We start from the raw sequence: 53,853 nt of genomic DNA, 5'->3' as shown, positions 1-53,853 counted from the left end.
GCGCCAGGTCCATCGCCTTGTCGATGCGGGTCTGCAGCGCCAGCGCCGATTTCGCGCCCTTTTCGAAACTCTTCTTCCATTCGCGCATGGCAGCGACGAAGATCGCGCCCATGCCGGTGGTCTTGCGGTCGGCCAGCGTCCGATAGAGTTCTTCAAGCGATTGCCCGGACCAGAAGATCTGCTCGAAGCGGTTCAGTGCCAACTTCATCCGGCCATAGGCGACGAGCTTGTCGATGATGATGGCCCAGGTCCAGATCGAGGCGCAGAGCAGGCCGATCATGACCAGCTTGACCACCCAGCCGGCCTGCATGAACAGCGCCCAGATCGATAAATGCGCTGCCGGATCGGCGAGTGCGATGTTTTCCATGACTTAAGTCCTTAAGATTATCCGGGCATCGCTGGCGGCTGGCCCATGGCATCCCTTTGGTCCGATCGCGCGAAGCGTGAAGCTTGCGGGCTACGCCCCGAATGCACCGTTTCGCGGCCTTTTCGAGGCAAATATTGGTGAAAGGAAGGCGCACGAATTGCGCCAATCTTCGCCAATTCCTTCATGAACCGTTATGGTTAAGGATGGGTTAGGACGTAAGGCGCGGCGCATTGCCGCGCATGGCTGCAGCCGTCCGGCCACAGGAGCCGTCTGGTTACTGGCTTCGAGATTGTGCCGGCAAGCTAAGAGTCAGGACTTGGCCTTTGGCATAAAGGCGGCGACCCACTCCTTCGGGAAACGCTTTGGCCGGCCGCTTTCGCCGACGATCGCCGCTTCGACCCTGGCCTCGACCAGCACATCGCCGGCGCGCTTCAATTGCTGGCCCATGAAGATGCGGGCGCCGGAAATGTCGTCTGTGCGGGTGTCGATGGTCAGGATATCGTCCATGCGCGCCGGGGAACGGAAGTCGATCTCCATGCGCCGGACCACCCAGACGATGCGCTCGCCATGCTTGCCGTCCAGGAGTTCGGTGTGGTGGACGCCGGTCAGCCGCAGATAGTCGGAGCGACCGCGTTCGAGGAATTCGAGATAGCGCGCATGATAGACGACGCCGGAGAAATCGGTGTCGGCATAGTAGACCCGGGCCATCAGCCGATGGCCGAAATCCGTCAGCGCGCCGGAAAGCCCGGCGCTCAGCGCCGCCGATTCACCATGATCGTCCATCGCGCTTTCCTTTTCAGGCCCGAACAGGCACCTAAAGCCCTCGGACTTCAGGCACTTTCTATGCGTATCGTTATCCCAAAACCGCTGCACACTTTTGGGCGACACGCACTGTTTTCGCGCGGAAACGGGATGGCATTGTTGGGCACGATGATCAAGACCTTGATGGCGGCGCTGCTTGCGTTTGCCGCTTTGGCGTTGCCCGCCGGAGCGGCGACGTTCTCGATGAAACGCGGCCTCAATCTCGACCAGTGGGTGACCTGGCCGACCGAGGACAGATGGGGCGACCGCCAGGCGATCCTGCCCTATCCGGAATGGCGCAGATTCCTCAACGAGGATGACCTCAAGGCACTCAAGGATGCAGGCTTCGACTTCCTGCGCATGCCGGTCGATTCCGCGCCCTTTCTCTCGGACCAGACCGCGGCCCTTCGCGACGACCTCTATGGCAGCGTGCTGGACTCGGCGCGCATGGTCAACCGCGCCGGCCTCAAGGTGATCGTCGACCTGCATCTGATCCCCGCCGGCGGCAATCGCAAGATCGGCATGAGCGACGTCATGCACGATCCGGCCGTCTTCGATGCCTATACCGAGCTGGTGCGCAAGATGGCGCGGACGCTGGCTAAGGAGGATCCGAAGCTTGTCGCGCTGGAATTGATGAACGAGCCGCTGGTCGATTGCGACGCGAGCGGCACCAATCTTTGGCCCGACCTGCAGAAGCGCTTGTTCGCCGCCGCGCGCGCCGCCGCCACCCGGCTCACCCTGGTGCTGAGCGGCGGCTGCTATTCGAACGCGGAATCGCTGGCCAAAATCGATCCCAGGACGATCGCCGATGACAACGTCATCTGGACCTTCCATTCCTACGATCCGTTTCTTCTGACGCATCAGGGCGCAAGCTGGGCCGGCGACTTCATCCCCTATGTCAGCGGCCTGCCTTACCCGCTGACGGCCGTTCCGAAGGCGCAGTTGGACATGGCGCTGGACACGATCCGCGACCGGATCAAGGCCGAGGCGCCCTGGGCGCGGCGGAGCGGCCTCCTCGCCTATCTCGACGAGCAGGTGGCGACGATGGACAGCCCCGAAAAGCTGCTTGGCGTGATGGACGCGCCGTTCGCGACGGTCGACGCCTGGGCGAAGGCAAACGGCGTCAAGCCGCAGGATATCACGCTCGGCGAATTCGGCATGATCCGCCAGGAATACGGCAACGGCTTCGTCATGCCGGCCGCCTACCGCGCGGCCTATGTGCGCGACATGATTGCCCGCGCCGAGGCGCACGGCTTTTCCTGGTCGGTCTGGAGCTATGGCGGCGCCTTCGGCATCGTCGACGCGTTCGACGGCGAGAAGGCGGAGCCGGACGTGATGAACGCCATCCGAGCGCTTCGGTAAGCTGAGCTGCGCTGAAGCGGATTCAGGCGACGCGCTTTAAGCCTTTGTTTTCATGCATACCGCTGCACACTTTTGCGCGACATGCATTAGCCGAGATCGATCTGCAGGATCTCCGGCCGCACCCCGAAACGTATCGGCGCGATGCTGAAGCCCAGTCCGCCCGAGACAATCAGGTTGCGATCGTTCTCGACGACATGGCCGTAGGCGTAACGGTTGCCGTAGGCGGAAGGCACCACCGGCGAATAGCCGAACAGCCGCACCTGTCCGCCATGCGTGTGACCGGACAGCGTCAGCGAAACTCTCCAGGGCACTTTCGGAAAAATATCCGGCTCATGCGCGAGCAGGATGATGGGAGCAGTGTCGCCAACCTTGGCCAGCGTGCCGGGAAGGTCGTCGAGACCGGTGAGCCCCCTGCGGCCCTTGGCCTTGTCCGGCAACAGGGCGATCTGGTCGGCCAGGCCGGCTATCCAGAAGCCCTGCCCGTCCTTTTCCAGGCGTACGACGTCGTTCTCCAGCACCGGAATGCCGACGGCCTCCAGCGCCTTTCGCGAAATGGTCGGCCCTGCCCCGGCCGCTTGCGCCGAGCGATCATCCCACCAGTCGTGATTGCCGAGGATAGACCACACGCCGAGCGGCGCCTTGAGCCCGGCCAGCGCGGGCGCCCATTCCGACGCGTTTACCCAGCCGGTCACCAGCCGGGTCCCGGCGGGGTAGTCGCCAAGCATGACGATGACGTCCGGCTGCAGCGCATTGGCCTCTTCGGCAAGTGCTGCGATCCGTTCCGGCGTCATCCAGGGCCGGCAGGCATGGATGTCGGCCAGGGCCACGACGCGTAACTTGAGTCCGGCCGGCCAGTGCGGCGGCGTCAGCGTGTAGCGCTTCACATGGGTCAGCAGCATCGGCTCGATGCCGACGGCATAAGCGCCAAGCGACACCAGGCTGAAGGCCGAGCCGCCGACAAGGCGCAGGAAACCACGTCTGGTGATCATGGATCGGCCCAAGCCCCTTGGGAATTCTATCAGGAAGCTGCCTTAAAGGGGGCAATTACGCCCTCAGCTAGGCCGAGGCGAGCAGATTCTGCGCAGACGGGCCGTTACGCGGCCAAACGGCGAACAAATATGCGTTACTCTTCCTGAAACAGGCTGATCTGCTGCTGGACGATATCCTTCGGCGGGTCGAGCCCGAGATGGCGCCAGGCATTGGCGGTCAGAACGCGGCCGCGCGGCGTGCGCTGGATGAAGCCCTGCTGGATCAGATAGGGCTCGATGATGTCCTCGATCGCGTCGCGCGGCTCGGAGAGCCCGGCCGCGATCGTCTCGATGCCGACCGGTCCGCCGCCGAAATTGCGCGCGATCATCGACAGATAGCGGCGGTCGAGCGCGTCGAGGCCAAGCGCGTCGACCTCCAGCCTTGTCAGCGCCTCGTCGGCGATCTTCCTGTCGACATGGCCGTCCCCCGCGACGCTAGCGAAATCGCGCACCCGGCGCAGCAGCCGGCCGGCGATGCGCGGCGTGCCGCGCGCGCGGCGCGCGATCTCCAGCGCGCCATCGTCGCCAAGCGGCATCGACAGGATGCGGGCACCGCGCCGCACGATCTGCTCCAGCTCCTCGACCGTATAGAAATTGAGCCGGACGGGAATGCCGAAACGATCGCGCAGCGGATTGGTCAGGAGCCCAAGCCGGGTCGTCGCCGCGACCAGCGTGAAACGGGCAAGGTCGATCTTGACCGAGCGCGCCGCCGGCCCCTCGCCGATGATCAGGTCGAGCTGGAAATCCTCCATCGCCGGATAGAGGATTTCCTCGACCGCCGGATTGAGCCGATGGATCTCGTCGATGAAGAGCACGTCGCGCTCCTCCAGATTGGTGAGCAGCGCCGCCAGATCGCCCGCCTTGGCGATAACCGGACCCGAGGTCGAGCGGAAATTGACGCCGAGCTCGCGCGCCATGATCTGCGCCAGCGTCGTCTTGCCGAGCCCCGGCGGACCGACGAACAGCACATGGTCGAGCGCCTCGCCGCGGCCCTTGGCGGCATCGACGAAGACCTTGAGATTGGCGCGCACCGCCGCCTGGCCGACGAACTCGTCGAGCGACTGCGGCCGCAAGGTCTGGTCGGCATCCTCACCGCGCTTGTCGGGGGCAATGAGGCGGGGCGAAAGGCTCATGCCGCCTTCCTTGCATAGGACCGACAACGGAACAAGCGCCGCCTCACCGCGCCAGTTCCTTAAGGCCGAAGCGGATCAGCTTGGACGCATCCGCGCCCTCGCCAGCCGATTTCAGCGCTGCCGCAACCGCGTTCGCCGCGATGTCGCGCGAATAGCCGAGATTGACCAGCGCCGAGACCGCGTCGGTGATCGGTGCCGCCGCGACGCCTTCGCCGAGCTCCTGCTTGAGGCCGATCGTGCCGCTGGCCGCGCCCGCATAGGCAGGCGCCTTGGTGCGCAATTCGGTGACGATGCGCTCCGCCACTTTCTTGCCGACGCCTGGCGCTCTGGAGACCATGGCGATGTCGCGCAGCGCGATCGCATTGGCGAGCTCGGCCGGCGCCAGCGTCGACAGCACCGCCAGCGCCACCTTGGCGCCGACGCCCTGCACATTGTTCATCAAAAGCCGGAACCACTCGCGCTCCAGCGCCGACTGAAAGCCGTAGAGCCGGATCATGTCCTCGCGCACATAGGTCTCGATGAACAGCACCACCGCCTCGCCCGGCGACGGCAGCGACGCCAGCGTGCGCGCCGAGCAATGCGCGACATAGCCGACGCCGTGCACGTCGACGAGGCAGGAGTCCTCGTCGATCTCGTCCAGCGTGCCCTTGAGCTTGCCGATCATGATTGTCCCCTCACGCCAGTGCTGCCATCCGGTAGGCGACGCTTTGGCGGTGATGCGCATGGCAGATGGCGATGGCCAAAGCGTCGGCAGCGTCGTCGGTGTCGAAGATCGCCTTCGGCATCAGCACCTTGACCATCATATGGATTTGCTTCTTCTCGCCGTGGCCGACGCCGATAACCGCCTTCTTGATGGCATTGGGGGCATATTCGGCGACCACCAGCCCGGCACGCGCCGGCACCAGCATGGCAATACCGCGCGCCTGGCCGAGCTTCAGCGTCGCCGTGGCATCCTTGTTGACGAAAGTCTGCTCGACCGCTGCCTCATGCGGCATGGCTTGGTCCAGCACCTCGGCCAAACCGTCATGCAGCTGGCAGAGCCTTGTCGCCAACGACTCCTTTTCGTCGGACCGCACCGTGCCGGACGCGACGAAGCGCAGCGAATTGCCCACGCTGTCGATGATACCCCAACCGGTGCGCCTCAGCCCCGGATCGATACCGATGATGCGAATCGCTTCCCCCATGCGCCAAGTCTAGCCGTGGCGGCAAGCGATGCCAGCAAAATGTGAACAAACCAGAAACAATCGCGATCTTAAGAACGCATTCGAAATCCCATCAAGCTGGCGTTCACGGGCTGGCAGACCCGAAATCCGGACCTAATTTAGTTCGTCAGGCGACGGATGGTTTTCGATAGCCGCGTGAGAAATGCCGGCCTCGACGACGCGACCATCTTCCATGCCAGGACTGCATTTCCCATGCGCCGCGGCAGGAGCCCGATGCAGAGGAACCAGGCTGCCAGCGCAGCCCGCCGCCGCCAGGATGCGTTCATTTCCAGACTGGCGGCGGCGCCCGCTTTTGCCAGTCCCAGCCGGGAGTCGGTCGCGACCGGATGCCGGGGCTCGTCGACGCAAAGCGAGGCCAGTCGCTCTTCCAGATGAACCGGATCGCGAAGGCCGGCATCCGGCGGTACGGTCAGACCGATCTCGGCCGCCCGGTCGGACAAGGCTTCAAGGCGCCGGAAGTCATGCGCCACGCGCCAGCGCGCCCGCTCGGCAAGCTTTTCGGCAAAGACCGAATGGTTGGAGCCGTGGATGCGGTAGGCGCCAAGGCAGGCGTCGATGGATTTCACCTCCCCGTGCAGCGGCGCAAGCGTTGCGAGATAGCCATCGGCGCCTTGCCGGAAATCGCTTTCGGGCATGGGCATTATCGGGTCCAGCGCCTCACGGTCGAACGCCAGCCCGCTCGTCACCGTCGTACGGTAGCGCCCCTTGCGTAACAATTCCGGGACGACATTGCCCGAGTCGAACGGCTGTTCCGGGGGTGGAAAGACATCCTTGATATGTTGGTCCTCGTCGACGAGATGCAATCTGAATTGCGCCTGGGCGACATCCGCGTCCCACTCGTCCAGGACCTCGGAGACGGCGTTCGGATAGAGATAATCGTCGGCGTCGAGGAAAAGAACGATCTCCCCGGTGCTCGCCTCGAACCCCGTATTGAACGCAGCGGCATGTCCGCCATTCCTGCGCCTGAGGCACGAGCGGATCTTGTCGCCGTAGGATTCGATGACGGCCACCGACGCGTCCGTCGATGCGTCGTCGACGACCACGACCTCGACATTTCGGTGGTCCTGCTCCAACGCGCTGTCGATGGCGCGTCCAAGAAACTGTTCGTAGTTGTAATTGGGGATGATGATCGATACCGGGATGCGGTCCAATGGCGAATGCACGGGATCAAGCCTCGCAATCTGCTTTGGTCACAGTGACGGTGATTTTCTTGCAAAACCGGCTCGGGTCGACCCGGCTGCGGCGAACGGCTCCAACTAGGGGCCCATCGCTTCGAGACAAGGGCGATATTTCTCGCAAAGGCCGGCATGACCTTCGATGCAACGACGGTTGCCGCAGTATCGAAAAGCAGTCGGGCGTCGCAGGCGTTCGACTTGCGGCCACGATCGCGGCTTGCCAGATCGCGCCTCGATTGAACGATGTGGGTTCCCGCTTCCAGCGCGCCGCTATCGCGGCGTTTGTTGCAAACGCGGTTTCAGCCGCGCGCGAAAGCCGTATTCAAGAGACTGATCTGGTCGGAAACCGGGTTGGCCCGCCGGCTGGGGGCGTGCGTCTCGTTGATGACGCCGCCATAGATTTCCTCGTCCATGCGCCGCACCAGCGCCTGAAGGCGCAGCGAGCGCGTCACGAGGTCCAGAAAATCCTTGGGCAGCTCTTTCCAGCCGAGCGCCTCGTCATGCGCGGAGGCGGTGTCGAGCCGCACCTTGGATTTCTCCGAGGCCACCTGGTCGCGCGTCATCTCGCCGGAATTCGCCGCTCGCTGCAAAAGCAGCCACGAGGCGACCTGCATGAGCCTTGTGGTCAGCCGCATCGACTCGGCCGCATAGAGCGTCGCCGCCGTGCGCGACAATTTCTTGGCTTCGAGCCTGCCCTTGCCATCGAGATATTCGGCGGCCTGCTCGACCAGCCCCATGCCTTCCTGGTAGAGCGGCTTGAAGGATTGGGAGAAAACCCGGCGCTCCGCCAATTTGATGGTTTTCGCGCTGCCCTTCGAAGGCTCGTTCATCGATACGCCCCTGCACTGCCGTCGGCCGATTCGGCAATCCTTGCCGACGCGGCCCGCACCCTAAATGACTGAGGCTTGAAAATGCGCTTCGATGCCCATGAAGGCAAGCGCATGTTTAACAAACGGTTAACGCAGGCCTCGTTCCAGCCATCCGCAAGCGGATGGCACCGGCTTGCCGCCCGCGGACAAAAAAAGAGCCGCGGATAAGGCGGCTCTCAGGAGTTTAACAGGGAGGCGTCAAACAAAGTGGCTCCAACCACTCGGTAAGAATCCAGCAAAACTGGATGCGCATAGTAAACGCCCGTAAAGCTTAATGAACCCTTAACGCGGCGACGATTTTTTAAGCGACGCGCTTTTCTGTGCCGGAACAGGACAGCCGGCCTCGCCGCGCGGGATCGCCCGAAAACCGGATTTCGGATGCAGTCATCGCGGCCTTCGAAACATCTTGGCTGCCGCCGCGGCATCGTTCCGAAACACGCGCCACGCAAAAGCCTGCTCCTCTGAAGCGGCGCGCGGATCCGCGCCGCTCGAAATCATGCGGGATATCCGGGAGCAGATCATGGATTGGTATTCGATCGTCAAATTCCTTCACATCGTTTCGGCCGTTTTGTGGGTCGGCGGCGGCTTCGTGCTGTTCCTGCTCGGCGTGCTGGCCGAGCGTGCCGGCAACATCGAGGACAAGCTGCAGGCTATGCGCGCCAGCGGGCAGCTCGGCGGCAAGTTCTTCGCGCCGATGTCGATGCTGACGCTGGTCTTTGGCCTCATCATGTGCGGCTTCTGGGTCGGCTTTACCGACCTGTGGATCGCCATCGGCCTCGTCGGCTATGCCACGACCTTCTCGATCGGCATGCTCGTCTTCAAGCCGACCGGCGAGCGCATGGGTGTCATGATCGCCGAGCAGGGCGTGACGCCGGCCGTTCTTGCCATCGGCCAGCGCATGATGAACTGGGCGCGCCTCGATTATGCGGTGATGCTGGTGATCATCGCCGACATGGTGCTGAAGCCCACTTTGCACGACATCGGCATTCTTGCCGGCATGGTCATGGTGGTTGCGCTGGGCGCCGCGCTCGCCTTCGGCGGTAGCCGCCAGATGGTGCCGAGCGCCGCCTGAATCCTTGTGGTGAGGTGGCCTGATAGCCACCTCACCACAAGCCGGCGATACCATCCCACAGCAACTTGACGGCGACCACCGCGACGGTGGCGTAGGTGAACGGGTAGAAGATTTCCGGCCGCATGCGGTGCACCAGCCACGCCCCGGCGATGGTGGAAAGCGGCGCCAGCGGCATCAGCACCGCTGACGCTGTAAGGTTGGTGGTGTCGAACTGGCCGAGCGCGAAATAGGGGATGAGCTTCAGCGCGTTGGTGGCGGCAAAGAAGATCGCCGCCGTGCCCGACAGCACTTTCGGGTCGAGCCGGATCGGCAGTGCATAGACCTGGAAGGGCGGGCCGCCGACATGGGCGACGAAGCTGGTGAAACCGGCGACCGTGCCCCAGAAGGCGGCGGCAATGCGGTTCGGTTCCGCCGCATGGTCGGCACCATGGCGGAACTGCAGATAAATCCAGCGCAGCACGAACACCAACGCGACCGCGCCGACGATCAGCCGCACCATCTCCTCGGTGACCAAAGCCGCTGTCAGCCAGCCGAGCCCGATGCCGATGACGGCGCCAGGCATCATGTCGACCAGCATCTTGCGGTCGTAGACACCCCACCAGGTCCACACGGAAACCACATCCATCAGGCACAGGATCGGCAGCAGGATGGCGGCCGCCTGAACCGGCGGGATGGTCAGCGCCATCAGCGGCACGCCGACGAAACCGACGGCGCCGCCGAAGCCGCCTTTCGACAGGCCGACAAGGATCACCGCCGGAATGGCGGCGGCATAGAACCACGGGTCGCTGAGCAGGCCTGACATCGGCAAGGGAAGGTTGGAGAAGGCGGGAATTCAGCCATAGCGCAGAACAGCGCCGCCCGGATAGTCATTAATGCCTGCATCCGCTATTGCCGGCCCGATATCGACGACCTGCCGCACGGCCAAGTTCGTCATTCGGCCGGCTCGCTGTCTCGAGGTATGGAAATGAGCGCCATCAGCATTCGCAAGGCGCGCGAAGCGGACATTGCTGCGATCGTCGCGATGCTTGCCGACGACGCGCTCGGCAGGCCCGCGAAGACGCCGGCCTGCCGCTGTCGCGGGCCTATCTGGACGCCTTCGCGGCGATAGACGGCGATCCGAACCAGTTCCTCGCGGTGATGACCGACGGCGACGATGTCATCGGCACGCTGCAGATCACCTTTATCGCCGGACTGTCGCTGCGCGGTGCCCGGCGCGGCCTGATCGAGGCGGTGCGCGTCGCGGCGGAGCGGCGCGGCGAGGGCTTGGGACAGCGCCTCTTCGAATGGGCGATCGACAAATGCCGCGAGCCCGGCTGCCGCGTCGTCCAGCTGACGACCAACAAGAGCCGGCTCGACGCGCATCGCTTCTATGAGCGCCTTGGCTTCAAGGCCAGTCATATCGGCTATAAGCTGGAGCTTTAGCGCGGCTCAGCGTTTCACGGAAGCGCCGGCCCCTCTAGCCTTTCGTATAGTCAGGCCCAAAACGCGTCGGCAGGCCGTCGGCGAGTTTCAACCAAGGGAGCTTTTCCTCGAAAGCGACATGTAGCGTAGGCACAAATTTTTCCGGCTCCGCCATCGCCGCCGCAAAGAAATGCATGACACCAGACATGTTCTTTGAGCGGAAGGAAAGCGGCGAGCCACAGTGATCGCAAAATGTTCTTTCCACGCCGGGAGAAGAGTTGAATACCTTCGGTGGCTTGCCCAGCCATCGCCATTGGCCGTCCAGTACGCCAATGTAGGCGGTCATCGGCGCAGAACATTGCCGCCGACAACTTTCACAATGACAAACCACGCAGGCCTGTGCCGAGCCATCGACTTCAAAGGCAACAGCGCCACATAAGCAATGGCCACGCATGCGAAACCTCCTTGAGGCAGCGAGCACAGCTTAGTGCCGGGGGCGTGCGGGAGTCGCCAAGGAATGCGCCGAACTTGCGCCTGATCCCGACATCCGGCGCTGGCGAATATGGCCGCGTGCGCAAGGCGTTAGCTTCAAGCTGAGTTCATCACCGCCGTGCCTGGACCAGCAGGAACATCGGCCGCTCGAGTTCTTCGGCCAGTTCCGGCCGGGCGGCGATCTGCGCGTCCGACGGGCAAAATTCCTCGACATGCCCGATGCTGAATCCGGCCTGGATCAGCAAATTGAGCGTGGTGCCGATGGTGCGGTGGTGCTTGACCACGCCCTTGGTGAACCAGTCTGTGGCGCGCGGTCCCTCGACCAGATACCGGTCGACCGGCCATGTCTTCCTGCCCGCGGCATCGACGGACCAGCCCGGGTTGGTCGGCGCCATGTAGATCGGATGTTCCGTCGAGAAGACGAAGGTTCCGCCGGGAACCAGGGCCTGGTGGACGGTCGCGAACAAGCCCGCGGCATCGCCGACATAATGCAAGGCAAGCGAGCTGTAGGCGAGGTCGAAACGGGCTTTTGGCAGACTGAACTCGTCGAGGTCGGCACGCCGATAGGTGACGGCATCGTCGGAGCCGGCGGCGCGTGCCCGCGCAAGCATCTTTTCCGACAGGTCGAGGCCGAGGACTTCGCTCGCGCCATGCGAGCGCGCCCAGCGGCAGAACCAGCCGAACCCGCAACCGAGATCGACGATGCTCAAGCCGTGGACGTCGGGCAACATGGCGCGCACCGCCGGCCATTCGGGCGCGCCGTCCAGGCCCTCGACCGAGCGGCCGAGACGGCTATAGCCGTCGAAGAAATCCGGACGGTCGTAGATGTTTTGCGCCATGTGCCTTTCCTGCTTTTTGCCTGCATATCTAGCGGACCTCCCCTCGGCTTCCAACGCCATCCTCGGAACCCGAATGGGCGACGCAAGCCACAGCCGTGGTTAAGCATTTTGGCCCTGGCGCCGCGCGGCTGCTGTTCAAGCCGCCCCCTTTGCTCTATGCCGCAATGCAACCATCTTCGCCCGGCATAGGCGAAACCGGGATCGAAGGCCAATGAACGATTTAACTCCGCCCAACCGCTGCCGCATCGTGCTGATCGCGCCGCCGCTCGTGCCTGCCGAGCAGATCTGCGCGGCGTTCGAGGGGGGTGACGTCGCCTCGCTGATCCTGCCCGACAACGGCATGGACGACGCCTCCTTCCAGGCCTTCGCCGAAAGGATAGTGCCGATCGCTCAAAGTGCCGGCGTCGCCGTCATCATCGCCGGCGACAGCCGCGTCGCCGGGCGCGTCCAGGCCGACGGCATCCATGTCGAAGTGAAGTCGGCGGAACTGGCCGAGACGATCGAGCGCCTGGCCGGCAAGATGATGGTCGGCGTCGGCGGCGCCAAGACGCGCGACGAGGCGCTGGAGCTCGGCGAGGGGCGGCCCGACTATATGTTCTTCGGCCGTTTCGGCTATGACAACAAGCCGGAGCCGCATCACCGCAACCTCACCCTCGGCAAATGGTGGGCGGAGATGATTTCGATCCCCTGCATCGTCATGGCCGGCTCCGAGCTTGCTTCCGTCGAGACGGTGGCCGCGACCGGCGCCGAGTTCGTGGCGCTGTCCAGCGCCGTCTTTGCCGACGGGCGTGACCCGCGGGCGGCGATCGCCGCCGCCAACGCCCTGCTCGATGAAACCGCGCCGCGTTTCGAGGACTGACATGCGCCTGCGTGTCCTTTCTCTGGTTGTCCTGGCCGGCTTGTTTGCGCAGGCGGCGACGGCGGCTGAGACCATCCCGCTGCCACAGCAGCGGCCGGATGCCGGCACTCCGGACTCCGGCACACCGAATACGGTCACGCCCAACACAGGCACACCGGATGCAAGCAGGTTCGGCACCGCCACGCACATCGACAAGCCGATCCAAAACACCTTGCCGCAACCGGCCACCATGACGCCGCCATCGGCCGACACCGTCAATCCCGACCGCTTCGGCGCCAAGCAGCCGGACGCCGCCTACGGCGCCTTCCAGCGCGGGCTGTACAAGACCGCCTACAACCTCGCCATGGACCGGGCCAAGAACGGCGATCCGGCGGCCGAGACGCTGGTGGCCGAAATCCTGTCGCGCGGACTGGGCGTACCGCTCAATCCGGCCGAGGCCGGCAAATGGTATGCGCTGGCCGCCGAACAGGGCGTGCCGGAGGCACAGTTCCAATATGCACTGATGCTGCTCGACGGCCGTTATGTGAAGAAGGACGAAAAGGGCGCCTTCGCGCTGATGCAGGCCTCGGCCGAGGCCGGCAACCGGCTTGCGCAGTTCAATTTCGCCCAGTTGCTCGTCCAGCAGGATCCGGGCGATGACGGCCTGGTGAAGGCCGCCGTATATTACGAGCGCGCCGCCGCCACCGGCCTTGCCGATGCGCAATATGCGATGGCGCAACTCTACGCCAACGGCGTCGGCGGCAAGCCGCATGACGACGCCCAGGCGCGTCTTCTGCTGGCGCAAGCCGCGAGGCAGAACTACGACACCGCGCAGATCGACCTCGCCGCCTGGATGATCGAGGGACGCGGCGGCGGGCGCGACCTGAAATCGGGCTTTGCCTGGATGAAGCGGGCGGCGGAGGGCGGCAATGTCGCCGCCCAGAACCGCCTCGCCAAGCTCTATATGGGCGGCATCGGCACCGATCCGGACCTGATCCTTGCCGGCGCCTGGTACATCGTCGCCCGCCGCGCCGGCCTGATCGACCCGCGGATGGACGATTTCCTGCAGGGCCTCGATGACGACCAGACCAAGCAGGCGCTGCAAAAGGCAAATCGCCTGCGTTGACGCATGGCGCCACGGAGCCCTGTCCGGGCTCGCTTGGGTCCCCTCCCTTGCCTCCCTCCCTTGCTACTGCGTGCAATTTGTGGTCTTGGAGGCGCCAAAGCGCGACCCGCGCCAGAAAAATCTCATTCCGGATCAGTTCATCATGGCCAAGATCAGTGGCAACGAAATCCGTCCCGGCTATGTCATCGAGCACGATGATGGGCTGTGGGTGGCGGTCAAGACCAACACCGTCAAGCCTGGCAAGGGCGGCGCCTACAATCAGGTCGAGCTGAAGAACCTGATCAACGGCACCAAGCTCAACGAGCGCTTCCGCTCGGCCGAGACCGTCGAGCAGATCCGGCTCGATCTGAAGGATTTTTCGTTCCTCTACGAGCAGGGCGACGCCCTGGTCTTCATGGATACCGAAAGCTACGAGCAGCTCGAACTGGCCAAGGACTTCGTTGGCGAGCGCGCCGCCTTCCTGCAGGACGGCATGATGGTGACGGTGCAGCTTTACGAGGAGCGGCCGATCGGCATTTCGCTGCCCGACCAGGTAACGCTGACCATCACTGAGGCCGACCCGGTGGTTAGGGGCCAGACGGCCGCCTCCTCCTACAAGCCGGCGGTGCTGGAGAACGGCATCCGCGTGCTGGTGCCGCCCTTCATCTCGGCCGGCGAGCGCATCATCGTCGACACCAACGAAATCACCTACATGCGCCGCGCGGATTAACGGCAAAAAAGCAGGAAGAAAAAATGGCGCGTTCCGCTCTCCTCAACGTCATGGTCCAGGCCGCGATGAAGGCCGGCCGCTCGCTGTCGCGCGACTTCGGCGAGGTGCAGAACCTGCAGGTCTCGATGAAAGGCCCGGGCGACTATGTCAGCCAGGCCGACCGCAAGGCCGAAGAGATCGTCTTCGCCGAGCTTTCCAAGGCGCGGCCGGGCTATGCGTTCCTGATGGAGGAACGCGGCGCGGTCGAAGGCGAGGACGCCCAGCACCGCTGGATCGTCGACCCGCTCGACGGCACCACCAACTTCCTGCACGGCATTCCGGTCTTTTCGGTGTCGATCGCGCTCGAGCGCCAGGGCCAGATCGTCGCCGGCGTCGTCTACAATCCGGCGATGGACGAACTCTACACGGCCGAGCGCGGCGGCGGCGCCTTCATGAACGACCGTCGGCTGCGCGTTGCCGGGCGCTCCAAGCTGACCGACGCGGTGATCGGCTGCGGCGTGCCGCATCTCGGCCGTGGCCAGCACGGCAATTTCCTGATCGAGCTGCGCAACGTCATGGCCGAAGTCTCCGGCGTACGCCGCCTTGGCTCCGCCGCGCTCGATCTCGCCTATGTCGCGGCCGGCCGCATGGACGGCTTCTGGGAAACCGGCCTGTCGTCCTGGGACATCGCCGCGGGCATCCTTCTGGTGCGCGAAGCCGGCGGCTTCGTCTCCGATATGGATGGCGGACAGGACATGCTGGACAGCGGCGAGGTCGTCGCCGGCAATGAGGTCATCCAGCGCGCGCTTCTCAAGACCGTGAAGAAGCCGCTGTCGTCGCGCTGAGAGGCGGGGCGCGCGAAGCGCCCTTACTGCGAAAGTCGGAATCGATTTTCGGGAAGGATCGTGTGCAAATCAAAGTGCTGCCGTGTCCTTTGCGCGTCGAAAGGACGCGCCGCTCCGCAGTCGCAAAACCGCAACCGAAACTTGAAATACTGGTCCGCGACTGCCCAGATCAAGGGACAGCAGGACCATTTATGAACGATGTGCGGCCAGATACCCAGCTTGACATCCCCTTTGTGGGGCGCTGGCATTATTCGCGCGCCGAGATAATCGCCGACGGCATCGTGCATGCAGTGGGCATCGTGCTGGCGATCGCTGCCGGCTCGACTTTCCTGGCGCTTGCCGCTTTTCATTCCGGTCCAGGCGAATATATCGCAGCCGTCTTTTACGTGGTGTCGCTGCTCACCGTGCTGTCGGTTTCGCTCACTTACAATCTGTGGCCGGTCTCGTGGCCGGCGAAATGGATCCTGCGCCGCTTCGATCACGCCGCGATCTATCTCCTGATCGCCGCCACCTACACGCCCTTCCTCGCCCAACTCCACAACACGCCGCTGGCGCTGCCCATGATCGTCGTCGTGTGGATCGCGGCAGCGGCCGGCATCGCCATCAAGATGTTCCTGCCCGGGCGCTACGACCGGCTGGCCATCGTCTTCTATCTCGCCATCGGCTGGAGCGGCGTGGTACTCGCCGGGCCGCTGGTCGAGACGCTGCCGACGACCTCGGTCGCGCTGCTCGTAGCCGGCGGCATCGTCTATTCCTGCGGCGTCGTCTTCTTCGCCTGGAAGGGCCTGCGCTTCCACAATGCCGTCTGGCACGGCTTCGTCGTCACCGGCGCCGGCCTGCATTTGGCCGCCATGGTCGACTGCCTGGTGGTCAACCGGTTCTAGGCCTGTGGCGCCGGCCTATCGGGCCATATTGCCAAGCGCCATTCAATTTGGTCACAATTCCGTTTAGAGTCGCGGCAATTCTGCGGCGGTGGCATCGGAAACGGGGCACGGATGGCTTTTCTCAGATCCTTCGGCAGGCGATCGGACGTCCTGGTCTATGATCCGCACAAGCTGTCGAGCCCGCAGGTCTTCCTGCTCACCATGGTGATCTTCCTGATCATCGTCGCTTTCATCGCCGCCATCCTCACCCGCCAGATCTCGACCGCCTTCTCCTCTAATCCGGGCCTCAACGGACTGATCGTTGGCGTGCTTGTGGTGGGCATCCTGCTCGCTTTTGCCCAGGTCGGGCGGCTGTTCCGCGAGGTGCGCTGGGTCAATTCCTTCCGCGCCGGCTCCGAAACCACCGAGCCGGTGCTTTTGGCGCCGATGAAGGCGATGATCGGCCGCTCGTCGACGATCGCGTTTTCGACCTCCTCGATGCGCACGATGCTGGATTCCATCGCCACCCGCCTCGACGAGAGCCGCGACACCTCGCGCTATCTGGTCGGCCTGCTTGTGTTTCTCGGCCTGCTCGGCACCTTCTGGGGCCTGCTCAACACCATCGCCTCGATCCGCGAGACGATCGAGGCGCTGGACCCGGGCACCGGCGACGCCGCCGCCGTGCTCGACGCGCTGAAGCAAGGCCTGTCGGCGCCGCTCGCCGGCATGGGCACCGCGTTCTCGTCCTCGCTGTTCGGCCTTTCCGGCTCGCTTGTGCTCGGCTTCCTCGACCTGCAGGCCGGCCGCGCCCAGACCCGCTTCTATACCGAGCTCGAAAACTGGCTGTCTTCGGTCACCGATCTGTCATCGGACATCGTCGTGTCCGAGACGTCGAAAACAGCCGAATCCTCCGAGGACATCCGCCTGCTGTCGGAGCGGCTGCGCAGCCTGCAGGAGAATGGCGGCGGCTCCAATCCGCGCGTCGCCACCGCCATGGCCAATCTTGCCGACGGCATCTCGGGGCTGGTGAAGAACATGCGCTCCGAGCAGCAGATCATGCGCGACTGGGTCGAAGCCCAGTCCGACGAGCAGAAGGCCATGCGCAACACGCTGGAAAAAATCGCCGACGCGCTGAAGAAGCAAGGGGTTCACTGACGTGGCACTGGCAAGACGGCGCGCCGACCGCCGCATCGACTACTGGCCGGGCTTCGTCGATGCCTTGTCGACGCTGCTCTTGGCGATCATGTTCCTGCTCACCGTCTTCGTGCTGGCGCAGTTCCTGCTCAGCCGCGAGATCTCCGGCAAGGACACGGTGCTCAACCGCCTCAACTCGCAAATCAACGAGCTGACCCAGCTGCTCGCGCTGGAACGCACGAACAGCCAGGACAAGGAGGATTCGCTCGCCAACCTGCAGGCATCGCTGTCGGCGGCGCAGGCTGAAAAGAGCCGCCTCGAGCAATTGCTGGCGCAGGGCGCCGGCGCCGGCGACGCGGCCAGCAAGCGCGCCGACCAGCTGTCCGGCGAACTCGGCAACCAGCGCCAGATCAGCCAGCAGGCGCTGAGCCAGGTCGAGATCCTCAACCAGCAGATCGCCGCTCTTCGCAAGCAGATCGGCGCGCTGGAAGACGCGCTCAACGTCTCCGAGCAGCGCGACCGCGTCTCCAACACCAAGATCGCCGATCTGGGCCGCCGCCTGAACGTCGCGCTGGCGCAGCGCGTCCAGGAACTCAACCGCTACCGTTCCGATTTCTTCGGCCGGCTGCGCGAGATCCTCGCCGACCGCGAGAACATCCGCATTGTCGGCGACCGCTTCGTCTTCCAGTCGGAGGTGCTGTTTCCGACCGGCTCCGACGTGATCAACGACGCCGGCAAGGTCGAGATGAAGAAGCTCGCCGACGCCATCATCGAATTGCAGAAGGAAATCCCGCCCGAGATCAGCTGGGTGCTGCGCGTCGACGGCCACACCGACAACCAGCCGCTCTCCGGCACCGGCCGCTACCGCGACAACTGGGAATTGTCGACCGCGCGCGCGACGTCCGTCGTGAAGTTCCTGATCGAGAACGGCGTGCCGGCCAACCGGCTGGTGGCCGCCGGCTTCGGCGAATTCCAGCCGCTCGACCCGGCCGACACCGACGAGGCGCGCAGCAAGAACCGCCGCATTGAACTGAAGCTCACCGAACGGTGATTTGAAGCATGTCTCCCCAAAGCGGGAACCGGTTTCGGGACAAAGACATGCGTAGAATCAAAACCCTAAAGCGTACGGAGCGGATCTGAAAGATCGCGACGCGCTTTAGGATCACGCAAAGTCACGGGAAGTTGTTTGTCGGCTGAATACTTAGCGCGCCAAGTTCCGGCGGCAAGGCCTGAAAACATTATCTTTTTTTAATTACACATCGCGAATCGACGCACCTAACTTGCCGCGCAGGGCCGGGGTCCCGCCGGCGATGCCTCCCATCGCGACGCGACGGAACCGGACGGCCCGGAAGGTCGGAAGGCGACGCGGCGCGGCCGCTCCCTTCCTGGTAGAAGGATGCGCCGCCATGCGCGCTTCAACATCTCTCAAGACTGCAATCCTCGCTGCGGTTCTGATCGCGGCCCCGCTCGCCGGCGCCTATGCGGCCGGGCACCACAAGGGACTTCTCGATGCGACCCCTCCAGCCAATTTCATCGGCCCGCGTGTGACCAGCCTGATCGATCAGATCCAGGGCGTGGATCAGGGCATCACCGATGCCCGGCAGGCAAACAACATTTCGGCTTCGGAAGCGCACCGACTGCACATGCGCGCCGCGCATATCAGCCAGGCCGCGGAGCATGTCGCGGCCTCGGATCACGGCAGGATACCGTCCGCGCAATATCATGAGATGCTGCGGCGCCTCGACAATGTCGACCAGAGGCTGATGAACGACACCGGCAGCGGCTTCATGGTGGGCGACGGCGACGGCGGCGGCAATTACCCGAACGGCTGAAGCGGTTCGCCATTTCAAGGAGATGGCCGGCACACAGGAAGGGACCAACTGGCGCCCGCGGGACCTGGCCCCGAGGGCGTCCTTTTTGGATCGCGTCCTGCTTCGATTACACGCCGAGCCAAAGCGCGATGATGGCGAGCACCGCCGGCACAGTCTGGATGAAGAGTGTCTTGCGGCCGACCGTCGCCGCGCCGTAGAGGCCCGCAATAGTGACGCAAAGCAGGAAGAACATCTTGATCTGGAATCCGCCGGCGCCGAGATAGAGCCCCCAGATCAGGCCGGCGGCGAGAAAGCCGTTATAGAGCCCCTGATTTGCGGCGAGCACTTTCGAGGCGCTGGCGAATTCCGGCGTCAGCCTGAACGCCTTGTGGCCGCGCGGCGTGTCCCACAACATCATCTCAAGGTAGACGATATAGCAGTGGATCAGCGCCACCAGCCCGACCAGGATATTGCCGATCATTGCTCCCCTCCGCTCGTTTGGACAAGCATTGACCACACGTCGACGCCGCCGCGCAAGATAGGTCGACCCCGGCCTCGCCGAGCAGGGTTGCCAAGCTTCGCGCCTTGGTATCTTTTTCGCGCCAGCCCATTTGCAGCCGGAACCCGCCATGTCCTTCCAGAAACTCGACCAACTCGGCCACAAGCTCGAAGCGCTGGAGCATGCTTTAGCCATCCTCGGCGCCGACGAGGCGACGCATATGGCGGTCGGCGGCGGCGAGAAGCGCGCCGAGGCGATGTCCTCGCTTGCCGGTATGCTGCACGCCCAGGCGACCGCGCCGGAGATCGGTGACTGGATCGCGGCCGCCGAAGCCGAGCCGCTGAGCGAAGAGCAGCAGGCCGCGGTCAGGGAGTTACGCCGCCAATACACCAACCTCACCTGCCTGCCTGTCGAATTCGTCGAGCGCCAGACGGTGGCGCGCATGCGTTCCGAACAGCTCTGGCGCGACCTGCGCGCCAAGAACGATTGGGCCGGCTTCCTGCCGGCTCTGGAAGGCGTCGTGGCCCTGGTGCGCGAGGAAGCGGCGCTGCGCGCCGACGCCCTCGGCCTCGCCCCCTATGATGCGCTGATGGAGCAGTATGATCCCGGCAACCGCGCCGCCGACATCACGCCGGTGTTTGCCGAGCTGAAGGCCTTTCTCAAGGATTTCCTGCCGCGTGCGCTGGCCATGCAGGAAGCGCGGCTGGCAAAACATCCGTTGAAGCCGCTGTCGGGCACCTATGCCGTCGACCGCCAGCGCGAGCTCGGCCTTGCCATGATGGCGGCCGTCGGCTTCGACCTCACCCATGGCTCGCTGTCGGTGTCGCACCATCCCTTCTGCGGCGGCGTGCCGACCGACGTGCGCATCACCACGCGCTACAAGACCTCCGACTTCCTGTCGGCGCTGATGGGCGTGCTGCACGAGACCGGCCACGCGCTTTACGAGCAGAACCTACCGAAAGCCTGGTCGCATTGGTCGCTCGGCAAGGCGCGCGGCATGGCCGTGCATGAGAGCCAGAGCCTGTTCGTCGAAAAGCAGATCGGCCGCAACCCGGCATTCTGGCGCTGGGCGTTGCCGGTGGTCGTAAAACACCTCGGCGAAGCCTGGTCGCTCGACGACATCCTGCCGCATGTCCACCATGTCGAGCGCGGCCTGATCCGCGTCGATGCCGACGAGGTCACCTATCCGCTGCATGTCATCCTGCGCTACGAGCTCGAGCAGGAACTCGTGTCCGGCCGGCTGGAGGTCGCCGACCTGCCGGAGGCCTGGGACGCCAAGATGCGCGACTATCTCGGCCTCTCGACCATCGACAATCCGGCCGACGGACCGATGCAGGACGTGCATTGGCCGGGCGCCGCCTTCGGTTATTTCCCCTCCTACACGCTAGGCGCCATGATGGCGGCGCAGCAATCGGCGGCCCTGACCAGGGAGCATCCGTCCGCCGACGAGGACCTCGCCAAGGGCGATTTCAGCGCCGTCAACGAGTGGCGTCGCGCAAAGATCTGGTCGCAGGGCTCGCGCTGGTCGACGCCGGACCTGCTCGAGCGCGCCACCGGCGAGAAGCTCAACGCCGCTTATTTCACCGAGCACCTGCGCAAACGCTACGGAACTGCATAAGTCGGCGGGTCGTTACCACGTCAGAGAACTAGAATGAGCTCATCGCCCATTTGCGTACGATTTCGTGCTGCTATATCTTATGACCACGAGGTGCGCAGATGAACGCTTCAGGTCCTAAGGAACGCGCTACGTTTTCTATCGACAGCGCGGTCAAGGAGACGCTCGAGAACCAAGTTCCGAAAAACAAGCGATCCCGTTTCGTCGAGGAGGCAATCGCAAAGGCATTGAAAGATGCCGCAAAGGAGCGCGCTTTAAAGATGATCCGGGAATTGAAACCGGGCTCGACAGGCGGCGAAAGCTCGACCGACGTGCTGCGTAGAATTCGCCAGGAGATGGACGGCCGACCAGAGGACATCCTCGAAGGCCGGAAAAAGTGATTATTGTCGACGCGTCGATTTTCATCAAACTCTTTCGGGACGAGGATGGTAGCGAACAGGCGCGAAACCTGTTCGCGAAAAACATCGCAGACGGTCGCGCCATGGCCGCCCCCAGCATCTTACTTTACGAGTCACTATCTGCCGCGCTTCACTATGAGCAATCCTTCGTTATGGTCGCAACGCTGATCGCCGGGCTGCGGGAAGGCGGTTTCCAGCTTCTGGAACCGGACATGGGCGAGCTGGCCAAAACGCAGGAAATCGCGACGCAGCTGAGCCCTGCCGGCGGCTATCCAACGCTCAACGACTGCGTTTACCACGCCATGGCAATCAATCGCGCCGCAACATTGGTGACAGCCGACCAGCGCCATTTTGCCAAAACGAAACATTTAGGCAGCATTGTGCTTCTCGCCGATTGGCGAGCGCCCTAAGATTGCTCTACTCCGCCGCGCCTCTGAAGGCGCTGGCTCCGGTCTCGAACTGCAGCTTGGCGAGCCGCGCATAGGTGCCGCCCTTGGCGACCAGGCTCTGATGCGTGCCTTCCTCGACGATGCGCCCGCCATCCATGACCAGGATTCGGGCGGCCTTGAGCACCGTCGCCAGCCGGTGCGCGATGACGATGGTGGTGCGGCCGCGCATCAGCCGCTCCAGCGCCCTTTGCACCAGCGTCTCGCTCTCGGCGTCAAGCGCCGAGGTCGCTTCGTCGAGCAGAAGGATCGGCGCGTCGCGCAGGATGGCGCGGGCGATCGCGATGCGCTGGCGCTGCCCGCCGGACAGCGTCACGCCGCGCTCGCCGACCTGGCTGTCATAGCCCTTGTCGAGCCTGGCGATGAATTCGTCGGCAAGCGCCGCCTTCGCCGCGGCCTCGATCTCGGCGTCGCTGGCGCCCTGCCTGCCGAAGCCGATATTGTCGCGCACGCTGGCGGCGAAGATGGTGACGTCCTGCGGCACGATCGCGATCCTCTGCCGGACAGCCGCCGGATCGGCCTCGCGCACGTCGACGCCGTCGAGGACGACGCGGCCGCTCTCGGGATCGTAGAAGCGCAGGATCAGCGAGAAGACGGTGCTTTTTCCGGCGCCCGAAGGCCCGACGATCGCCACCGTCTCGCCGGGCTTCACCTGGAAGCTCAGGCCATGCACGGCGGCACGGTCCGGCCGCGCCGGATAAGAGAAGGAGACGTCGTCGAAGCTGATCGCGCCCTTGGCCGTAGCCGGCAACGGAACGGGGTCGGCAGGCCGCTGGATCGCCGGCGTCTCGGCCAGGATCTCGGTCAGTCGCTCTGCGGCGCCCGCCGCCTGCGACAGCTCGCTCCACACCTCCGACAACGCGCCGAGCGCGCCGGCGGCAAACACCGAATAGAGCAGGAACTGGCCGAGCCTGCCGGCCGACAGCGTGCCGGCAAGCACGTCGCGCGAGCCGAACCACAGCACCGCGACCACCGAGGAAAAGATCATGAAGATGGCAAAGAAGGTCAGGAACGAGCGTGCGAACACCGAGGCCCGCGCCGCCTCGAAGGCAGCGTCGACGGCGCCAGCGAAGCGGCCGGTCACCAGCTTCTCGTTGGTGAAGGCCTGCAGCGTGCGCACGGCGCCGATCTGCTCGCTGGCATAGGCGGTGGCCTCGGCGAGCGTGTCCTGCGCTTGCCGGGACTTGCGGCGCACCGAGCGGCCGAAGGCGACGAGCGGCAGCACGATCACCGGAATGGCCGCGATCACCAGGCCGGAGAGTTTCGGGCTGGTGACGACCATCATCGCCACCGCGCCGAGGCCGAGGATGACGTTGCGCAGCGCGACCGAGGCGGTGGCGCCGACCGCCGACTTCACCTGCGTGGTGTCGGCGGCAAGCCGCGACACGATCTCGCCCGAATGCGAACGATCGAAAAACGCCGGCGACAGCGTCGTGACATGGGAGAAAACGTCGCGGCGGATATCGGCGACGACCCGCTCGCCGAGCGTGATGACGAAATAGTAGCGGCTGGCCGAGGCGGCCGCGAGCAGCGCGGCCATCAGAACCAGTGCCGCGAAATACTCCGCGATGAAGGTGGAGCCCGCGGCCTGGAAACCGTGGTCGATCATGCGCCGCACAGCCATCGGCAAGGCCAGCGTCGTTACCGCCGCCACGATCAGCGAGACGATGGCGCCGATGGCGAGCTTCCTATAGCGGGTGATATAGGGAAAAAGGCTGCGGAGCGGCCGGACCGAGCGTCTGCGCTCGCTTGCGCTGCCACCGATTTCCGCCATGAGCGTTTCCTCTGGCCGCTTGCCGGCACCGCGCTTCAATATGCGCTCGCCGCGGCCTTGTGATTCAATTCCGGCTGATGTATAGGCTCGCCGACCGTTTTAGAAGCCGTGGCTTTTCATTAGCTGCGGCTTCGAGTTTTAAAAAGGGGCGCATCGACGCAGGCCTTTAGGCCCGTCAGCAGCGCCGGCAGCCAGGAAACACGACAATGAAGGCCGATATTCATCCCGACTACCACACCATCAAGGTCGTCATGACCGATGGCACCGAATACCAGACCCGTTCGACCTGGGGCAAGGAAGGCGACACGATGAACCTCGACATCGACCCGACCACGCACCCGGCCTGGACCGGCGGCCAGCAGACCCTGCTCGACCGCGGCGGCCGCCTGTCGAAGTTCAAGAAGCGTTTCGAAGGCTTCGGCCTCTAAGCCGGATACATCGGCAGACTTTGAAAACCCGCCTTCGAGGCGGGTTTTTTGTTGGCCGCATTTCTTCCTTCTCCCCGTTCTACGGGGAGAAGGTGCCCGAAGGGCGGATGAGGGGCAGCGCCAGCCTCGGCGATTGGCCGGCCAAGGTGCGAGAAATTCAGAATTCGATGACAGTGCGCTTTTTCGACGATGCCAATGTCATAGGTCGGCGCCGCCCCTCACCTGCCTGCCGGCATCCTCTCCCCGTATAGTGACGGGGAGAGGGGCGCTCTCGCCGGCGATTTCGCCAATCGCCGACGCTGTGGGAAAGCGCCTGGGTTGTACCTACTCCCCCACAAACTCCCTAAGCGCCATGCGCTTGTAGGCCGCGACAAGCCTGTCGCCCTCGTCCCGCTCGACGGAGATCGCCAGCCGCACCGCGGCCTCGCCCATCTGCCAGACGAGGAACGCCGTCGTTTCCAGTTCCACTGGATCGGCATGGGGGCGCAGCCGCTTCAGCACCGCGACCAAAAATTCGGCATTGGCCCGGCTGTCGGCGAGTTCCAGTTCGCGCAACGCCTTGTCGGCCTGCGTACCCGACCAGATGTCGCGCATCACCGGCTCGGCCAGGAGCAACTGATAGTAAATGTCCACCAGCTCCGAAAACGCCCGTTTCATTCCCTCGGCATCGCGGACATCCTTGAGCGCCGTCGCAATGCAGGCCTGGCTTTCGGCGGTGTAGCGCTCGGCAAGCGCCCAGACGATCGCCCGCTTGTCCGGGAAGAACTGGTAGAGCGAGCCGATCGACACCCCAGCCCTTTCCGCCACCTCGCCCATGCGCATGGCATCGCTGCCTTGCTCGGCAATCAGCGCCGAGGCGGCCGCGAGCATGCGCTCGACCCGCTCGCGGCTGCGCTGCTGCGTAGGCGACCGGCGCGGCGAAGCAATGGCCGCCTGGTCCGGCTTGGCGGTAACTTTTTCATCCATGGCTCTGTCCGGGCGATTTCTCGAAAACTGGCTTGACTCCCAAAATACGAGGGTTTATCACGTTTTGCAAATGTGAGGATTACTCGCATTTTTGGATCGAGCAAAACCCGGCATCTGGAGCAACTGAGATGATGAAACTTCTTCCCACTCTCACCTTCATCGCCGCGATCGGCTCGGGCGTCGTCGGCGGCGTCTTCTTTGCCTTCTCGAATTTCGTCATGGCGGCCCTTGCCCGACTGCCCGTCCCGAGCGGCATCGCCGCGATGAATTCGATCAACATCACGGTGATCACCCCGACCTTCATGACGGCGCTGTTCGGCACCGGCCTCATCTGCCTGATGCTGATTGCCGGCGTTTTCTTCGGCTGGAGCCAGTCGGGCTCGTACTGGCTGCTTGCCGGCGCGGTGCTCTATTTCGTGGGCAATCCGATCGTGACCATGATCTTCAACGTGCCGCTCAACGACGCACTCGCCGCCGTCGATCCTGCGAGCGCCAACGGCGCCGCCGTGTGGACGAACCATCTGAATGAGTGGGTGATGTGGAATCACGTCCGCACCATCACCGCCATCGCGGCAATGGCCTGCTTCATCATGGCATTGACCTGAAGACGGCAACCCGCGAATGCAAAAGGCTGCGGCTCAGGCGGAGTCTTTTTTATGATCCTTGCGATCGGCGTGGCCGAGGTCACGCTCTGGGTCGATGACGTCGCGGACCAGCTGCTTGAGCTTTGCAGCATCCGGAAAACCGCCGTCGCGCTTGCGCTCCCAGACAAGCACGTCGTTGCACGAAATGGTGAAAATGCCGCCGGTGCCCGGCACCAGCGTCACCTCGCCGAGATCGGTGCCGAAGGTCGAGAGCAGCTCCTGCGCCATCCAGCCGGCCCGCAACAGCCACTGGCACTGCGTGCAGTAGGTGATGCGGATGGTGGGAAACGGCTTTTCGCTCATGGCGACTTGCCTCAGGCCGCGCTGAGCTTGGCCATGGTTTCGTCGTCGACCTCGAAATTGGCGTAGACGCTCTGCACGTCGTCGTCGTCCTCGAGGGTGGCGACCAGCTTCATCAGCGACTGCGCCCGCTCTTCGTCGACCGGAACGTTGTTCTGCGGCTGCCAGATCGGCTTGACCGATTCCGCTTCGCCGAGCGAGGCTTCCAGCGCCTTGGACACGTCGCCGAGGTTTTCGAAGGCGCAATAGATGGTGTGGCCTTCCTCATCGGACTCGACGTCATCCGCGCCGGCTTCGATCGCCGCTTCCATGACCTTGTCGGCGCTGCCGGCCGAGGCCGGATAGTAGATCTCGCCGACGCGGTTCCACATGAACGACACCGAGCCGGTTTCGCCGAGCGCTCCGCCAGCCTTGGTGAAGGCGGCGCGCACGTTGGAGGCCGAGCGGTTGCGGTTGTCGGTCAGCGCCTCGACGATCAGCGCGACGCCGCCGGGACCGTAGCCTTCATAACGCACCGCCTCGTAGTTTTCGGCATCGCCCATCGACGCCTTGTTGATGGCGCGCTGGATGTTGTCCTTCGGCATCGACACCGCCTTGGCGTTCTGCACGGCGAGGCGAAGCCGCGGATTCATCGATACATCGGGCGTCCCGCTCTTGGCGGCGACGGTGATTTCACGCGCCAGCTTGGAAAACATTTTCGACCGCACCGCGTCCTGGCGGCCCTTGCGGTGCATGATGTTCTTGAACTGCGAATGGCCAGCCATGGCACCCCTGTCGTGTTCGGCTAGAGCATCTCGAAGCGGGGTGTCATCACCTCGTCTTCGGCAAAATGCTCGAATTCAATCTTTCAGAACGTCCCGGACATGCCTGCGAAGGCACGCGGCGCTCTTTGTCGGAATGGCCGGCTTATAGATAAATCGGCTCAATTCGTCCAGCCGCGCCGTCACTCCGACGTTGAACCGGCCCGCTCACCCCTCCAGATCGGACTTCAACCGGTCGAGAATGCTGATGGCGTGACCGGCATACTGGCTGATCCAGCGGTCGTGGATCCGCTTGATCGGCAGCGCATTGAGATGGTTCCAGCGCTCGCGCCCCTCACGCTTGGCAACGATCAGGTCGGCCTCCTCCAGGACTTTCAGGTGCATCATCACCGTGCAGCGGTCCATGTCCGGAAAAGCCCCGCATAGCGCGCCGGTGGTCTGCGGCTGGTCCTTCAGCCGATCCAGCAATTCGCGCCGGCGCGAATGCGCCAAGGCCTTGAAAACATGATCGTCCACGGTTTCGCTTGACATGTTATGTTTCTATAACATATCGTTTTGGCAAGCAAGGAAGGAGCTGTGGATATGTCGCTTGGATTCAGGATTTCCGGACGCATCGGCAAACCGGTCGCCGAGGTCTTCGACGCCGTCGTCAACCCGACGAAGCTCAGCGGTTATTTCACCACCATTGGCGGCGCCTCCGCTCCGCTTGTCGCCGGCACCACCGTCACCTGGTGGAAGATGGTGCCGGTGGAGGTCGACGAAGTGACGAAGGACAAGCGCATCGTGCTGCGCTGGGACGCCACCGATACCGACGGCAAACCCGCCTACAAGACCCGCATCGAGATGAATTTCGAGCCGCTGGAGGACGGCGGCACCTTCGTCACCATCGCCGAGCAAGGCTGGCGCGAAGGCGAGGTCGGCCTGAAGAAGTCCTACCTCAACTGCGAGGGCTGGTCGCAGATGCTCGCCTGCATGAAGGCCTATCTCGAATACGGCATCAATCTGCGCGACGGCTACTACCGCAGCGAGATGAAGGGCGAGCCGGCCAACGAGACCAACATCTGAGCCTGCGTCACGTCCCGATATCCAGCAGGAGGAGGTCGCCCCGATGACGAAAACAACACCATTCCTGATGTTCGAGGGAAACGGCGAGGAGGCCATGACCCTCTATTGCGGGACCATTCCCGATAGCCGTGTCCTCGACATCGCGCGCTACGGTTCGGGCGAGGATGGAGCGGAGGGAACGCTCAAGCTGGCGCGCGCTTTGGTCGGCGGCGTCGAGGTCAGGATCTACAACAGCCCCGTCCATCACGCCTTCACTTTCACGCCGTCCTTCTCCTTCTTTGTCGACTGTTCTTCCGGGCAGGAACTGGAGCGGATCGTCGGCGTTCTTTCCAAGGATGGTGGATTTCTGATGCCACCAGGCAATTACGGCTTCAGCCAGCGTTTCGCCTGGCTCAACGACCGGTTTGGCGTCTCCTGGCAGATCAACTTGCCCTGACATCGAGGAGGGTACTGTGGAATTGAAGCGCGCCCCCACCGCCGAAACCGCCATGCTGATCCGGCGGCCGGTCGCCGACGTCTTCGAGGCGATTGTCGATCCGGCGATCACCACGAAATTCTGGTTCACGCATTCGAGCGGCCGACTGGACGAAGGCAAGACGGTCGAGTGGGAGTGGCGCATGTACGGGGTCTCGACCAGGGTCGAGGTCAGCGAGATCGTCCCCAACGAGAAGATCGTCATGCAATGGAGCGATCCGCCGACCACCGTCGTCTGGACCTTCACCAAAATGCCCGATGAGGCGACCTTCCTCGAGGTCCGCAATTTCGGCTTCGCCGGCTCCGCCGACGAGCAGGTCAAGCAGGCAATCGACTCGACCGGCGGCTTCTCTCTGGTGCTCGCCGGCGCCAAGGCATGGCTGGAACAGGGCCTGACGCTCGGCCTGATCGGCGACCGTCACCCGAAGGGCATTTCGGCCTAATGCCCCTCGCCCGACCCCTGCTTCTTGCGATGCCGTGCCAGCATGTTGAGGCCCTCGACCAGGGCTGAAAAACCCATGGCGGCGTAGATGTAGCCCTTGGGCACATGGTAGCCCATGCCGTCGGCGATCAGCGTCATGCCGATCATCAACAGGAAGCCCAGCGCCAGCATCACGATAGAGGGGTTCTTGGCGATGAAATTGGCGAGCGGCGTCGCCGCCAGCATCATCACGCTCACCGCCACGATCACCGCGATATACATGATGGCGATCTCGTCGGTCATGCCGACGGCGGTGATGATGGAATCGATCGAGAAGACGAGGTCGAGCAGCAGGATCTGGAAGATCGCGCCGGCAAGGCTCATCTGCAGCGTGCCCACCATCGTATCCTGATGGTCCTGCAGGTCGACCGTGTGATGGATCTCCTTGGTCGCCTTCCAGACCAGGAACAGGCCGCCGGCGATCAGGATCAGGTCGCGCCAGGAAAAGCCGTGGCCGAAGGCTGTGAACACCGGCGTCGTCAGCTGCACGATGATCGAGATGGTGGCGAGCAGGACGAGGCGCATGATCAGCGCCGCCGAGATGCCGAGCCGGCGCGCGCGGGCGCGCTGCGCTTCCGGAAGCTTGTTGGTCAGGATCGAGATGAAGATCAGATTGTCGATGCCGAGCACGACCTCGAGCACCACCAGGGTCAAAAGCGCGACCCATGCGGTCGGATCGGAAACAAAGTGAAAGTGCGGCGCCAGAAATTCGAGAAGCTGCATGAAGGTCGTCCCCTCTACGATCTAGAGCAGTGTTGCCGGCAATTAGGTACTCTGCGCACCTATATCAATGTCACGGCCAGAAGGACGGCGCCGTTTCTTCCAGCCGCGGCCCGCGGCGAAACGGCGCGATTTTTTCGGCAAGCCCGGTGCGGTCGGAAATATCGACGCCGACGCCGCAGAGCGTCGCAGGCCCGGATGCCGCCTCGAAACGGCCCTTCGGCACCTTGGAAAGAAACCGGTTGAGCGGTTCTTCCTTGTCCATGCCGAGCGAGGAATCGTAATCGCCGCACATGCCGGCGTCCGAAATATAGGCGGTGCCGCCATTGAGGATCTGATGGTCGGCGGTCGGCTGATGCGTATGCGTGCCGACCACGAGGCTGGCGCGGCCGTCGACGAAATGCGCGAAGCACATTTTCTCCGAGGTCGCCTCTGCGTGGAAATCGACGATGACCGCATCGGCCTGCTCGCCAAGCGGACAGGCGGCCAGCTCGCGCTCGCCGGCCTGGAACGGGTCGTCGAGCTCCGGGTGCATGAAGACGCGGCCCATGATGTTGGCGACCAGCACGCGCGCGCCATTGCGGGCGATGTAGACGCCCGAGCCGCGCCCCGGCGTGCCCTTGGGGAAATTCGAAGGCCGCAGGAAGCGCTCCTCGCGCGGCGCGAAGATCAGCGCGTCGCGCTGGTCCCAGACATGGTTGCCGGTGGTGACGACATCCGCGCCCGCCGCGAGCGTCTCGCGAAAGATTTCTTCGGTTATGCCGAAGCCGCCGGCGGCGTTCTCGCCATTGACGATGACGAAATCGAGCTTGAAGTCGGAAATCAGCCCTGGCAGCTGTTCCCAAACCGCCGTGCGTCCCGTCTTGCCAACCATGTCGCCGAGGAAGAGGAGTCTCATAGCCACTTCTATCCAGAGCTGTGGACGCTAGGCAAGCGGCACCGAGGTCCTAACGCCGTCCAAAAGTGGCGCGTTGCTGTTCGGCCGGCGTTGCGCTCGCGCCCGAGACGCGGGTAGCCGAGGGGATCGGCAAGGCCGGCGGTGCGTTCCGTCCTCGCAACCAGAAGAACCAGAGATAGAAAGCGGCGAACCCGCCGGTGACGGCAAGCAGCAGCAGCCCGCCGCGCCATCCCTTCATCGCGGCCGTACCAAGGTTCGCTGGATCGGCGGGATCGTAGTAGAATTCCATCTGGTCGCCCTTGGCTGCCTTGTAGAGGCCGATGTCCTTGCCCTTGCCGGACCATGTCATCGGCGCATCATTGGCGACGTAAGCCAAGGCGACATTGATGCCGTCCGTTTTGAGGCCGTTCGCCTGCATTTCGCTGTAAGGACTGACATCCGTTACGGTGGCGACCGTCCGCTGCCAGGCGGACTGGTGGTGCAGGGCAGTTCCTATGATGTGCAATGCCATCAAAAATAGTATCGCCGAGATCAACGCGAACGGCATCAGCAAATAGCGCGCAAGAATAAACACCACGACCCCGTCGAGCTGGACTATTTTTCAGGAATATAGCCGACGTTTGTTGGGAACGCGTTAAGCAGGTCGCGACAGTTCAATGCATGTCGCCCAAAAAGAGCGCAGCGCTTTTGGGGCGACCGACAAAATCTAAAGCGCGCCTGAATTCGTTTCAGTGCGACGCGCTTTAAGCGATATCGAAGCGGCGCAACCCGCTCTCGGTCAGTATTTCCTGAATGATGACGTCGTGGTCTTCGTTCGGCACCAGCGGCACTTCCTGGCAGTCGAAGGCGATGCCGATCAGCCTGGGCACGATGCCCTTGTCGGCCAGCCTGGCGATGGCACGGTCGTAATAGCCGGCGCCATAGCCTATGCGGTGACCGCGGGCGTCAAAGGCGGCGAGCGGCACCAGCATCAGCGTGGGGTCGAGCACTTCCGCCTCTTCATGCGGCCCGACGGTGCCGAACCCCATCTCGACCATCGGCGCGCCGCGCACCAGTTCGCGGAAGACGATCGTGGTCTTGTCGAGAATTGCCGGCAGGCAGAGCCTGGCGCCCTTTTCGCGCAACGCGAACATCAGCGGCCGCACATCGACCTCCGAGCGCATCGGCCAGAAGCCGGAGACGACCCGGCCGGGCTCGAAGTCGATTTTTTCCTTCGCGGTCTCGGCCATTTCAAGCGCGATTTCCACCCGCCAGAATTCGTCTAGCGCATCGCGTCGCGCCAGCGCTTCCTTGCGAAGCTGTTTTTTCAGGTCTTTTGAAGAACTCATGCGCGGACGCTAGAAAAGGTGGTATTTGGATGGCGTTTCAGGAGCGACGTCTTCTAGCGCATGTCTCCCGAAAACGGGAGAGTGACGATCCACACAACCGGTGGAGAGGTCGATCCCGGGTGCCTACAAAGTAGGTGGGCGCCGTGTGAGAAAACCCACGGGTCTTCCCAGGGACAGCTCCCTAAGGATCGATAAGGCCCCGGGGATAAGTTTCTCCTGCCGGGAAGCGCAGACCGCCGGAAACAAATATAGGCCGATGGTTAGCCGAGCGCCAGTGAAACGGGCAACCATTCGCGCGTAATTCGTCTTGCAGACCATCCTGATAGGGAGCTCTTCCGCAACCGCCCTTGCGCGGCCCGTCCAGCCTCCTTACGGTCCCGCCGCACGGACAGGAGAAAAGATGCGTTTCGAAGGCACCGCGGCCTATGTCGCCGACAAGGATCTGATGGTCGCGGTCAACGCCGCGATCGCGCTGGAACGGCCCTTGCTGGTCAAGGGCGAGCCCGGCACCGGCAAGACCGAGCTCGCCCGCCAGGTGGCATCGGCGCTAGGGCTCGAGTTCATCGAATGGAACGTCAAGTCCACCACCAAGGCGCAGCAGGGCCTCTACGAATATGACGCCGTCTCGCGGCTGCGCGACAGCCAGCTCGGCGATGAGCGCTTCAACGACATCGCCAACTACATCAAGCGCGGCAAGTTGTGGGACGCCTTCGCGGCGCAAAAGAAAGTCGTGCTTTTGATCGACGAGATCGACAAGGCCGACATTGAATTCCCCAACGACCTCCTGCAGGAACTCGACCGGATGGAGTTCTTCGTGTACGAGACCGGCGAGACGATCCGCGCCGAGTTCAGGCCGATCGTCATCATCACCTCGAACAATGAGAAGGAACTGCCGGACGCCTTCCTGCGCCGCTGCTTCTTCCACTACATCCGCTTCCCCGACATCGACACGCTGCACCGCATCGTCGAGGTGCATTACCCCGGCATCAAACAGAATCTGGTGCGGGCGGCACTCACGCAGTTCTACGAGATCCGCGAGGTGCCGGGCCTGAAGAAGAAGCCGTCTGCCTCCGAGGCGCTCGACTGGATCCGTCTGCTGGTCGCCGACGACATCGCGCCCGAGGATCTGCGCGCCGATCCGAAGAACATGCTGCCGAAGCTGCACGGCGCGCTGTTGAAGAACGAGCAGGACGTGCACCTGTTCGAGCGCCTGGCCTTTATGGCCAGACGGCAGCAGTAAGCCCGCAGCAATAGCGCTTTCCCGTCCGTGGACCGTTGCCGCCGAGCGGCCGCTGCCGCAGCTTCGGGTCAAAATGTTGGAGGAAAAATGTCCGAGATCATCATCCGCCCGCTCGCGCAGTCCGACCACGCCGACTGGCGCCGGCTTTGGACCGACTATCTGACTTTCTACGAGACGAAGCTGCCGGCAGAGGTCTACGCGATCACCTGGAAGCGCCTGTTCACGGATGGCGAGTTCGAGCCGAAGGGTTTCATTGCCACGCTCGACGGCAAGGCCGTCGGCCTCACCCATTATCTCTATCACCGCTCAGGCTGGTCCGAGAAAAACAACTGCTACCTGCAGGACCTGTTCGCCGACCCTGAGGTGCGCGGCAAGGGCGTGGGCGCCGCGCTCATCAAAGCGGTGCAAGACGAGGCCGGCAAGATTGGGGTGAAAAACGTCTACTGGATGACGCACGAGACCAACGCCACGGCGCGCCGGCTCTACGATCATGTGGCGCGACGAACGGGCTTCATCGAGTACGATCTGCTATAAGGCAATTTGAAAACCCGGAACGAGCTGAATGACCTGCTATGTAGGAATTTTGGACGGTGCCGATGACGTCTGGGGGGTTCGGATACCCGATCTTCCGGGTTGCCATGGCGGTGGCGCGAGCCCTGACGAAGCGGTTGCTGACGCAGCGCTCGCGACCCGGGAATGGACTGAGATTCGTATTGCGAAGCGCCTGCCCGTCCCCAGCCCACGTACATTGGCTGATCTGCTGAGATCAGGCGAAATCGACTACATCTCAGGTGAGTCCGCCGTGGTCATTGGTTAGAGATAGCCGATGTTCATCCCCTTCTTCCTCGAACTGAAGGCCGCGCGGGTTCCCGTTTCGCTCAGGGAATATCTGTCGCTGCTGGAAGGGCTGGAAGCCGGGCTCGTCGATTATGACGTCGAAGCTTTCTACTACCTCGCGCGCGCGGCCCTGGTGAAGGACGAGCGCCACATCGACCGTTTCGACCAGGTGTTTGCGCATGTCTTCAAGGGTGTCGAGGCGCTCGGCGGCCCCGATGCCGTCGATGTCGTCAACATCCCCGAGGAATGGCTGCGCCGTTTGGCGGAAAAGCACCTGACCGAGGAGGAAAAGAAGCTGGTCGAAGCGCTGGGCGGTTTCGACAAGCTGATGGAGACCTTGAAGCAGCGCCTCCAGGAGCAAAAGGGGCGCCACCAGGGCGGTTCGAAATGGATCGGCACCGGCGGCACCTCGCCCTTCGGCGCCTATGGCTACAACCCCGAAGGGGTTCGCATCGGCCAGGATGAAAGCCGGCATCGCCGCGCGGTGAAGGTCTGGGACAAGCGCGAATTCCGGAACTTCGACGACACCGTCGAACTCGGCACCCGCAACATCAAGGTGGCACTGAAGCGGCTGCGCCGTTGGGTGCGCGAGGGCGCCGACGAGGAGTTCGACCTTCCCGGCACCATCCACGCCACCGCCGAGCACGGCTATCTCGACGTCAAAACCCGGCCCGAGCGACGCAACGCGGTGAAGCTTTTGATGTTCTTCGATGTCGGCGGCTCGATGGACGACCATATACGCGGCGTCGAGGAACTGTTCTCGGCCGCGCGCGCCGAGTTCCGCCAGCTCGAATATTTCTACTTCCACAACTGCCTCTACGAGCGCGTCTGGAAGGACAATCGGCGGCGGCTGGCCGAGACGATCCCGACCTTCGACCTCATCCACAAATACGGGCCCGACTACAAGGTGATCGTCGTCGGCGACGCCTCGATGAGCCCCTACGAGATCGCGCATCCCGGCGGCTCGGTCGAGCATTGGAATCCGGAGGCCGGCAGCGTGTGGCTGACGCGCCTGTTGCGGCAATGGCCGAACGCGATCTGGCTAAACCCGGAAGCCGAGAAGAACTGGCGCTACACGCATTCGATCCAGTTGATCGGCGACATCTTCGGCGGCCGCATGTTCCCACTGACATTGGCCGGGCTTGAGGCAGCGACAAGACAGTTGTCGCGCAACCACTAGCTCGCTTTCACTGGCGGCGTTTGTAACAAATGCCTATGTTCCGACGAATACCCGTTGCAAGCAACAAGGAGCCGCCAAGGCCGAGGAGATTCCATGGACACCCACGCCTATCCCGTCACCCGCACCGATGCCGAGTGGCGCGCCCGGCTGACGCCGGAGCAATATGCCGTGATGCGCAACCACGGCACCGAGCGCCCCGGCAGCTGCGCCCTGCTCTACGAGAAGCGCGCCGGCACCTTCTACTGCGTCGGCTGCGACCAGCCGCTGTTCGAATCCAAGCTGAAGTTCGAGAGCGGCACCGGCTGGCCGAGCTTCAACGATCCGGTCCCGGGCTCGATCGACACCACCGTCGACCGCAGCTACGGCATGGTCCGCACCGAATGCCATTGCGCGCGCTGCGGCAGCCATCTCGGCCATGTCTTCGAGGATGGCCCGCCGCCGACCGGCCTGCGCTATTGCATCAATGGCGTGGCGCTGCGCTTCGAGCCGGCAGCTTGAAGCCTCGGGAATGACTTCGCAAAGGGCGGCCTCGGCCGCCCTTTTTCATGCTCTAATGTATGTCGCGCAAAAGTGACCTCGGTTTTGCGATAACGACATGCATCAAGCAACGACCTAAAGCGCGTCGCGTGAATCCGTTTCGACGCGACGCGCTTTAGACGATGGCCGTCGCGATCAGCCAGAGCGCGGAACCCAGCATCATCAATTGCGCCTTGAAACCCCCGGTCTTCTCCGCGGTCCGCCAGACGGCGACCGTCAGGAAGATGGTGTATGGAACGGGGAGGAAATGCACCGCCAGTACCAGCCAGAGCGGCAGCTTCAACCCGAGCAGGACCAGCGCCAGCGCCGAAGAGGCGACGCTCAAGATCGTCCCGACAAGCAGCATGTCGCGCCAGAACAGCCGGTCGAGCGGCGCTTCGCCCCTCCAGCGTGAGCGCAAGAAGCCGGCTTTGTGATCGATAAGCGCTGTCACGCCCGTGGAGTCGAAGTCACCCATCAATCAAGCCTCGTTGAGCGGAGCGCCGGGGGTTTCGGCGGGATGATGCTGCGAAATTTGATGCTGATGCCGCAGAATCCGCCGCCAAAACCTGTACGATCACAGACACGTGACCCATATCGTATTCTGTCGTTTTCGCCGCAACACCCAGGAGTTCGGAATGAGCGATCAGGTCTACAACGTTCTCTTTCTCTGCAATGCCAATTCGGCCCGCTCGATCATGGCCGAAGCCATACTTAACAAGCTCGGGGCGGGCCGCTTCAAGGGCTATTCTGCTGGCTCGCGACCGAAAGGCACCGTCCATCCCCATGCGATTCAGTTGTTGGAGAGCATGGGCCACGACACGTCGTTTGCCCGGTCGAAGAGCTGGGACGAATTTTCAGGGCCGGACACACCGGAGATGGACTTCGTCTTCACCCTCTGCGACACCACAGCGAATGAAAGCTGTCCGGTCTGGCCAGGCCATCCGATGACCGCGCTTTGGGCTGTCCCCGATCCCTCCAAGGCCAGTGGCACTGAAGCCGAGCAGCATTTCGCTTTCGCCGAGGCCTATCGCATGGTGGGCAACCGCATCGCGCTGTTTACGAACCTGCCGATAACATCGCTCGATCACCTGGCCCTGCAGCAGCGTCTGGATGAGATCGGCCGCGATGGGCGGCGGCGAGCTGAAGGCGCGTAAGCGCAGCGGTAGGCAGTCAATCTTACGGCAGGCCTTCGTCTCCGAGCACCTCGACAACGGCTTCTTCGAAGCGTGAGCATTCCCTCACCAGCCAGTCGGTCATGGCCGGCCAGTTGTCCTCGGCGTAGCAGTTCACCCGCCACATCGAGTTGATGCCGAGACCTTCACAGCTCTGTTCGGGCCTGAGCTTCAGCCTGGCCTCGATCGCCGGCTGGAACGGTTTCAGCCGCGACCAGGACTCCGTGGCGCCGAACTTCTCATTGCGCCCGAAGAAGACGCCGACATGGTTCTGCGCCGGCGCGACATACATCGAAAGGACCAGGGCGAAGTCCGGCAGCCCGCGCTGCCAGAACCACGGCCCGCGCCGCGCGAGCCTTTCCCTTTCTTGCGGGTGCCGTTCGGCGAACAGCGCCCAGAAGCCGCGATGGCGGAACTCCGAGGCGCGACGGCCGCCGAAGTCGAATTCGTTCATGGCCGGTCTCCGGCCATGAGGCTTACGCCATGCCGAGGGCGGCCTTGTAGAGATCCAGGATCGACTCTTCTTCCTGGCGCTCGGCCTGGTCCTTCTTGCGCAGGCGCACGATCGTGCGGATCGCCTTGGTGTCGAAGCCGGTGCCCTTGGCTTCGGCATAGACGTCCTTGATGTCGTCGGAGATCGTCTTCTTCTCTTCCTCGAGCCGCTCGATGCGCTCGATGATGGTGCGCAGCTGGCCGGCGGCTACAGTCTGGCTGGTCTCGGTGATTTCGTCGGCCATTTTTTTCTCCGCGTCTTCTGGAGCCATGGCGATTCCCGCCACGGCGAATTGGAGCGGGTTCCCTGCCCGAGCGGACGCGGCGGGTCAAGACACTTGTCGAGCGGCTGTGGACGGCTGGGCACATCTTAAGGTGCGCCGATATTCAGGTCAGGCCGAGTCGAAAATGGCGGATACCGAGAAGCGCAGGGAAGCCGCCGTTTGCAGGCCGGCCTCGCTTGAATATCGACACACCTCATTTGAAGGCGATCAAGAGATCCTTGGCATCGATCTGGTCGCCGGCCTTGACCAGCACCTCCGCGATCTCGCCGTCGCGTTCGGCGTGGAGCGCGGTTTCCATCTTCATCGCCTCGATCGACAGCAGCACATCGCCAGCCTTGACCGCCTGTCCGGCCGCCACGGCAAGCGCCGACACGACGCCCGGCATCGGCGCGCCGACATGCCCCTCATTGCCGGGCTCAGCCTTGCGGCGCGCCTTGGCGGCGGACGCGCCATGCGCCCTGTCCGGCACCTTGACGCGGCGCGGCTGGCCGTTGAGCTCGAAGAACACGGTGACCATGCCCTTGTCGTCGACATCGCCGAACGCCTGGCAGCGAACCACCAGGGTCTTGCCCTTCTCGATATCGAGGAAGATCTCGTCTTCCGACTTCATACCGTAGAAATAGATCGGCGTCGGCAGCACGCTGACAGGCCCGTAGGTCTCCTGCGCCGCGGCGAAATCGGTGAACACCTTGGGGTACATCAGCCAGGAGGCGAACTCATATTCCGAGAGCTTGCGGTCGAGCTTGCCCTCGATGTCCTTGCGGCTGGCCTTGAGATCGGCTGCTTTCAGCAGCGAGCCGGGCCGCACAGTGATCGGCTTCTCGCCCTTTAGCGCCTTCTTTTGCAGTGCCGCCGGCCAGCCGCCGGGCGACTGGCCGAGATCGCCACGCAGCATCGACACGACCGAATCCGGGAAGGCGATGTCCTTGGCCGGGTTCTCGACATCGGCGACGGTGAGATCCTGGCTGACCATCATCAGCGCCATGTCGCCGACCACCTTGGACGACGGCGTTACCTTGACGATGTCGCCGAACATCAAATTGACGTCGTGATAGGCCTGCGCGACCTCATGCCAGCGCGTCTCCAGCCCAAGCGAGCGCGCCTGTTCCTTGAGGTTGGTGAACTGGCCGCCCGGCATTTCGTGCAGGTAGACTTCCGAGGCAGGTCCCTTGAGATCGCTCTCGAAGGCGGCGTACTGGTTGCGCACCGCTTCCCAGTAGAAGGAGATGCGGCGGATCCACTGCGGATCGAGACCGGGATCGCGCTCGGTGCCCTTCAGCGCCTCCACGATCGAGCCGAGGCAGGGCTGCGAAGTGTTGCCGGAGAAGGAATCCATCGCCGCGTCGATGGCGTCGGCGCCGCTCTCCACCGCCGCCAGCACCGTCGCCGCCGAGAGGCCTGACGTATCGTGCGTGTGGAAATGGATCGGCAGGTCGGTCGCCTCGCGCAGCGCCTTGAACAGCACGCGCGCCGCGGCCGGCTTCAGCAGGCCGGCCATGTCCTTGACGGCGATGATATGCGCGCCGGCGGCCTCCAGTTCCTTGGCCAGCCCGACATAGTATTTGAGGTCGTATTTGGCGCGCGCCGGATCGAGGATGTCGCCGGTGTAGCATATCGCCGCTTCGACCAGCTTGCCCTCGGCGCCGACCGCGTCCATGGCGACCCGCATGTTCTCCACCCAGTTCAGGCAGTCGAAGACGCGGAACAGATCGACGCCGCCGGCTGCCGCCTGGCGGACGAAATGCTGGACGACATTGTCGGGATAGTTGGTGTAGCCGACGCCGTTGGCGCCGCGCAGAAGCATCTGCAGCAGAAGGTTCGGCGCCGCCTCGCGCACCTTGCTCAGCCGCTCCCACGGGTCCTCGGTGAGGAAGCGCATGGCGACGTCGAAGGTGGCGCCGCCCCAGCATTCCAGCGAAAGCAGCTGCGGCAACGCCCGCGCGTAAGTGCCGGCGATGCCGACGATGTCATGCGTTCGCATGCGCGTGGCAAGCAGCGACTGGTGGCCGTCGCGCATCGTCGTGTCGGTGACCAGCACCTGTCGCTGCTCTCGCATCCAGGCCGCGAATTTCTCCGGGCCGAGCGCATCGAGCCTCTGCTTGCTGCCATCCGGGACGTGACCGTTGAGATAGGGAACCACTGGCGCGGCCGCATTCGCCTTCGGCATCGGCCGGCCGCGCGTCTCGGGATGGCCGTTGACGCTGACATCGGCCAGGTAGTTGAGCAGCTTGGTGGCGCGGTCCTGCCGCTTCACCTGCTCGAACAGTTCCGGCGTCGTGTCGATGAACCTGGTCGTGTAGGAATTGTCGGCGAAGCGCGGGTGGTTGATGATCGCTTCGAGGAAGGTGAGGTTGGTGGCGACGCCGCGGATGCGGAACTCGCGCAGCGCCCGGTTCATGCGCGAGATCGCCTCGCCGGGCGTCGGCGCCCAGGCCGTCACCTTTTCGAGCAGCGGATCATAGAAGCGGGTGATGACCGCGCCCGAATAGGCGGTGCCGCCGTCGAGTCGGATGCCGAAGCCGGCCGCCTCGCGATAGGCGGTGATGCGGCCGTAGTCCGGGATGAAATTGTGCTCCGGATCCTCGGTGGTGATGCGGCACTGCAGCGCGTGGCCGTTCAGCCTGATGTCCTTCTGCGCCGGCACGCCCGATTGCTTCGTACCGATAGCGAAGCCGTCGAGGATATGGATCTGCGCCTTGACGATGTCGATGCCGGTTACCTGCTCGGTGACGGTGTGCTCGACCTGGATGCGCGGATTGACTTCGATGAAATAGAACTTGCCGGTGTCGGCGTCCTGCAGGAACTCGACCGTGCCAGCGCCGATATAGCTGGTCTCGCGCGCGATCTTCAGCGCATAGCCGCAAAGCTCCTGGCGCAGCTCTTCGCTGAGATAGGGCGCCGGCGCGCGCTCCACGACCTTCTGGTTGCGGCGCTGGATCGAGCAGTCGCGCTCGAACAGGTGCACGGCGTTGCGGTGGGTGTCGCCCAGCACCTGCACCTCGACATGGCGGGCGCGCTCGATCAGCTTTTCGAGATAGACCTCGTCCTTGCCGAAGGCCGCCTTGGCCTCGCGCTTGCCTTCCATGACCTCGCGCGCGAGGTCGGCCTCGGCGCGGATGGCGCGCATGCCGCGGCCGCCGCCGCCCCACGAGGCCTTCAGCATCACCGGATAGCCGATCGTCGCGGCGAGCTTCTTGACCTCGTCCATGTCGTCGGGCAGCGGATCGGTTGCCGGCACGACCGGCACGCCGACCTCGATCGCCAGGTTGCGCGCGGCGACCTTGTTGCCCAGCCGGCGCATCGTTTCCGGCTTCGGGCCGATGAAGGTGACGCCAGCCTCGGCGCAGGCCTCGGCGAATTCCGGGCTTTCCGACAGCAGGCCGTAACCGGGGTGAATGGCGTCGGCGCCCGACAACCTGGCGACCCGGATCACCTCCTCGATCGACAGGTAGCTTTCGATCGGCCCCATGTCCTTGGCCAGATGCGGTCCGCGCCCGACCTGGTAGCTCTCGTCGGCCTTGAAGCGGTGCAGCGAATATTTGTCCTCCTCCGCCCAGATCGCCACGGTTTTGAGGCCGAGCTCGTTGGCCGCGCGGAACACGCGGATGGCGATTTCGGACCGGTTGGCGACGAGGATCTTCGTGATGGCCAAGGACTGGGCTCCAGCAGCGTAAGGGAAGATGAACCGGCGCAATGATTAGCGTGAAAATGCTGCAGTGCAAACAAATTTGAGCGACACCTAAAACGATTTAAGTCGCTTGTTTGCGTCAAACTGTTATTGCCGTTGTTCGAACACCGTAAGCGGGCGGCCGACGGGCATTCCCGAGCGCGCGGCGCGGAGCTTTCCGGTCGGCCCCACCCGCAAACGAAAATGCCCGGCGCGAGCGCCGGGCATTTCCGAAACGTAGGCTAAAGCAGATCTCGCGATCTGCTTTACGGTTTGCCGGCTTATTTCTCGAAGTAGCTGTACTTGCCGTCGTCGCCCTTCTTCCACTCATAGATGACATAATCAGGACGGGTGATGTCGCCCTTGGCGTCGTAGCCGATGTCACCGATAGCGGTTTTCCAGGTGTTGGCCCTGATCGTCTCCGCAACCTTCTGCGCGTCGTCGGCCGAGCCGGTCTTGGCGATGGCCTGGGCGATGATCTGCACCGCGGCATAGGAGTAGAGCGTGTAGGCTTCCGGCTCGAAGCCGTTGGCGCGGAACTTCTCGACCACTTCCTTGGCGGCCGGATTCTTGCGCGGATCCGGAGCGAAGGTGTTGAGCGTGCCGGCAACGGCGTCGCCCGCGATCGAAGCCAGTTCGTTGGAGACGATGCCGTCGCCCGAGAACAGCGGCGCCTTCAGGCCCTGATCGGCCGACTGACGGATGATCAGACCGGCTTCGGTGTGCAGGCCGCCCCAGTAGATGAGCGTAACGCCGTTTTCCTTCATCTTGGCGATGAGGGCCGAGAAGTCCTTGTCGCCGACATTCACGCCTTCGTACAACACTTCCGTGATGCCGTTGGCGTTGAGGTTCTTCTTGGTCTCGTCGGCGAGGCCCTGGCCATAAGGCGTCTTGTCGTGGATGATGGCGATCTTGGCATCCTTGAAGTTCTTGGCGATGTAGTCGCCGGCCACCTTGCCCTGCTGGTCGTCACGACCGCAGGTGCGGAAGGTGTTCCACATGCCGCGCTCGGTGAACTTCGGGTTGGTCGCGGCCGGCGTGATCTCGAGGATGCCGTTTTCCTGGTAGACTTCCGAGGCCGGGATCGACACGCCGGAGTTGAAATGGCCGTCGACGAACTTGACGCCGTCGGCGACGAACTTGTTGGCGACCGAGATGCCCTGCTTGGGATCGGAGACGTCGTCGCCGATCTCGAGCTTGAGCTGCTGGCCATTGACGCCGCCTGCCGCGTTGATGTCGGCGATCGCCTGTTCCGCGCCCTTCTGCAACTGTGCGCCGAACGCGGCGTTCGGGCCGGTGATCGGACCGGCGACGCCGATCAGGATGTCAGCGGCCCACGCGCTGCCGCTGAACGCGACGAACGCGGTCAGCGCAACGGCGGACAAGAGTGATTTTTTCATTGAAACGCTCCCATTTACGGAGTGGGCGTGGATGATACTTTCATGCGATGCCCACCCTTATCGCAGAAAGCATAGAATGCCGATTTTCAGGCACTTGTCACGCCGATTCATGCCGGAAACGGCGTAATGGTGAACGTCAACCTTTCGGTTTCCAGCTTAATAAGGAAGCTCTTTCATAGAGCCAGTTATACTGTGTGACCATTTGGTTGGTGCGCGTGTATTGATAGCCGAGGAAGCCCAATATCATCAGCACGATGGTATCGATGATATAGTAATGCAGTGAGAACATCGTGCCGTCGAACAAGGCGTGATGGATGAACCTGATGCCGATGCCGAGACCGAGCATGTAGAAGAACAGCTGAACGTAGGTGCTCCAAGTCTGAGCGGCGGCCTTGCCGGTCATCCATGCCGCCCAGCCACCAAGCAGGCAGGTGACGAACAGGAACTGCCAGATCGAGGCTTCTTCGTAGATAATACCTTGCATGATTGATGTCCTCGATCTCAGTGATGTCCGCCTTCGAGATAGGCGGCGCGCACTTCCGGATTGGCGAGCAGTTCCTTGCCGGTGCCGCTCATCGTCACATTGCCGTTGACCATGACATAGCCGCGCGTGGCGAGTTTGAGCGCCCCAAAAGCGTTCTGCTCGACCAGAAACACGGTCAACCCTTGCGTCTTGTTGAGTTCGCGGATGGCATCGAAGATCTGCTTGACGATCAGCGGCGCGAGACCAAGCGACGGCTCGTCGAGCAGAAGCAGTTTCGGCCGCGCCATCAGCGCGCGCCCGATCGACAACATCTGCTGCTCGCCGCCCGACAGCGTGCCGCCACGCTGGCCGATGCGTTCCTTCAGCCGGGGGAACAGCGTGAACACCTTCTCGACGTCCTCGTCATAATGTTTGAGGTTGTCGAGGCTGGCGCCCATCTGCAGGTTTTCCATCACCGTCATGCGCGGGAAGATGCGGCGCCCTTCCGGCGACTGGGCGATACGCAGGCGTGCGATCTCATGCGTCGGCATCTTGGTGATGTTCGTGCCGGCGAAGGTGATGGTGCCGGTGCGGGCGCGCGGCGCGCCGAAGATGGTCATCATCAGCGTCGACTTGCCGGCGCCGTTGGCACCGATCAGCGCCACGATCTCACCCTGGTTGACGCTGACATCGACGCCGTTCAGCGCGCGGATGTTGCCGTAGTAGGTCTCGACACCCTTGATGTCGAGCAGCGTTGTGCCGGCCATTATTTACGCCCTCCACGCGTCGCGGGCTTGGCCGCCACTTCCTTCGCCAGCGTCTTCGCCTGGCCGATCCAGTCTTCGCGGGCAATACGCCCGTCAAAGGCGAGATAGGCCTCCGCCGCCTCGATGTCGGCCTTCTTCCAGGCCGCTATCTGGTCGAAATGGAAGATTCCGTGCTCGTTCAGCTTGCGCTCGTTGACCGGACCGATGCCCTTGATGCGGATCAGACTGTCTGCCTTGCCGCCACGCGGCGCGTCGAGGCGATTGGAGATGCCGCCGGCTTTCGCGGCCGGGGCCTTTGCGGCTGCCTTTTTCGCCGGCGCTTTTGCGGCCGGCTTCTTCGCCGCCGGCTTCGTCGCTGCCGGAGCCGCGGTCGGCTTGCTGGCGATCGCCGCGGCGCGCGCATCGACCTGCGCCGCTTTCGAGGCGCCCTTCGACACCGTGACCCGCTCGCCCTCGTCGGCGTGTTCGACGCTGTCGGAAACCGGCCCGGCCATCATCGAAGCGGAATTGCCCGGTCCGTGCGCCGCATCCGGCCCGGTATCGAGCTGCTCGATGACGTCCTCGTCGCCAACTTCGGTCAGCACGGTCTCGACCTCCTCGTCGTCGACGCCGAGATAGGCGGCGATGACGCGCGGATCGGTGCGCACCGACTGCGGATTGCCGTCGGAGATCTTGCGGCCGTATTCGAGCACGACGACATGGTCGGAGATCTGCATCACCACCGACATGTCGTGCTCGATGAGCAGGATCGAGGTGCCGGTGCTCTTGATGCCCATCAACAGCTCGTTGAGCGCCGCCGATTCCTTCGGATTGAGGCCGGCGGCCGGTTCGTCGAGGCACAGAAGCTCCGGCCCCGTGCACATGGCGCGCGCGATTTCCAGGCGCCGCTGCGCGCCATAGGGCAGGTCGCCGGCGGGATCGTCGGCGCGGTCGACGAGATCGGCCTTGTCCAGCCAGTGCCTCGCGAGCTCGATCGACTCGGCCGAGGCCTGGCGATAGCTCGGAAAGCCGAAGAGGCCAAGAAGCGTATAGCCCGAGGCCTTCATCAGCTTGTTGTGCTGCGCGACCAGAAGGTTCTCCAGCAGCGTCATGCCCGAGAACAGGCGGATGTTCTGGAAAGTGCGCGCCACCTTGGCGCGCGCCGGGATCTCGTGGTTGGGCAGGCGCTCGAGCAGATAGGTCGAGCCGTCGTTCCGGTTGAGAGTGATCATGCCCTCAGACGGCTTGTAGAAGCCGGTGATGCAGTTGAACACCGTGGTCTTGCCGGCGCCGTTCGGGCCGATCAGCGCGGTGATCTCGCCGCGCCTGGCCTGGAACGACAGGTCGCCGATAGCGACCAGGCCGCCGAACTTCATCGACAGATGCTCGACCTGCAGGATGAAGTCTTTCGAGGAAGGGGTCGCGTTCATCAGCCGTGCCCCTCCTTGGTGAAGGAGCTTGAAACCGCTCTTCGCTCCTTCAGGAAGGCTGTCGGTTCTCGGCTGCCGACGAAGCCCCGCGGCTTCCATAGCATGACGATGACCATGGCCATGCCGAACAGAAGCATGCGGTACAGTTCAGGCGTGAAATCGGGACCGAAGACCCGCTTCAGGAAGTCGAGTTCTCGCAACGCTTCGGTGCCGCCGATCATCACCAGTGCCGCTACGGCGATGCCGACCAGCGAACCCATGCCGCCGAGCACGACGATGGCAAGGACTATCGCCGATTCCAGGAAGACGAAGGATTCGGGGCTGACGAAACCTTGCCGTGCGGCGAAGAACGAGCCGGCGAAGCCGCCGAACATGGCGCCGGTGGCGAATGCCGTCAGCTTGGTGGTGGTGGTGTTGATGCCGAGCGAGCGGCAGGCGATCTCGTCCTCGCGTAGCGCTTCCCACGCCCTGCCGACCGGCAACCGGCGCAGCCTGATGGTAACGAAGGCGGTCAAAAGACAGAGTCCGAGGATCAGATAGTAAAGGAAGATCTTGTAATAGGCGCTCGATGTGGCGATGTGCAGCACCTTGGCGATGTAGTTCGGATCAGAGACGTTGAACGACATCAGTCCGAAGAAGGAGACCTTGGGAATGCCGGAAATGCCGGCCGAACCGTTGGTCACTTCGCGCCAGTTGATCAGGACGAGGCGGATGATCTCGCCGAAGGCCAGCGTCACGATCGCCAGATAGTCGCCCCGAAGCCTGAGCACCGGGAAGCCGAGCATGACGCCCCAGAAGGCGGCCATGCAGCCGGCGGCCGGAAGCAGGATCCAGAACGACAGGCCGAAATGCGTGCCGAGCAGCGCGTAGGCATACGCGCCGACAGCGTAGAAAGCGACATAACCGAGATCGAGCAGGCCGGCGAGGCCGATGACGATGTTCAGCCCCCAGGCCAGCATCACGTAGATCAGGATCTGTATGCCGAAATTGTCGACCCACTTCAGAGAACCCTGAAAGCCTCCCGCCATCGATCCTGTCATCAGCGCAAGCACCAGCACGACGACGATCGGATAGAGCGCCAGCGCGCTGATGCCCAACGCCGAGAAGTGGGCGTGGATGAAGGCCCGGAAATAATACATTACCCAGGCGATGGCATAGATGATCGCCAGCGCCCGCACGAAGCGTGCGTAGCCGGCAAGGTCGGGTCCGAGCAGCCCGTCAAGCGAGCCGGCCAGCACAAACAGCAAGGCTGCGACAACGACCGCTGCTATGAAGTAAGGCGTCCTGAAGAAGCGTGCTGCCATGGTGTCGGGCAGCAGGCCTGTGTCGATGTCGGCGATCTTCAGGCTGGCCACGAAGGGCTGGCCATAGGCGATATACAGGAAGCGGCCCAGGGCAGTGGCGATGACCACAATGGCCAGCAGGCCCCAGCGCTGCACCAGGATCAGTTCGTTGCTGATGTTCTGGTCTGTCCTGAGACCGATGAACAGCACGAACAGGCCAAGCGAGATGGCGCCTGCATAGAGCGCTTCGCGAAAAGCGCGCTGGACTGGAGTAGCGACGGTGTCGCGCTCCGAAGACACGGTAACGGCCATGAGATCAGACCTTTTCGACTTCAGGCCGGCCGAGGATGCCGGAGGGCAGGAAGATGAGCACGATCGCCAGGATCGAGAAAGCGGCGACGTCCTTGTAGTCGATCGAGAAATAAGCCGACCACATGCTCTCGATGAAGCCGATGAGCAGTCCGCCGAGCACCGCGCCGGGCAGCGAGCCGATGCCGCCCAGCACGGCTGCCGTAAAGGCCTTCACGCCCGGCACGAAGCCGTCCGAGAACACCACGACGCCGTAGTACATCAGGAACAGCGTGCCGGCGACGGCGGCAAGGGCGGCCCCCATGATGAAGGTGATGGAGATGGTGCGGTCGACGTCGATGCCGAGCAGCGCCGCCATCTTGCGATCCTGCTCGCAGGCGCGTTGCGCCCGCCCGAGCGCCGTCCTGTTGACGAGATACCAGAAGATCACCAGCAGCGCGGCGGTGACCAGCACGATGATGATCTGCTTCAGCGAGATGCTGATGCCGTCGATCGTGTAAACCTGCGACACCATCGGCGGGATCGGCTTGTTGCGCGGGCCTTGCGTGACCTGCACGAAATTGGACAGCGCGATCGACATGCCGATGGCGGTGATCAGCGGCGCCAGCCGGAACGATCCGCGCAGCGGCCGATAGGCCACTTTTTCGATCGTCCAGTTGTAGAGGCTGGTGAGGAGCATCGCCACGATCATCATGATCAGAAGCGCCACCACGACCGGCACCGAATAGAACAATGCGCCAAGGATCAGGAAGACAATGAGCGCGGTGAAGGCGCCGACCATGAAGATGTCGCCATGGGCGAAATTGATCATGCCGATGATGCCATAGACCATCGTATAGCCGATCGCGATCAGGCCATAGATCGATCCCAACGTCAGCCCATTGATAAGCTGCTGGACGAAGTACTGCATATTTATGCGGCTCCCCTGGAATGTCGCCTTTCAGGACGCATTCCTTTTCGTATTTCCCCTAGTCGTAAAGTTTCGAGCCCGGATTGCAACGTGATTTTTCAATCGCTCTGCGTGGTTTGGAAGCACGCCGTCCGATTGCCCGTTTTTTTCGCGCCCGACCCCTGGACTATCGCGGACCGTAGCATTGGCACAACGCAATGTCTTTGACGATTCAACCTTATGATGGGCCTCATGTCGAAGAAATCGGCGTCAAAATAAGTTGATGAGAAGAATTCTTGCAAGAACCGAGGCGCTGCTTTTTGGACCGCCGCGCCTTCCGTTGGGTGAGGTTTGCGTCATCTGTGACGGCCATGTGACGGCGAGACGCCTTCGGCGGAAGGCGTCTCGCCGAAATAGAAAAGCCTTGAAGCGACGTCTCAGCAAGCAGAGCCTCCCTCTCCATTGAGACTGTGCTTTTCGGCCCCCCTCGGGCGACGATCGATGACGACAAGCGCTATTTTCTGACGATGTCGGCTCGGCCTCAGCGGCCGAAGTCAATTCGCCCACTGGTTCCGCGATCAGGTGTCGGCGAAAGCGGAAAGCGAAGCCAAAGCGCATGCCGGCTGATCGTATCAGGTGACGACGAAGCCGTGCGCGAACGGATCGCGGTCGTCGATGAAGATGGTGTTCAGCCCGGTCATGCGGGCCCAGCCGCCGATCGAGGGGATGATCGCCGGCTTGCCGGCGACGCTGACCTCTTTTTCGACCCTGCCCTTGAACAGCGAGCCGATGATGGATTCGTGGACAAAACTATCGCCGGGCTTGAGCCTGCCCTTGGCATGGAGTTGCGCCATGCGTGCCGAGGTGCCGGTGCCACAAGGGCTGCGGTCGATCGCCTTGTCGCCATAGAACACGGCGTTGCGGGCGTCGGCCTCGGCATGCTTCGGCTTGCCGGTCCACAGCATGTGCGACAGCCGGTTGATGCCGGGATTCTCCGGATGCACGAAGGAGTATTTCTCGTTGAGGCGCTGCCGCACCACCGGGCTCCAGGCGATGAGGTCGCCCGCCGAATAGTCGGCCATGTCCCGGTAATTCTGCTGCGGCTCGACGATGGCGTAGAAATTGCCGCCATAGGCGACATCGACGCTGATCTCGCCGAGCACCGGGCATTCGACGGTCAGGCCTTCGGCATAGAGGAAGGACGGCACGTTGGTGATGCGCACCTCCTCGACATACTCGCCGGCCTGTTTGTATTCGGCGATGACGAGGCCGGCCGGCGTGTCGAGCCGCAGCACGCCCGGCGTCTTCGGCTTCACCAGCCCATGCTCGATCGCCATCGTCACCGTGCCGATGGTGCCGTGGCCGCACATCGGCAAGCAGCCCGAGGTCTCGATGAACAGGATGGCGATGTCGCAGTCCTCGCGCGTCGGCGGATAGAGGATCGAGCCCGACATCACGTCATGGCCGCGCGGCTCGAACATCAGCCCGGTGCGGATCCAGTCATATTCGGCGAGGAAATGCGCCCGCCGCTCCATCATCGTCGAGCCCTCGAGCAATGGCCCGCCGCCGGCGACCAGCCGCACCGGATTGCCGCAGGTGTGGCCGTCGATGCAGAAGAAGGATTTCTTGGCCATCATATTCTCTTTTCAGAAACGCTCTGGACGGAATGGGGTGAGATCGAGCGGCGGAGTCTGCCCGACAACGAGATCGCGGATCAAGCGGCCGGTCGCCGCCGACTGGGTCAGGCCGAGATGGCCGTGCCCGAAGGCATAAAAGACATTCGGCGCGCGCGCCGCGCCGATCACCGGCAAGGAGTCCGGCAGCGACGGGCGATAACCCATCCACTCGCGTCCGCCCGACGGGTCGAGCCCGGGCAGGAAACGCTTCGCCTTCTCCAGCATTGCCTTCGACCGCGCGAAGTTGGGCGGCCGCTCGATGCCACCGAGCTCGACCGCGCCGCCGACGCGCAGGCCTGTTTCGAGCGGCGTGATGACGAAGCCATGTCCGGAAAAGATCAGCTGCCGCTTCACGTCGAAGGCGGACACCGGCAGCGTCGTGTTGTAGCCACGCTCGGTTTCGAGCGGAATGCGGTCGCCGAGATTCCTCGCCAGGAGATGCGACCAGGCGCCCGCGGCGATCAGGAGTTTCCTTGCCCTCCGCCTGGTGCCGTCGGCCAGGACGATCGTGGCGCCGTTTGCGTCCGCTTCCACGCGTTCGATACGCGCATGCTCGAAACGGGCGCCGAGCCTCTCCGCATAGGCCCAGACCGCCTTGCCGAGCAGTTTGGGATCGGCGACCGTTTTCCAGCCTGGCACGAAGGTCCCCTTGACGAAGCGCGGCGCCAGACCTGGCTGGAGCGCTGCCATTTCCTCGCCCTCGACATGGCGAAAGCCGATGCCGAAACGCCCGCGCTCGGCCCAGCCGGGCAGCGAGGCACGGAACTCCGCCTCGCTCTCATAGAATTCCAGCGAACCATCCTCGCGCAGCATCGGCCGCGTGCCGGAGCGGTCGAGCAGTCCCATCCATTCGGCTTCGGCGAGCTTCATCATACCGACCTGCGCCGCCAGGCTCGCTTCGTAGTGCTTGGCGGCGCCCGCGCGCCAGAAGCGGATCAGCCAGGGCAGCAGCTTGGGCAGATAGGCCGGCGGGATGGCCAAAGGTCCGAGCGGGTCGGCGAGCCATTTCGGCAATTGCCGGATCATGCCCTTATGCGCCAGCGGCAGCACGTCGGAGAAGGCGAAAGCGGCGGCGTTGCCGGAGCTCGTCTCCTCGCAGATGCCGGTACGATCGAAGACGGTAACGCCGCGACCCGCTTCAGACAGCAGGGTCGCGGCGCAGATACCGACGATGCCGCCACCGATGATGGCGATGTCTTCCCCTTCTCCCCGTTCACGGGGAGAAGGTGCCCGAAGGGCGGATGAGGGGCGGCGCCCCTCCTCGGAATTTTTCTGCACGTGAAGGCTGTTCCCTTATTCGGCCGCCACCAGCTTTTCCGTCGATCGAGGAGAGTTCTGGAACGACGGCAGCTTCGGCCGCACCACCAGCGCATCCCGGACGATCTTCTCGACCGCCTTGCGGCGTTCGCCCGACAGCGGCTGGCGCGGCATGCGCACACGGTCATTGGTACCGATCGCCAGCACTTCGGCAAGCTTGATGTTTTGGACCAGATAGGTGGAGACATCGAGGTCGAGCAAGGGCCGGAACCAGCGGTAGATCGCCAGCGCTTCCTCGCGGCGGCCCTCTCTCATCAGTTGGTAGATCGCTACCGTCTCGCGCGGGAAGGCGGTGACGAGGCCGGCGACCCAGCCGATGGCGCCGACCGACAGCGCCTCGAAGGCGAGATTGTCGACACCGGTGAAGAGGTCGTAGCGGTCGCCGAACCGGTTGATGATCTCGGTCGAGCGGCGGATGTCGTCGGACGATTCCTTGATGGCGACGAAACGCTTGTCCGACGCCAGCTCCTCCATCAGCTCGACGGTCACGTCGACGCGATAAGCGAGCCGGTTGGAATAGATCATCACCGGCAGGTCGCCGGCTTCCGCAACTGCACGAAGGGCGGCGACCGTCTCTTGCGGGTCGGTGTGGTAGATCGGACTCGGCACCACCATCAGCCCATCGGCGCCTTCCTTGGCGGCGCGCTTGGCGATAACAGCCGCCTCGCGCGTGCCGGGCTCGTTGACGGTCAAAAGCACCGGCTTCTTGCCGGCGACTTTCTGCGCCGTCTTCAGCACTTCGATCTTTTCGTCCGGCGACAGCATCGGCCCTTCGCCGAGCGAGCCGCACACGATGATGCCGTCGCAGCCGGCCTCCATCTGCAGTCCGTAGCAGCGCTCCATCTCGGCATGGTCGAGTCGGTCGTCGGCTGTGAATTTGGTCGTGACGGCGGGGAAAACTCCGGTCCACATGGTTTGTTTCTCCGATTGATATATCAGTCGTATATCTATTAAAAGCTGGCTCGTCAATGCTGAATCCACTATGATATATGAAAAATATATCAGGAGCCTGCCATTGATCTCCCCTCTGATATCCGCTGAAACGAACGCGACCTTCGAGCCGGCGGCGACCAAGGCCTACCGCGCGCTGGAGCATATGATCGTCACGCTTGAGCTGGCGCCGTCGAGCTTCGTCACCGAAGGCGCGCTGATCGAGCGGCTGGGTCTCGGACGCACCCCCGTGCGCGAGGCGATCCAGAGGCTCGCCTGGGAAGGCCTTCTCGACATAAGACCCCGCGCTGGCATCGCGGTCGCGCCGCTTCACGCCGGCGACTGGCTGCGGGTGCTGGATGCGCGGCGCGGCATCGAGGTGGTGCTCGCCCGCTCGGCCGCCCGCTTCGTCACGCGCGAGGCCGCCGACCTGTTCCACGAGGCGGCCCTGGCCATGCAGAAGGCGGTGATCTCCGGCAACGTGCTTGCCTTCATCCAGGCCGACAAGGCGCTCGACGAGGCGCTGGCAATCGCCGCCGACAACCCTTTCGCGGCGCGCGTGGCCGCCCCCTTGCAGACGCACAGCCGCCGCTTCTGGTATCGCTACAAGGCCGACACCGGGCTGGCCGAATCAGCCGAGCACCACGTGGCGCTGATCCGTTCCATCCTCGACGGCGACGAGGAAGGCGCCGCCAAGGACGCCAAGAAACTGATGGCGCTGCTGCGCGGTCATGCCGAGGTGGCCGCCACGCGCTGAGCGGGGTCAGCGCCTGCCAGAGGCGTCCTCAGCCGCCGGGTTGCCCGACCGCGGTGGCCTGCGTGTCTTCCCATCCGTCGCCCGCCGCCAGGATGCAACTCTGGCCTTTGACGTCGGTCATCAGGATGGTCCAGGTTCCGCTTGCCGAGACGTACACCTCGAAGATGGCGGCTTGACCGGCCACGCCATATCCCAGCCGCTTCTCCTCGAATGCTTCCGCCAGCCTCGCGACCAGATAGTCATGGCCGCCGCAGATGACTTGCGCCCGCGCCGGGATAGCCGATAGCGCCATCAGGGCGCCAACGACTGCAAGCTTGACCCATCGAAACGAAAAATCGCGTGCCATTGGGCACCTCCTTCGCCTTCGCATTCCGGCAAGGGAGGCACATTCGGCCGCCTCAGTGTGCCGGAGCGCTCCAGGCCGGATTCGACGTCTTCATCACGTCACTCCTTCTGGTTTCCGGTCTGTCCCAGGGAGATCATGACTCCCTGGATTCGATATGGTGAAGCTTCGCTCCGTAAACAAGCGGGGGGCGCTGACAGCCCCTGAGCCGCCCGCAACCAACCCGGGAGCGGACACTCTACGGCGAATTTCTCATGCGCCTGGCATGGCTGCCGCGATCGTAGGGCTGTCCCAGCCCTCGCCCACGGAAAGGATGCAGCTTTGCCCCTTGGTGTCGGAGGCAAGCACGGTCCAACTGCCCTGATCCGACACGAAGATCTCGAGCACGACGTTAGGATTGATCAGACCGCGCCCGGCCTCGCTTTCGTGGAACTTGTCGCCGAGCGCCTTGATGATGTCGGCGCGCGGAGCGCATTGCGCCGCCGCGTTCGCCGACGCCGATCCACCGGTGACCACCGCCGCCGCCAGCATTGTCGCCATAAGAAATCGTGTCATCTGACACCTCCTCGCGCCAGACGCGAACCCCGGCTGCCACCGGCGCTGTTTGATTTGCCTGCACGCATGGCAGGAATACAGCCTAAGACGGAGGGTGGTCTGTTGGTTCCATCACACGGCGATGGAATTATTAGAAGGTGCGGATGCTCTCCTCGCGCGATGCATCAGAATTCATGCACCTGAAGTTGCGCTTCGCCTTTGGCGGCGTGATCTGGACAGTGCAAGGCTGGTGGACGAAAGCCGCAGCATTCCACCTGCATCCACAAAAAGAAGGCGCGGCTTGCACCGCGCCTCCCCAATGTTGGCTTGGACGACCTGTCCGGGCTCAGTTCATCGTCGGGATGACGAATTCCGCGCCATCCTTGATGCCTGCCTGCAGGCCCGCAGCCGAAGGCGAGGACGTGCAAACAGGAAACCGTCCGGCTAAGACCTGTTGATATTCAGGATTCCACATCGGGCTTGATCATGATTCAAGCTTCGGATGGAACGATTCGTGCTGA

General features: G+C 63.4%; 61 protein-coding genes, 1 other RNA gene and 1 pseudogene (1 of these 63 only partly in view). 26 read left to right on the top strand and 37 right to left on the bottom strand.

The features are described from left to right. Positions 1 to 367, bottom strand: the 5' portion of a protein-coding gene (gene tolQ / locus FJ424_RS21835) for a protein TolQ (RefSeq protein ID WP_140645855.1). 344 nt of this gene lie to the left of the window's left edge; only the first 367 of its 711 coding nucleotides appear in the window; the start codon lies at positions 365 to 367; the stop codon falls past the left edge of the window. 309 nt (positions 368 to 676) lie between these two features. Continuing rightward, complete coding sequence (gene ybgC, locus FJ424_RS21830; protein ID WP_140654919.1) at positions 677 to 1,150, bottom strand: tol-pal system-associated acyl-CoA thioesterase; 474 nt, start codon at positions 1,148 to 1,150, stop codon at positions 677 to 679. A 129-nt stretch (positions 1,151 to 1,279) separates the two neighbouring features. Between ybgC and FJ424_RS21825 the strand changes: the two genes are divergently transcribed. Then, positions 1,280 to 2,530, top strand: coding sequence for a cellulase family glycosylhydrolase (locus FJ424_RS21825; RefSeq protein WP_140654916.1), 1,251 nt, complete (start codon positions 1,280 to 1,282; stop codon positions 2,528 to 2,530). An 86-nt stretch (positions 2,531 to 2,616) separates the two neighbouring features. Here the strand turns inward: FJ424_RS21825 and FJ424_RS21820 are convergent, their stop codons facing one another. The 6 genes from FJ424_RS21820 to FJ424_RS21795 all read right to left on the bottom strand — a co-directional run bounded on the left by FJ424_RS21820 (position 2,617) and on the right by FJ424_RS21795 (position 7,919). Then, positions 2,617 to 3,519 (bottom strand): metallophosphoesterase, encoded by a 903-nt coding sequence (locus tag FJ424_RS21820; protein ID WP_140654914.1) that lies wholly within the window; start codon positions 3,517 to 3,519, stop codon positions 2,617 to 2,619. 134 nt (positions 3,520 to 3,653) lie between these two features. After that, a complete protein-coding gene (gene ruvB / locus FJ424_RS21815; protein WP_140654911.1) occupies positions 3,654 to 4,691 on the bottom strand; it encodes a Holliday junction branch migration DNA helicase RuvB in 1,038 nt (345 codons plus the stop codon). A 43-nt stretch (positions 4,692 to 4,734) separates the two neighbouring features. After that, on the bottom strand, positions 4,735 to 5,355 hold the full coding sequence (gene ruvA, locus FJ424_RS21810) for a Holliday junction branch migration protein RuvA (RefSeq protein WP_140654908.1): 621 nt from the start codon (positions 5,353 to 5,355) through the stop codon (positions 4,735 to 4,737). A gap of 10 nt (positions 5,356 to 5,365) precedes the next feature. After that, positions 5,366 to 5,875, bottom strand: a complete 510-nt coding sequence (gene ruvC / locus FJ424_RS21805; protein ID WP_140654904.1) for a crossover junction endodeoxyribonuclease RuvC — start codon at positions 5,873 to 5,875, stop codon at positions 5,366 to 5,368. A 137-nt stretch (positions 5,876 to 6,012) separates the two neighbouring features. Then, complete coding sequence (locus tag FJ424_RS21800) at positions 6,013 to 7,077, bottom strand: glycosyltransferase family 2 protein (RefSeq protein ID WP_140654901.1); 1,065 nt, start codon at positions 7,075 to 7,077, stop codon at positions 6,013 to 6,015. 311 nt (positions 7,078 to 7,388) lie between these two features. Next, positions 7,389 to 7,919, bottom strand: coding sequence for a DUF1465 family protein (locus FJ424_RS21795; protein WP_140654898.1), 531 nt, complete (start codon positions 7,917 to 7,919; stop codon positions 7,389 to 7,391). A 559-nt stretch (positions 7,920 to 8,478) separates the two neighbouring features. Between FJ424_RS21795 and FJ424_RS21790 the strand changes: the two genes are divergently transcribed. Next, complete coding sequence (locus FJ424_RS21790; protein WP_140654895.1) at positions 8,479 to 9,030, top strand: DUF2269 family protein; 552 nt, start codon at positions 8,479 to 8,481, stop codon at positions 9,028 to 9,030. A gap of 31 nt (positions 9,031 to 9,061) precedes the next feature. Here FJ424_RS21790 and FJ424_RS21785 read toward each other — a convergent pair whose 3' ends face one another. After that, positions 9,062 to 9,832, bottom strand: coding sequence for a sulfite exporter TauE/SafE family protein (locus FJ424_RS21785; RefSeq protein WP_140655020.1), 771 nt, complete (start codon positions 9,830 to 9,832; stop codon positions 9,062 to 9,064). A gap of 162 nt (positions 9,833 to 9,994) precedes the next feature. On the opposite strand from FJ424_RS21785, the pseudogene FJ424_RS21780 reads away from it, so the two are divergent. Beyond that, positions 9,995 to 10,452: pseudogene (locus FJ424_RS21780) on the top strand (GNAT family N-acetyltransferase). 34 nt (positions 10,453 to 10,486) lie between these two features. On the opposite strand, the gene FJ424_RS21775 reads toward FJ424_RS21780, so the two are convergent. Together FJ424_RS21775 and FJ424_RS21770 are read right to left on the bottom strand one after the other, a co-directional pair. Next, entirely contained in the window at positions 10,487 to 10,885 is a 399-nt protein-coding gene (locus tag FJ424_RS21775; protein WP_140654892.1) for a GFA family protein, read from the bottom strand. Positions 10,886 to 11,033: 148 nt separating this feature from the next. Then, complete coding sequence (locus FJ424_RS21770) at positions 11,034 to 11,762, bottom strand: class I SAM-dependent methyltransferase (protein WP_140654889.1); 729 nt, start codon at positions 11,760 to 11,762, stop codon at positions 11,034 to 11,036. Between the two features lie 211 nt (positions 11,763 to 11,973). Here FJ424_RS21770 and FJ424_RS21765 point away from each other — a divergent pair, with 211 nt between their 5' ends. From FJ424_RS21765 to FJ424_RS21730, 8 genes are all read left to right on the top strand, one after another. Then, complete coding sequence (locus tag FJ424_RS21765) at positions 11,974 to 12,621, top strand: thiamine phosphate synthase (protein WP_140654886.1); 648 nt, start codon at positions 11,974 to 11,976, stop codon at positions 12,619 to 12,621. Position 12,622: 1 nt separating this feature from the next. Beyond that, positions 12,623 to 13,726 (top strand): tetratricopeptide repeat protein, encoded by a 1,104-nt coding sequence (locus FJ424_RS21760; RefSeq protein ID WP_140654884.1) that lies wholly within the window; start codon positions 12,623 to 12,625, stop codon positions 13,724 to 13,726. Positions 13,727 to 13,868: 142 nt separating this feature from the next. Continuing rightward, entirely contained in the window at positions 13,869 to 14,435 is a 567-nt protein-coding gene (gene efp, locus FJ424_RS21755) for an elongation factor P (RefSeq protein WP_140654881.1), read from the top strand. Between the two features lie 23 nt (positions 14,436 to 14,458). Beyond that, positions 14,459 to 15,259: an inositol monophosphatase family protein gene (locus FJ424_RS21750; protein ID WP_140645869.1), complete on the top strand. Its 801-nt coding sequence runs from the start codon at positions 14,459 to 14,461 to the stop codon at positions 15,257 to 15,259. 191 nt (positions 15,260 to 15,450) lie between these two features. Beyond that, entirely contained in the window at positions 15,451 to 16,143 is a 693-nt protein-coding gene (locus FJ424_RS21745; protein WP_140654878.1) for a hemolysin III family protein, read from the top strand. Between the two features lie 111 nt (positions 16,144 to 16,254). After that, positions 16,255 to 17,277, top strand: a complete 1,023-nt coding sequence (locus FJ424_RS21740) for a MotA/TolQ/ExbB proton channel family protein (RefSeq protein WP_140645871.1) — start codon at positions 16,255 to 16,257, stop codon at positions 17,275 to 17,277. Between the two features lies 1 nt (position 17,278). Beyond that, a complete protein-coding gene (locus FJ424_RS21735) occupies positions 17,279 to 18,307 on the top strand; it encodes a peptidoglycan -binding protein (protein WP_140645872.1) in 1,029 nt (342 codons plus the stop codon). A 355-nt stretch (positions 18,308 to 18,662) separates the two neighbouring features. Next, positions 18,663 to 19,088 carry a hypothetical protein gene (locus FJ424_RS21730; RefSeq protein ID WP_140645873.1) on the top strand — a complete coding sequence of 142 codons (426 nt, stop codon included), beginning with the start codon at positions 18,663 to 18,665 and terminating at the stop codon, positions 19,086 to 19,088. A gap of 106 nt (positions 19,089 to 19,194) precedes the next feature. On the opposite strand, the gene FJ424_RS21725 is transcribed toward FJ424_RS21730, so the two are convergent. Then, positions 19,195 to 19,548 carry a DUF1304 domain-containing protein gene (locus FJ424_RS21725; protein WP_140654876.1) on the bottom strand — a complete coding sequence of 118 codons (354 nt, stop codon included), beginning with the start codon at positions 19,546 to 19,548 and terminating at the stop codon, positions 19,195 to 19,197. A 148-nt stretch (positions 19,549 to 19,696) separates the two neighbouring features. Between FJ424_RS21725 and FJ424_RS21720 the strand changes: the two genes are divergently transcribed. From FJ424_RS21720 to FJ424_RS21710, 3 genes are all read left to right on the top strand, one after another. Further along, the gene (locus FJ424_RS21720; protein ID WP_140654873.1) at positions 19,697 to 21,184 is read left to right on the top strand and encodes a carboxypeptidase M32; all 1,488 of its coding nucleotides are present in this window, start codon (positions 19,697 to 19,699) and stop codon (positions 21,182 to 21,184) included. A gap of 98 nt (positions 21,185 to 21,282) precedes the next feature. Beyond that, a complete protein-coding gene (locus FJ424_RS21715; RefSeq protein ID WP_140646566.1) occupies positions 21,283 to 21,561 on the top strand; it encodes a hypothetical protein in 279 nt (92 codons plus the stop codon). Further along, the gene (locus FJ424_RS21710; protein ID WP_140654870.1) at positions 21,558 to 21,989 is read left to right on the top strand and encodes a type II toxin-antitoxin system VapC family toxin; all 432 of its coding nucleotides are present in this window, start codon (positions 21,558 to 21,560) and stop codon (positions 21,987 to 21,989) included. The genes FJ424_RS21715 and FJ424_RS21710 overlap by 4 nt, the downstream gene beginning before the upstream one ends. 7 nt (positions 21,990 to 21,996) lie before the next feature. Here the strand turns inward: FJ424_RS21710 and FJ424_RS21705 are convergent, their stop codons facing one another. Continuing rightward, positions 21,997 to 23,799 (bottom strand): ABC transporter transmembrane domain-containing protein, encoded by a 1,803-nt coding sequence (locus tag FJ424_RS21705; protein ID WP_140654868.1) that lies wholly within the window; start codon positions 23,797 to 23,799, stop codon positions 21,997 to 21,999. A gap of 206 nt (positions 23,800 to 24,005) precedes the next feature. Here FJ424_RS21705 and rpmE point away from each other — a divergent pair, with 206 nt between their 5' ends. Then, the gene (gene rpmE / locus FJ424_RS21700; protein ID WP_027166741.1) at positions 24,006 to 24,227 is read left to right on the top strand and encodes a 50S ribosomal protein L31; all 222 of its coding nucleotides are present in this window, start codon (positions 24,006 to 24,008) and stop codon (positions 24,225 to 24,227) included. Between the two features lie 324 nt (positions 24,228 to 24,551). Here the strand turns inward: rpmE and FJ424_RS21695 are convergent, their stop codons facing one another. Continuing rightward, positions 24,552 to 25,193 carry a TetR/AcrR family transcriptional regulator gene (locus tag FJ424_RS21695; RefSeq protein WP_140654865.1) on the bottom strand — a complete coding sequence of 214 codons (642 nt, stop codon included), beginning with the start codon at positions 25,191 to 25,193 and terminating at the stop codon, positions 24,552 to 24,554. Positions 25,194 to 25,321: 128 nt separating this feature from the next. Between FJ424_RS21695 and FJ424_RS21690 the strand changes: the two genes are divergently transcribed. Beyond that, positions 25,322 to 25,798 (top strand): DUF1772 domain-containing protein, encoded by a 477-nt coding sequence (locus tag FJ424_RS21690; protein WP_140654862.1) that lies wholly within the window; start codon positions 25,322 to 25,324, stop codon positions 25,796 to 25,798. A gap of 33 nt (positions 25,799 to 25,831) precedes the next feature. Here FJ424_RS21690 and FJ424_RS21685 read toward each other — a convergent pair whose 3' ends face one another. From FJ424_RS21685 to FJ424_RS21675, 3 genes are all read right to left on the bottom strand, one after another. Beyond that, a complete protein-coding gene (locus FJ424_RS21685) occupies positions 25,832 to 26,140 on the bottom strand; it encodes a SelT/SelW/SelH family protein (RefSeq protein WP_140654859.1) in 309 nt (102 codons plus the stop codon). Between the two features lie 11 nt (positions 26,141 to 26,151). Next, positions 26,152 to 26,901, bottom strand: a complete 750-nt coding sequence (locus tag FJ424_RS21680) for a YebC/PmpR family DNA-binding transcriptional regulator (RefSeq protein ID WP_140654856.1) — start codon at positions 26,899 to 26,901, stop codon at positions 26,152 to 26,154. Positions 26,902 to 27,105: 204 nt separating this feature from the next. Next, the gene (locus FJ424_RS21675) at positions 27,106 to 27,429 is read right to left on the bottom strand and encodes a helix-turn-helix domain-containing protein (protein WP_140654853.1); all 324 of its coding nucleotides are present in this window, start codon (positions 27,427 to 27,429) and stop codon (positions 27,106 to 27,108) included. A gap of 51 nt (positions 27,430 to 27,480) precedes the next feature. Here FJ424_RS21675 and FJ424_RS21670 point away from each other — a divergent pair, with 51 nt between their 5' ends. From FJ424_RS21670 to FJ424_RS21660, 3 genes are read left to right on the top strand one after another with little or no spacing between them, the layout of a single operon-like run. Next, positions 27,481 to 27,963, top strand: a complete 483-nt coding sequence (locus FJ424_RS21670; protein WP_140654849.1) for an SRPBCC domain-containing protein — start codon at positions 27,481 to 27,483, stop codon at positions 27,961 to 27,963. A gap of 43 nt (positions 27,964 to 28,006) precedes the next feature. Continuing rightward, complete coding sequence (locus FJ424_RS21665; RefSeq protein WP_140654846.1) at positions 28,007 to 28,399, top strand: VOC family protein; 393 nt, start codon at positions 28,007 to 28,009, stop codon at positions 28,397 to 28,399. A 16-nt stretch (positions 28,400 to 28,415) separates the two neighbouring features. Then, entirely contained in the window at positions 28,416 to 28,880 is a 465-nt protein-coding gene (locus FJ424_RS21660) for an SRPBCC family protein (RefSeq protein WP_140654843.1), read from the top strand. On the opposite strand, the gene FJ424_RS21655 is transcribed toward FJ424_RS21660, so the two are convergent. The 5 genes from FJ424_RS21655 to ssrS all read right to left on the bottom strand — a co-directional run bounded on the left by FJ424_RS21655 (position 28,877) and on the right by ssrS (position 32,102). Then, positions 28,877 to 29,641 carry a TerC family protein gene (locus FJ424_RS21655; RefSeq protein WP_140654841.1) on the bottom strand — a complete coding sequence of 255 codons (765 nt, stop codon included), beginning with the start codon at positions 29,639 to 29,641 and terminating at the stop codon, positions 28,877 to 28,879. The genes FJ424_RS21660 and FJ424_RS21655 overlap by 4 nt on opposite strands. 70 nt (positions 29,642 to 29,711) lie before the next feature. After that, positions 29,712 to 30,536, bottom strand: a complete 825-nt coding sequence (locus tag FJ424_RS21650) for a YmdB family metallophosphoesterase (protein WP_140646555.1) — start codon at positions 30,534 to 30,536, stop codon at positions 29,712 to 29,714. A 49-nt stretch (positions 30,537 to 30,585) separates the two neighbouring features. Further along, positions 30,586 to 31,083, bottom strand: coding sequence for a DUF3592 domain-containing protein (locus FJ424_RS21645; protein WP_281405442.1), 498 nt, complete (start codon positions 31,081 to 31,083; stop codon positions 30,586 to 30,588). A gap of 196 nt (positions 31,084 to 31,279) precedes the next feature. After that, complete coding sequence (locus FJ424_RS21640; protein WP_140654836.1) at positions 31,280 to 31,864, bottom strand: 5-formyltetrahydrofolate cyclo-ligase; 585 nt, start codon at positions 31,862 to 31,864, stop codon at positions 31,280 to 31,282. Between the two features lie 82 nt (positions 31,865 to 31,946). Continuing rightward, positions 31,947 to 32,102: non-coding RNA, 6S RNA (gene ssrS / locus FJ424_RS21635), on the bottom strand. Positions 32,103 to 32,264: 162 nt separating this feature from the next. Between ssrS and FJ424_RS21630 the strand changes: the two genes are divergently transcribed. The 4 genes from FJ424_RS21630 (at position 32,265) to msrB (ending at position 35,619) form a co-directional block, all read left to right on the top strand. After that, positions 32,265 to 33,104: a MoxR family ATPase gene (locus tag FJ424_RS21630; protein ID WP_140654833.1), complete on the top strand. Its 840-nt coding sequence runs from the start codon at positions 32,265 to 32,267 to the stop codon at positions 33,102 to 33,104. A gap of 87 nt (positions 33,105 to 33,191) precedes the next feature. Then, on the top strand, positions 33,192 to 33,638 hold the full coding sequence (locus tag FJ424_RS21625) for a GNAT family N-acetyltransferase (protein ID WP_140654831.1): 447 nt from the start codon (positions 33,192 to 33,194) through the stop codon (positions 33,636 to 33,638). Positions 33,639 to 33,930: 292 nt separating this feature from the next. Next, complete coding sequence (locus FJ424_RS21615) at positions 33,931 to 35,121, top strand: VWA domain-containing protein (protein ID WP_140654826.1); 1,191 nt, start codon at positions 33,931 to 33,933, stop codon at positions 35,119 to 35,121. Between the two features lie 93 nt (positions 35,122 to 35,214). Further along, positions 35,215 to 35,619 carry a peptide-methionine (R)-S-oxide reductase MsrB gene (gene msrB / locus FJ424_RS21610; protein ID WP_140646549.1) on the top strand — a complete coding sequence of 135 codons (405 nt, stop codon included), beginning with the start codon at positions 35,215 to 35,217 and terminating at the stop codon, positions 35,617 to 35,619. Positions 35,620 to 35,773: 154 nt separating this feature from the next. Here msrB and FJ424_RS21605 read toward each other — a convergent pair whose 3' ends face one another. Further along, positions 35,774 to 36,115, bottom strand: coding sequence for a hypothetical protein (locus tag FJ424_RS21605; RefSeq protein WP_140646548.1), 342 nt, complete (start codon positions 36,113 to 36,115; stop codon positions 35,774 to 35,776). A gap of 160 nt (positions 36,116 to 36,275) precedes the next feature. Here FJ424_RS21605 and FJ424_RS21600 point away from each other — a divergent pair, with 160 nt between their 5' ends. After that, on the top strand, positions 36,276 to 36,794 hold the full coding sequence (locus FJ424_RS21600) for an arsenate reductase ArsC (protein ID WP_140654823.1): 519 nt from the start codon (positions 36,276 to 36,278) through the stop codon (positions 36,792 to 36,794). Positions 36,795 to 36,816: 22 nt separating this feature from the next. Here FJ424_RS21600 and FJ424_RS21595 read toward each other — a convergent pair whose 3' ends face one another. From FJ424_RS21595 to FJ424_RS21540, 12 genes are all read right to left on the bottom strand, one after another. After that, positions 36,817 to 37,266: a hypothetical protein gene (locus FJ424_RS21595; protein ID WP_140654820.1), complete on the bottom strand. Its 450-nt coding sequence runs from the start codon at positions 37,264 to 37,266 to the stop codon at positions 36,817 to 36,819. Between the two features lie 22 nt (positions 37,267 to 37,288). Next, on the bottom strand, positions 37,289 to 37,549 hold the full coding sequence (locus tag FJ424_RS21590; protein WP_095767239.1) for a DUF2312 domain-containing protein: 261 nt from the start codon (positions 37,547 to 37,549) through the stop codon (positions 37,289 to 37,291). 232 nt (positions 37,550 to 37,781) lie between these two features. Continuing rightward, positions 37,782 to 41,240, bottom strand: a complete 3,459-nt coding sequence (gene pyc / locus FJ424_RS21585) for a pyruvate carboxylase (protein ID WP_140654817.1) — start codon at positions 41,238 to 41,240, stop codon at positions 37,782 to 37,784. 296 nt (positions 41,241 to 41,536) lie between these two features. Next, positions 41,537 to 42,655: a branched-chain amino acid ABC transporter substrate-binding protein gene (locus tag FJ424_RS21580; protein ID WP_140646544.1), complete on the bottom strand. Its 1,119-nt coding sequence runs from the start codon at positions 42,653 to 42,655 to the stop codon at positions 41,537 to 41,539. Positions 42,656 to 42,791: 136 nt separating this feature from the next. After that, complete coding sequence (locus FJ424_RS21575) at positions 42,792 to 43,139, bottom strand: DUF6867 family protein (protein WP_140646543.1); 348 nt, start codon at positions 43,137 to 43,139, stop codon at positions 42,792 to 42,794. Positions 43,140 to 43,156: 17 nt separating this feature from the next. After that, on the bottom strand, positions 43,157 to 43,885 hold the full coding sequence (locus FJ424_RS21570; RefSeq protein ID WP_140646542.1) for an ABC transporter ATP-binding protein: 729 nt from the start codon (positions 43,883 to 43,885) through the stop codon (positions 43,157 to 43,159). Beyond that, a complete protein-coding gene (locus FJ424_RS21565; protein ID WP_140654814.1) occupies positions 43,885 to 45,294 on the bottom strand; it encodes an ATP-binding cassette domain-containing protein in 1,410 nt (469 codons plus the stop codon). Before FJ424_RS21565 ends, FJ424_RS21570 begins: the two co-directional genes overlap by 1 nt. After that, on the bottom strand, positions 45,294 to 46,889 hold the full coding sequence (livM, locus tag FJ424_RS21560) for a high-affinity branched-chain amino acid ABC transporter permease LivM (protein ID WP_140646540.1): 1,596 nt from the start codon (positions 46,887 to 46,889) through the stop codon (positions 45,294 to 45,296). The genes FJ424_RS21565 and livM overlap by 1 nt, the downstream gene beginning before the upstream one ends. A 4-nt stretch (positions 46,890 to 46,893) precedes the next feature. Next, positions 46,894 to 47,796, bottom strand: a complete 903-nt coding sequence (locus FJ424_RS21555) for a branched-chain amino acid ABC transporter permease LivH (protein ID WP_140646539.1) — start codon at positions 47,794 to 47,796, stop codon at positions 46,894 to 46,896. Positions 47,797 to 48,407: 611 nt separating this feature from the next. Beyond that, a complete protein-coding gene (locus FJ424_RS21550) occupies positions 48,408 to 49,409 on the bottom strand; it encodes a 4-hydroxyproline epimerase (RefSeq protein ID WP_140654812.1) in 1,002 nt (333 codons plus the stop codon). A 12-nt stretch (positions 49,410 to 49,421) separates the two neighbouring features. Continuing rightward, positions 49,422 to 50,729, bottom strand: coding sequence for an FAD-binding oxidoreductase (locus tag FJ424_RS21545; RefSeq protein ID WP_181181680.1), 1,308 nt, complete (start codon positions 50,727 to 50,729; stop codon positions 49,422 to 49,424). Between the two features lie 15 nt (positions 50,730 to 50,744). Further along, positions 50,745 to 51,680 carry a dihydrodipicolinate synthase family protein gene (locus FJ424_RS21540; protein WP_140654809.1) on the bottom strand — a complete coding sequence of 312 codons (936 nt, stop codon included), beginning with the start codon at positions 51,678 to 51,680 and terminating at the stop codon, positions 50,745 to 50,747. Positions 51,681 to 51,750: 70 nt separating this feature from the next. Between FJ424_RS21540 and FJ424_RS21535 the strand changes: the two genes are divergently transcribed. Then, the gene (locus FJ424_RS21535; RefSeq protein ID WP_246677320.1) at positions 51,751 to 52,455 is read left to right on the top strand and encodes a GntR family transcriptional regulator; all 705 of its coding nucleotides are present in this window, start codon (positions 51,751 to 51,753) and stop codon (positions 52,453 to 52,455) included. A gap of 28 nt (positions 52,456 to 52,483) precedes the next feature. On the opposite strand, the gene FJ424_RS21530 is transcribed toward FJ424_RS21535, so the two are convergent. Both FJ424_RS21530 and FJ424_RS21525 read right to left on the bottom strand, forming a co-directional pair. After that, positions 52,484 to 52,801, bottom strand: coding sequence for a hypothetical protein (locus FJ424_RS21530; RefSeq protein WP_140654806.1), 318 nt, complete (start codon positions 52,799 to 52,801; stop codon positions 52,484 to 52,486). Between the two features lie 249 nt (positions 52,802 to 53,050). Further along, positions 53,051 to 53,353, bottom strand: coding sequence for a hypothetical protein (locus tag FJ424_RS21525; protein WP_140646536.1), 303 nt, complete (start codon positions 53,351 to 53,353; stop codon positions 53,051 to 53,053). A 143-nt stretch (positions 53,354 to 53,496) separates the two neighbouring features. Here FJ424_RS21525 and FJ424_RS21520 point away from each other — a divergent pair, with 143 nt between their 5' ends. After that, on the top strand, positions 53,497 to 53,790 hold the full coding sequence (locus tag FJ424_RS21520) for a hypothetical protein (RefSeq protein WP_140654804.1): 294 nt from the start codon (positions 53,497 to 53,499) through the stop codon (positions 53,788 to 53,790). The last annotated feature ends 63 nt before the right edge of the window (positions 53,791 to 53,853 follow it).

The organism is Mesorhizobium sp. B3-1-8, assembly GCF_006439495.1.
Lineage (GTDB): Bacteria > Pseudomonadota > Alphaproteobacteria > Rhizobiales > Rhizobiaceae > Mesorhizobium.
This window is presented reverse-complemented; position numbering and strand designations above follow the sequence as displayed.

Coding starts and splice junctions, on each gene's coding strand:
- ybgC (WP_140654919.1), bottom strand. CDS start 1,150: ATGGACGATCATGGTGAATCGGCGGCGCTGAGCGCCGGGCTTTCCGGC.
- FJ424_RS21825 (WP_140654916.1), top strand. CDS start 1,280: ATGGCATTGTTGGGCACGATGATCAAGACCTTGATGGCGGCGCTGCTT.
- FJ424_RS21820 (WP_140654914.1), bottom strand. CDS start 3,519: ATGATCACCAGACGTGGTTTCCTGCGCCTTGTCGGCGGCTCGGCCTTC.
- ruvB (WP_140654911.1), bottom strand. CDS start 4,691: ATGAGCCTTTCGCCCCGCCTCATTGCCCCCGACAAGCGCGGTGAGGAT.
- ruvA (WP_140654908.1), bottom strand. CDS start 5,355: ATGATCGGCAAGCTCAAGGGCACGCTGGACGAGATCGACGAGGACTCC.
- ruvC (WP_140654904.1), bottom strand. CDS start 5,875: ATGGGGGAAGCGATTCGCATCATCGGTATCGATCCGGGGCTGAGGCGC.
- FJ424_RS21795 (WP_140654898.1), bottom strand. CDS start 7,919: ATGAACGAGCCTTCGAAGGGCAGCGCGAAAACCATCAAATTGGCGGAG.
- FJ424_RS21790 (WP_140654895.1), top strand. CDS start 8,479: ATGGATTGGTATTCGATCGTCAAATTCCTTCACATCGTTTCGGCCGTT.
- FJ424_RS21785 (WP_140655020.1), bottom strand. CDS start 9,832: ATGTCAGGCCTGCTCAGCGACCCGTGGTTCTATGCCGCCGCCATTCCG.
- FJ424_RS21775 (WP_140654892.1), bottom strand. CDS start 10,885: ATGCGTGGCCATTGCTTATGTGGCGCTGTTGCCTTTGAAGTCGATGGC.
- FJ424_RS21770 (WP_140654889.1), bottom strand. CDS start 11,762: ATGGCGCAAAACATCTACGACCGTCCGGATTTCTTCGACGGCTATAGC.
- FJ424_RS21765 (WP_140654886.1), top strand. CDS start 11,974: ATGAACGATTTAACTCCGCCCAACCGCTGCCGCATCGTGCTGATCGCG.
- FJ424_RS21760 (WP_140654884.1), top strand. CDS start 12,623: ATGCGCCTGCGTGTCCTTTCTCTGGTTGTCCTGGCCGGCTTGTTTGCG.
- efp (WP_140654881.1), top strand. CDS start 13,869: ATGGCCAAGATCAGTGGCAACGAAATCCGTCCCGGCTATGTCATCGAG.
- FJ424_RS21750 (WP_140645869.1), top strand. CDS start 14,459: ATGGCGCGTTCCGCTCTCCTCAACGTCATGGTCCAGGCCGCGATGAAG.
- FJ424_RS21745 (WP_140654878.1), top strand. CDS start 15,451: ATGAACGATGTGCGGCCAGATACCCAGCTTGACATCCCCTTTGTGGGG.
- FJ424_RS21740 (WP_140645871.1), top strand. CDS start 16,255: ATGGCTTTTCTCAGATCCTTCGGCAGGCGATCGGACGTCCTGGTCTAT.
- FJ424_RS21730 (WP_140645873.1), top strand. CDS start 18,663: ATGCGCGCTTCAACATCTCTCAAGACTGCAATCCTCGCTGCGGTTCTG.
- FJ424_RS21725 (WP_140654876.1), bottom strand. CDS start 19,548: ATGATCGGCAATATCCTGGTCGGGCTGGTGGCGCTGATCCACTGCTAT.
- FJ424_RS21720 (WP_140654873.1), top strand. CDS start 19,697: ATGTCCTTCCAGAAACTCGACCAACTCGGCCACAAGCTCGAAGCGCTG.
- FJ424_RS21715 (WP_140646566.1), top strand. CDS start 21,283: ATGAACGCTTCAGGTCCTAAGGAACGCGCTACGTTTTCTATCGACAGC.
- FJ424_RS21705 (WP_140654868.1), bottom strand. CDS start 23,799: ATGGCGGAAATCGGTGGCAGCGCAAGCGAGCGCAGACGCTCGGTCCGG.
- rpmE (WP_027166741.1), top strand. CDS start 24,006: ATGAAGGCCGATATTCATCCCGACTACCACACCATCAAGGTCGTCATG.
- FJ424_RS21695 (WP_140654865.1), bottom strand. CDS start 25,193: ATGGATGAAAAAGTTACCGCCAAGCCGGACCAGGCGGCCATTGCTTCG.
- FJ424_RS21690 (WP_140654862.1), top strand. CDS start 25,322: ATGATGAAACTTCTTCCCACTCTCACCTTCATCGCCGCGATCGGCTCG.
- FJ424_RS21685 (WP_140654859.1), bottom strand. CDS start 26,140: ATGAGCGAAAAGCCGTTTCCCACCATCCGCATCACCTACTGCACGCAG.
- FJ424_RS21680 (WP_140654856.1), bottom strand. CDS start 26,901: ATGGCTGGCCATTCGCAGTTCAAGAACATCATGCACCGCAAGGGCCGC.
- FJ424_RS21675 (WP_140654853.1), bottom strand. CDS start 27,429: ATGTCAAGCGAAACCGTGGACGATCATGTTTTCAAGGCCTTGGCGCAT.
- FJ424_RS21670 (WP_140654849.1), top strand. CDS start 27,481: ATGTCGCTTGGATTCAGGATTTCCGGACGCATCGGCAAACCGGTCGCC.
- FJ424_RS21665 (WP_140654846.1), top strand. CDS start 28,007: ATGACGAAAACAACACCATTCCTGATGTTCGAGGGAAACGGCGAGGAG.
- FJ424_RS21655 (WP_140654841.1), bottom strand. CDS start 29,641: ATGCAGCTTCTCGAATTTCTGGCGCCGCACTTTCACTTTGTTTCCGAT.
- FJ424_RS21650 (WP_140646555.1), bottom strand. CDS start 30,536: ATGAGACTCCTCTTCCTCGGCGACATGGTTGGCAAGACGGGACGCACG.
- FJ424_RS21645 (WP_281405442.1), bottom strand. CDS start 31,083: ATGCCGTTCGCGTTGATCTCGGCGATACTATTTTTGATGGCATTGCAC.
- FJ424_RS21640 (WP_140654836.1), bottom strand. CDS start 31,864: ATGAGTTCTTCAAAAGACCTGAAAAAACAGCTTCGCAAGGAAGCGCTG.
- FJ424_RS21630 (WP_140654833.1), top strand. CDS start 32,265: ATGCGTTTCGAAGGCACCGCGGCCTATGTCGCCGACAAGGATCTGATG.
- FJ424_RS21625 (WP_140654831.1), top strand. CDS start 33,192: ATGTCCGAGATCATCATCCGCCCGCTCGCGCAGTCCGACCACGCCGAC.
- FJ424_RS21615 (WP_140654826.1), top strand. CDS start 33,931: ATGTTCATCCCCTTCTTCCTCGAACTGAAGGCCGCGCGGGTTCCCGTT.
- msrB (WP_140646549.1), top strand. CDS start 35,215: ATGGACACCCACGCCTATCCCGTCACCCGCACCGATGCCGAGTGGCGC.
- FJ424_RS21605 (WP_140646548.1), bottom strand. CDS start 36,115: ATGGGTGACTTCGACTCCACGGGCGTGACAGCGCTTATCGATCACAAA.
- FJ424_RS21600 (WP_140654823.1), top strand. CDS start 36,276: ATGAGCGATCAGGTCTACAACGTTCTCTTTCTCTGCAATGCCAATTCG.
- FJ424_RS21595 (WP_140654820.1), bottom strand. CDS start 37,266: ATGAACGAATTCGACTTCGGCGGCCGTCGCGCCTCGGAGTTCCGCCAT.
- FJ424_RS21590 (WP_095767239.1), bottom strand. CDS start 37,549: ATGGCCGACGAAATCACCGAGACCAGCCAGACTGTAGCCGCCGGCCAG.
- FJ424_RS21580 (WP_140646544.1), bottom strand. CDS start 42,655: ATGAAAAAATCACTCTTGTCCGCCGTTGCGCTGACCGCGTTCGTCGCG.
- FJ424_RS21575 (WP_140646543.1), bottom strand. CDS start 43,139: ATGCAAGGTATTATCTACGAAGAAGCCTCGATCTGGCAGTTCCTGTTC.
- FJ424_RS21570 (WP_140646542.1), bottom strand. CDS start 43,885: ATGGCCGGCACAACGCTGCTCGACATCAAGGGTGTCGAGACCTACTAC.
- FJ424_RS21565 (WP_140654814.1), bottom strand. CDS start 45,294: ATGAACGCGACCCCTTCCTCGAAAGACTTCATCCTGCAGGTCGAGCAT.
- livM (WP_140646540.1), bottom strand. CDS start 46,889: ATGGCCGTTACCGTGTCTTCGGAGCGCGACACCGTCGCTACTCCAGTC.
- FJ424_RS21555 (WP_140646539.1), bottom strand. CDS start 47,796: ATGCAGTACTTCGTCCAGCAGCTTATCAATGGGCTGACGTTGGGATCG.
- FJ424_RS21550 (WP_140654812.1), bottom strand. CDS start 49,409: ATGGCCAAGAAATCCTTCTTCTGCATCGACGGCCACACCTGCGGCAAT.
- FJ424_RS21540 (WP_140654809.1), bottom strand. CDS start 51,680: ATGTGGACCGGAGTTTTCCCCGCCGTCACGACCAAATTCACAGCCGAC.
- FJ424_RS21535 (WP_246677320.1), top strand. CDS start 51,751: ATGATATATGAAAAATATATCAGGAGCCTGCCATTGATCTCCCCTCTG.
- FJ424_RS21530 (WP_140654806.1), bottom strand. CDS start 52,801: ATGGCACGCGATTTTTCGTTTCGATGGGTCAAGCTTGCAGTCGTTGGC.
- FJ424_RS21525 (WP_140646536.1), bottom strand. CDS start 53,353: ATGACACGATTTCTTATGGCGACAATGCTGGCGGCGGCGGTGGTCACC.
- FJ424_RS21520 (WP_140654804.1), top strand. CDS start 53,497: ATGCTCTCCTCGCGCGATGCATCAGAATTCATGCACCTGAAGTTGCGC.